51 protein-coding genes, 1 tRNA gene and 1 pseudogene (2 of these 53 cut by a window edge) are annotated in these 57,671 nt (G+C 49.7%); 9 read left to right on the top strand and 44 right to left on the bottom strand.

The window, feature by feature from the left end; translation table 11 throughout:
• From fliP to EOE65_RS11455, 16 genes are all read right to left on the bottom strand, one after another.
• Positions 1-171: the 5' portion of a flagellar type III secretion system pore protein FliP gene (gene fliP, locus EOE65_RS11530; protein WP_127694469.1), read on the bottom strand. 564 nt of this gene lie to the left of the window's left edge; the window shows 171 of its 735 coding nt (coding positions 1-171); the start codon lies at positions 169-171; its stop codon lies off the left edge, out of view.
• On the bottom strand, positions 168-590 hold the full coding sequence (fliO, locus tag EOE65_RS11525) for a flagellar biosynthetic protein FliO (protein WP_127694468.1): 423 nt from the start codon (positions 588-590) through the stop codon (positions 168-170). The genes fliP and fliO overlap by 4 nt, the downstream gene beginning before the upstream one ends.
• Complete coding sequence (fliN, locus tag EOE65_RS11520; protein WP_127694467.1) at positions 587-973, bottom strand: flagellar motor switch protein FliN; 387 nt, start codon at positions 971-973, stop codon at positions 587-589. The genes fliO and fliN overlap by 4 nt, the downstream gene beginning before the upstream one ends.
• A gap of 20 nt (positions 974-993) precedes the next feature.
• Complete coding sequence (gene fliM, locus EOE65_RS11515; RefSeq protein ID WP_127694466.1) at positions 994-1,974, bottom strand: flagellar motor switch protein FliM; 981 nt, start codon at positions 1,972-1,974, stop codon at positions 994-996.
• A 21-nt stretch (positions 1,975-1,995) separates the two neighbouring features.
• Complete coding sequence (locus EOE65_RS11510) at positions 1,996-2,514, bottom strand: flagellar basal body-associated FliL family protein (protein WP_127694465.1); 519 nt, start codon at positions 2,512-2,514, stop codon at positions 1,996-1,998.
• An 84-nt stretch (positions 2,515-2,598) separates the two neighbouring features.
• Positions 2,599-4,440, bottom strand: a complete 1,842-nt coding sequence (locus EOE65_RS11505) for a flagellar hook-length control protein FliK (protein ID WP_127694464.1) — start codon at positions 4,438-4,440, stop codon at positions 2,599-2,601.
• Positions 4,441-4,493: 53 nt separating this feature from the next.
• Positions 4,494-4,934, bottom strand: coding sequence for a flagellar export protein FliJ (fliJ, locus tag EOE65_RS11500; RefSeq protein ID WP_127694463.1), 441 nt, complete (start codon positions 4,932-4,934; stop codon positions 4,494-4,496).
• On the bottom strand, positions 4,931-6,292 hold the full coding sequence (gene fliI, locus EOE65_RS11495) for a flagellar protein export ATPase FliI (RefSeq protein WP_127694462.1): 1,362 nt from the start codon (positions 6,290-6,292) through the stop codon (positions 4,931-4,933). The genes fliJ and fliI overlap by 4 nt, the downstream gene beginning before the upstream one ends.
• The gene (locus EOE65_RS11490) at positions 6,267-7,061 is read right to left on the bottom strand and encodes a FliH/SctL family protein (protein WP_127694461.1); all 795 of its coding nucleotides are present in this window, start codon (positions 7,059-7,061) and stop codon (positions 6,267-6,269) included. The genes fliI and EOE65_RS11490 overlap by 26 nt, the downstream gene beginning before the upstream one ends.
• Before the next feature lie 10 nt (positions 7,062-7,071).
• Positions 7,072-8,070 (bottom strand): flagellar motor switch protein FliG, encoded by a 999-nt coding sequence (fliG, locus tag EOE65_RS11485; RefSeq protein ID WP_127694460.1) that lies wholly within the window; start codon positions 8,068-8,070, stop codon positions 7,072-7,074.
• Entirely contained in the window at positions 8,060-9,739 is a 1,680-nt protein-coding gene (gene fliF, locus EOE65_RS11480; protein WP_127694459.1) for a flagellar basal-body MS-ring/collar protein FliF, read from the bottom strand. Before fliF ends, fliG begins: the two co-directional genes overlap by 11 nt.
• A gap of 27 nt (positions 9,740-9,766) precedes the next feature.
• Positions 9,767-10,117, bottom strand: coding sequence for a flagellar hook-basal body complex protein FliE (gene fliE / locus EOE65_RS11475; RefSeq protein WP_127694458.1), 351 nt, complete (start codon positions 10,115-10,117; stop codon positions 9,767-9,769).
• Between the two features lie 168 nt (positions 10,118-10,285).
• A complete protein-coding gene (locus EOE65_RS11470) occupies positions 10,286-10,915 on the bottom strand; it encodes a 3'-5' exonuclease (RefSeq protein WP_127694457.1) in 630 nt (209 codons plus the stop codon).
• Positions 10,915-12,747, bottom strand: a complete 1,833-nt coding sequence (locus tag EOE65_RS11465) for a DUF294 nucleotidyltransferase-like domain-containing protein (RefSeq protein ID WP_127694456.1) — start codon at positions 12,745-12,747, stop codon at positions 10,915-10,917. Before EOE65_RS11465 ends, EOE65_RS11470 begins: the two co-directional genes overlap by 1 nt.
• A gap of 75 nt (positions 12,748-12,822) precedes the next feature.
• A complete protein-coding gene (locus EOE65_RS11460; RefSeq protein ID WP_127694455.1) occupies positions 12,823-14,637 on the bottom strand; it encodes a sodium:solute symporter family protein in 1,815 nt (604 codons plus the stop codon).
• 29 nt (positions 14,638-14,666) lie between these two features.
• Positions 14,667-14,927, bottom strand: coding sequence for a DUF4212 domain-containing protein (locus EOE65_RS11455; RefSeq protein ID WP_206052673.1), 261 nt, complete (start codon positions 14,925-14,927; stop codon positions 14,667-14,669).
• 282 nt (positions 14,928-15,209) lie between these two features.
• On the opposite strand from EOE65_RS11455, the gene EOE65_RS11450 reads away from it, so the two are divergent.
• Positions 15,210-19,142: a hybrid sensor histidine kinase/response regulator gene (locus tag EOE65_RS11450; RefSeq protein WP_127694454.1), complete on the top strand. Its 3,933-nt coding sequence runs from the start codon at positions 15,210-15,212 to the stop codon at positions 19,140-19,142.
• A gap of 49 nt (positions 19,143-19,191) precedes the next feature.
• Here EOE65_RS11450 and EOE65_RS11445 read toward each other — a convergent pair whose 3' ends face one another.
• The 9 genes from EOE65_RS11445 to EOE65_RS11405 form a co-directional block, all read right to left on the bottom strand.
• The gene (locus tag EOE65_RS11445; protein WP_127694453.1) at positions 19,192-19,860 is read right to left on the bottom strand and encodes a response regulator transcription factor; all 669 of its coding nucleotides are present in this window, start codon (positions 19,858-19,860) and stop codon (positions 19,192-19,194) included.
• Positions 19,861-20,012: 152 nt separating this feature from the next.
• On the bottom strand, positions 20,013-21,962 hold the full coding sequence (acs, locus tag EOE65_RS11440; RefSeq protein ID WP_127694452.1) for an acetate--CoA ligase: 1,950 nt from the start codon (positions 21,960-21,962) through the stop codon (positions 20,013-20,015).
• A gap of 215 nt (positions 21,963-22,177) precedes the next feature.
• Positions 22,178-23,542: a sigma-54-dependent transcriptional regulator gene (locus tag EOE65_RS11435; RefSeq protein WP_127694689.1), complete on the bottom strand. Its 1,365-nt coding sequence runs from the start codon at positions 23,540-23,542 to the stop codon at positions 22,178-22,180.
• Positions 23,542-24,657 (bottom strand): sensor histidine kinase, encoded by a 1,116-nt coding sequence (locus EOE65_RS11430; protein ID WP_240656977.1) that lies wholly within the window; start codon positions 24,655-24,657, stop codon positions 23,542-23,544. The genes EOE65_RS11435 and EOE65_RS11430 overlap by 1 nt, the downstream gene beginning before the upstream one ends.
• Positions 24,629-26,050 (bottom strand): sigma-54 dependent transcriptional regulator, encoded by a 1,422-nt coding sequence (locus EOE65_RS11425; RefSeq protein WP_127694451.1) that lies wholly within the window; start codon positions 26,048-26,050, stop codon positions 24,629-24,631. The genes EOE65_RS11430 and EOE65_RS11425 overlap by 29 nt, the downstream gene beginning before the upstream one ends.
• Before the next feature lie 167 nt (positions 26,051-26,217).
• The gene (gene fliS, locus EOE65_RS11420) at positions 26,218-26,610 is read right to left on the bottom strand and encodes a flagellar export chaperone FliS (RefSeq protein WP_127694450.1); all 393 of its coding nucleotides are present in this window, start codon (positions 26,608-26,610) and stop codon (positions 26,218-26,220) included.
• Between the two features lie 30 nt (positions 26,611-26,640).
• A complete protein-coding gene (gene fliD / locus EOE65_RS11415) occupies positions 26,641-28,659 on the bottom strand; it encodes a flagellar filament capping protein FliD (RefSeq protein ID WP_127694449.1) in 2,019 nt (672 codons plus the stop codon).
• A 27-nt stretch (positions 28,660-28,686) separates the two neighbouring features.
• On the bottom strand, positions 28,687-29,055 hold the full coding sequence (locus EOE65_RS11410) for a flagellar protein FlaG (RefSeq protein ID WP_127694448.1): 369 nt from the start codon (positions 29,053-29,055) through the stop codon (positions 28,687-28,689).
• 77 nt (positions 29,056-29,132) lie between these two features.
• Positions 29,133-31,172 (bottom strand): flagellin N-terminal helical domain-containing protein, encoded by a 2,040-nt coding sequence (locus tag EOE65_RS11405; protein ID WP_127694447.1) that lies wholly within the window; start codon positions 31,170-31,172, stop codon positions 29,133-29,135.
• 218 nt (positions 31,173-31,390) lie between these two features.
• On the opposite strand from EOE65_RS11405, the gene EOE65_RS11400 reads away from it, so the two are divergent.
• Positions 31,391-31,696: a flagellar protein FliT gene (locus EOE65_RS11400; protein WP_127694446.1), complete on the top strand. Its 306-nt coding sequence runs from the start codon at positions 31,391-31,393 to the stop codon at positions 31,694-31,696.
• A gap of 24 nt (positions 31,697-31,720) precedes the next feature.
• Here EOE65_RS11400 and flgL read toward each other — a convergent pair whose 3' ends face one another.
• From flgL to EOE65_RS11335, 13 genes are all read right to left on the bottom strand, one after another.
• Positions 31,721-33,016: a flagellar hook-associated protein FlgL gene (gene flgL, locus EOE65_RS11395; protein WP_164847093.1), complete on the bottom strand. Its 1,296-nt coding sequence runs from the start codon at positions 33,014-33,016 to the stop codon at positions 31,721-31,723.
• 12 nt (positions 33,017-33,028) lie between these two features.
• Positions 33,029-35,788, bottom strand: coding sequence for a flagellar hook-associated protein FlgK (gene flgK / locus EOE65_RS11390; RefSeq protein ID WP_127694444.1), 2,760 nt, complete (start codon positions 35,786-35,788; stop codon positions 33,029-33,031).
• 72 nt (positions 35,789-35,860) lie between these two features.
• Entirely contained in the window at positions 35,861-36,904 is a 1,044-nt protein-coding gene (gene flgJ / locus EOE65_RS11385; RefSeq protein ID WP_127694443.1) for a flagellar assembly peptidoglycan hydrolase FlgJ, read from the bottom strand.
• Between the two features lie 2 nt (positions 36,905-36,906).
• Positions 36,907-37,992: a flagellar basal body P-ring protein FlgI gene (locus EOE65_RS11380; protein ID WP_127694442.1), complete on the bottom strand. Its 1,086-nt coding sequence runs from the start codon at positions 37,990-37,992 to the stop codon at positions 36,907-36,909.
• Positions 37,993-38,002: 10 nt separating this feature from the next.
• Complete coding sequence (gene flgH / locus EOE65_RS11375) at positions 38,003-38,677, bottom strand: flagellar basal body L-ring protein FlgH (protein ID WP_127694441.1); 675 nt, start codon at positions 38,675-38,677, stop codon at positions 38,003-38,005.
• A 16-nt stretch (positions 38,678-38,693) separates the two neighbouring features.
• A complete protein-coding gene (gene flgG / locus EOE65_RS11370; protein ID WP_127694440.1) occupies positions 38,694-39,479 on the bottom strand; it encodes a flagellar basal-body rod protein FlgG in 786 nt (261 codons plus the stop codon).
• A 19-nt stretch (positions 39,480-39,498) separates the two neighbouring features.
• A complete protein-coding gene (flgF, locus tag EOE65_RS11365) occupies positions 39,499-40,242 on the bottom strand; it encodes a flagellar basal-body rod protein FlgF (protein ID WP_127694439.1) in 744 nt (247 codons plus the stop codon).
• Positions 40,243-40,356: 114 nt separating this feature from the next.
• On the bottom strand, positions 40,357-42,441 hold the full coding sequence (locus EOE65_RS11360; protein WP_127694438.1) for a flagellar hook-basal body complex protein: 2,085 nt from the start codon (positions 42,439-42,441) through the stop codon (positions 40,357-40,359).
• A gap of 15 nt (positions 42,442-42,456) precedes the next feature.
• Positions 42,457-43,140 carry a flagellar hook assembly protein FlgD gene (locus EOE65_RS11355; RefSeq protein WP_127694437.1) on the bottom strand — a complete coding sequence of 228 codons (684 nt, stop codon included), beginning with the start codon at positions 43,138-43,140 and terminating at the stop codon, positions 42,457-42,459.
• A gap of 21 nt (positions 43,141-43,161) precedes the next feature.
• The gene (flgC, locus tag EOE65_RS11350; protein WP_127694436.1) at positions 43,162-43,596 is read right to left on the bottom strand and encodes a flagellar basal body rod protein FlgC; all 435 of its coding nucleotides are present in this window, start codon (positions 43,594-43,596) and stop codon (positions 43,162-43,164) included.
• Between the two features lie 2 nt (positions 43,597-43,598).
• Positions 43,599-44,003, bottom strand: a complete 405-nt coding sequence (flgB, locus tag EOE65_RS11345; protein WP_127694435.1) for a flagellar basal body rod protein FlgB — start codon at positions 44,001-44,003, stop codon at positions 43,599-43,601.
• A gap of 175 nt (positions 44,004-44,178) precedes the next feature.
• The gene (locus EOE65_RS11340; protein WP_127694434.1) at positions 44,179-45,027 is read right to left on the bottom strand and encodes a CheR family methyltransferase; all 849 of its coding nucleotides are present in this window, start codon (positions 45,025-45,027) and stop codon (positions 44,179-44,181) included.
• A gap of 13 nt (positions 45,028-45,040) precedes the next feature.
• Positions 45,041-45,979 (bottom strand): chemotaxis protein CheV, encoded by a 939-nt coding sequence (locus EOE65_RS11335; RefSeq protein WP_127694433.1) that lies wholly within the window; start codon positions 45,977-45,979, stop codon positions 45,041-45,043.
• Positions 45,980-46,054: 75 nt separating this feature from the next.
• Here EOE65_RS11335 and flgA point away from each other — a divergent pair, with 75 nt between their 5' ends.
• The 5 genes and pseudogenes from flgA to EOE65_RS11310 all read left to right on the top strand — a co-directional run bounded on the left by flgA (position 46,055) and on the right by EOE65_RS11310 (position 49,517).
• Positions 46,055-46,759 (top strand): flagellar basal body P-ring formation chaperone FlgA, encoded by a 705-nt coding sequence (gene flgA / locus EOE65_RS11330; protein ID WP_127694432.1) that lies wholly within the window; start codon positions 46,055-46,057, stop codon positions 46,757-46,759.
• A gap of 127 nt (positions 46,760-46,886) precedes the next feature.
• Positions 46,887-47,204: a flagellar biosynthesis anti-sigma factor FlgM gene (gene flgM / locus EOE65_RS11325; protein WP_127694431.1), complete on the top strand. Its 318-nt coding sequence runs from the start codon at positions 46,887-46,889 to the stop codon at positions 47,202-47,204.
• Between the two features lie 2 nt (positions 47,205-47,206).
• The gene (locus EOE65_RS11320; RefSeq protein ID WP_127694430.1) at positions 47,207-47,701 is read left to right on the top strand and encodes a flagella synthesis protein FlgN; all 495 of its coding nucleotides are present in this window, start codon (positions 47,207-47,209) and stop codon (positions 47,699-47,701) included.
• 63 nt (positions 47,702-47,764) lie between these two features.
• A tRNA-Arg gene (locus EOE65_RS11315) sits at positions 47,765-47,841 on the top strand.
• A gap of 704 nt (positions 47,842-48,545) precedes the next feature.
• A pseudogene (locus EOE65_RS11310) lies at positions 48,546-49,517 on the top strand (IS5 family transposase).
• A gap of 407 nt (positions 49,518-49,924) precedes the next feature.
• On the opposite strand, the gene EOE65_RS11305 reads toward EOE65_RS11310, so the two are convergent.
• From EOE65_RS11305 to EOE65_RS11295, 3 genes are read right to left on the bottom strand one after another with little or no spacing between them, the layout of a single operon-like run.
• Positions 49,925-50,626, bottom strand: coding sequence for a hypothetical protein (locus tag EOE65_RS11305; RefSeq protein ID WP_127694429.1), 702 nt, complete (start codon positions 50,624-50,626; stop codon positions 49,925-49,927).
• Complete coding sequence (locus tag EOE65_RS11300) at positions 50,604-51,140, bottom strand: hypothetical protein (protein ID WP_127694428.1); 537 nt, start codon at positions 51,138-51,140, stop codon at positions 50,604-50,606. The genes EOE65_RS11305 and EOE65_RS11300 overlap by 23 nt, the downstream gene beginning before the upstream one ends.
• Positions 51,141-51,896 carry a TIGR04255 family protein gene (locus tag EOE65_RS11295; protein WP_127694427.1) on the bottom strand — a complete coding sequence of 252 codons (756 nt, stop codon included), beginning with the start codon at positions 51,894-51,896 and terminating at the stop codon, positions 51,141-51,143.
• A gap of 469 nt (positions 51,897-52,365) precedes the next feature.
• Between EOE65_RS11295 and EOE65_RS11290 the strand changes: the two genes are divergently transcribed.
• Entirely contained in the window at positions 52,366-52,689 is a 324-nt protein-coding gene (locus EOE65_RS11290) for a c-type cytochrome (RefSeq protein WP_127694426.1), read from the top strand.
• Here EOE65_RS11290 and EOE65_RS11285 read toward each other — a convergent pair.
• Positions 52,686-54,290, bottom strand: coding sequence for a response regulator (locus EOE65_RS11285; protein WP_240656976.1), 1,605 nt, complete (start codon positions 54,288-54,290; stop codon positions 52,686-52,688). The genes EOE65_RS11290 and EOE65_RS11285 overlap by 4 nt on opposite strands.
• 276 nt (positions 54,291-54,566) lie before the next feature.
• On the opposite strand from EOE65_RS11285, the gene EOE65_RS11280 reads away from it, so the two are divergent.
• A complete protein-coding gene (locus EOE65_RS11280) occupies positions 54,567-55,490 on the top strand; it encodes a histone deacetylase family protein (protein WP_127694425.1) in 924 nt (307 codons plus the stop codon).
• 94 nt (positions 55,491-55,584) lie between these two features.
• Here the strand turns inward: EOE65_RS11280 and EOE65_RS11275 are convergent, their stop codons facing one another.
• On the bottom strand, positions 55,585-56,889 hold the full coding sequence (locus EOE65_RS11275) for a sodium ion-translocating decarboxylase subunit beta (RefSeq protein WP_127694424.1): 1,305 nt from the start codon (positions 56,887-56,889) through the stop codon (positions 55,585-55,587).
• A 12-nt stretch (positions 56,890-56,901) separates the two neighbouring features.
• Positions 56,902-57,671: the 3' end of a sodium-extruding oxaloacetate decarboxylase subunit alpha gene (gene oadA / locus EOE65_RS11270; protein ID WP_127694423.1), read on the bottom strand. 1,015 nt of this gene lie beyond the right edge of the window; 770 of the gene's 1,785 nt are visible here — the last part of the coding sequence; its start codon lies off the right edge, out of view; its stop codon occupies positions 56,902-56,904.

Below are 57,671 nucleotides of genomic sequence, written 5' to 3'. Positions count from 1 at the left end.
GACGATGGCTGGCAGGAACGTCAGCATCGTCATCAAGAACAGGATCTGCAGCGTTACACTGTAGTTTGCTCCATCCTCGGTGTTCGTAACACTCACAGCCGGAATGCCAACATCAGCAGCAAAAGCTAACGGGGATAACAGGAACAGAGGCAGCCATAACAGTCTGATCACGGCTTATCCTCCCGCTGCATCGCCTGTCTAAGGCTCACAGCAAACGCCTCTTTGGGAGTGTCTTGAGGAATGACCGGCTCATCATATGAGGCAAGATGGGAAATACTGCCTGCGGTTACGCCGAGCAACACTTGCTTCTCGCCAACCTGAACAAGCATGACACGCTCACGAGTACCTACAGCTAACGTGGCCACTACCTTCATTTGCTGATGCGCGGCATGCACGCCGTTAATCCGTTTAGCTAACCAAGCAAGCAAAAAGATGGCCGCCAACACAACACCTAGCGCCAGTACGACCTGAGCTATCGACGAGCCTGTCAAAACTTCCTGCCCTTTTGCAAGCGTTGGCTGCTCAGCAGCAAGAACTGCTGTTGATCCCAAAGCCCCAAGTGAAGCAATGAAGCGCTTGAAAGCTCTCATCGCAAGCGTTTGATGCGTTCTTGCGGGCTGATAACATCGGTTAGGCGAATACCGTAGCGATCATTCACAACCACCACCTCGCCATGTGCGATCAGCGTGCCGTTCACCATCACATCTAATGGCTCACCAGCGACGCGATCCAGCTCAACAACTGACCCCTGCGTTAGCTGCAACAGATTGCGGATCGAGATATCTGTATTACCCACTTCCATCGACAACGTCACAGGAATATCCAGAATGACATCTAGTTTGGGATCAGCAACTTGCTGGGATTCATCTGTCAGTTCATCAAGATCAACAGACTCCGCTGCTGTCGTCTGCTCCGCCATCGCTGCTGCCCACTCATCAGCCATCGCTTCCTGATCGACATTTTCATCACTCATATGAACTCACTCAGACTCGTTTAGTCGTTATTAGATATTTGCTTGGTTACTTTTGCTGCTAGATTACCGCGAGATGTGCCCATTTTACACTGGAAAAGCGGTACTGAATTGGCTTTGAGTGTTAGGTGCTCAGGGATCTCGATTGGGATGATATCGCCCGCCTCAAACTCCATGATATCGCGCAATGTCATCTCGCGCTCAGCAACAGCCAAGTTGATCGCCAGTGGGGCAAGCATAATATCGCGCTGCAATGCATGCTCCCAACGGGAATCTTTCTCGTCTTCGGCTGGCTGGAAGCCGGAAATCAATACCTCGCGGATCGGCTCCAGCATGGAGTAAGGCATAGTGATATGAAATTCACCCGAACCACCCTCAAGATCGACTTGAAAGGTACTCACCACCACAACCTCGCTGGGGCTGACGGCATTTGCCATCGCAGGGTTCATCTCATGGCCGATATACTCAAACTCAAGCCCCATCACCGGACGCCACGCCTCCTCTAAGTCGGCAAAAAAGAGGTTGAGCGCTTTGTGAACTAGGCGTGTTTCCGTCGGCGTAAAATCGCGTCCCTCAATCTTGGCATGACGCCCATCTCCACCAAAGAAATTATCCACCAACTTGAAAACAAGTTTGGCATCCATGATCACCAATGCAGTGCCCCGCAACGGCTGAACCTTCACAAGGTTCATACTCGTAGGCACATAAAGTGTATGGATATAGTCTCCGTACTTCATCACCTGCACACCGTCAACGGTGACATCAGCGGGACGACGTAGCAAATTAAAAAGGCTATTGCGAGTATGGCGTGCGAAGCGCTCATTGATCATTTCGAGCGTTGGCATGCGGCCACGAACGATTCGTTCATGGCTCGCTAGATCATAGGGACGAACCTCCCCCTCTTCGAGCTCTTCAGGTTCTTCAGAGGTCTCGACATCACCATCGTCTACACCGTGAAGAAGCGCATCGATCTCGTCTTGAGAGAGAAGGTCTTTAACCGACATTACAACGTTATCCCAGCTGGGTTACTGCATCACGAAATTGGTAAACAGGATCATCTCGATACCTGGCTTACCAATCTTTTCTTGCAAAATACTTTGCACAAGCTCAGTGGATGCGTCACGCAGTTGCTGCTTACCCTCAACACTTTGCAGGGCTTCAAACTGCTGACTTGCAAAAAGCGCATTTAACCGCGACACGATAAGCGGCATATGCAAGGTCAGCGCATCGGCTACTGCCTGATCACGGCTTTTAGCCTCAACAAATGCTTGCATATAATGGCGTTTGCCATCGTTAGACTGGAGCGTTGCTACAAAAGAGGGCTTGCCTTCCAAGGTACGGACTTTGGTGTAAATCGCTGCTTGACGTACCGGCTCGGCTGGAACCTCAGCTGCCGCTTCCTCATTATTACCGCTCAAAAAGAAAAAGGCGCCGCCAGCACCAAGTGCCGCCACAAGAATTGCACCTAGAGCGATAAAGATGATCATCTTCTTTTTCGACTTACCGCCTTCAGTTGCTTCTTCTGCTGCCTGCTCTTCTGCCATGTTAAATCTCCTAACCTATTATCTCATTCATCCACGAACATACTAGGATAGTATAAATATAACATAGAGATAGCGCGAACTGAGTTACGCGTAATAGTCGACTAAATTCAGGTTTTGAGCGCGACTCATCGGTGCATTTTGGCCAGTGTCAGGTACACCACTTCCTCCCTCAACATACTGGCCGCCCGATTCACCATTCTGCGCACCTCGATCCTGCGATGATGACTGATCTCCTACAGAAGATTCAGCAAGATCAAGCCCCTGCTCTGCCATCATTTCGCGCAAACGCGGAATGCTTTGCTCCACCGCATCACGCACATTCGCATGAGGAGAGGTAAAGCTAACGTTCACACCCTCTTGGGTGACTTGTAACTTAACCTGCAAACTCCCTAATTCAGGCGGATCTAACTGAATCGTCGCCGTTTGCACTTGCTGTCCGGCAGCCCAAACTACGCGCTCAGATACCGCCTGCTGCCACTGAGGATGCGTTGGCAACATCCCTTGCGGCATACGTGCTTGAATCTCAGCACTCGGCCTAACTAAGGTCGGCTGGTGCGAGCTACCGAGTGTAAAGCTCTCTAACACTTTGCTAAGCCCTGCATCCTTGCTTGCAGGCTCGGCTGTTTTCGCGGCAGAGGTCGACTCGCGTTCAGCGACCAACAGCTCTGGCGATACCGTATTTTGAGGGCCCTGGGGCTGGTTATTGATAATGCCAGACTGAGCAGGGCGATGAATGGATTGTTCTGGCCGATTATCAGTGGTCGGCTTTGCTGCCACGTCTTGCTGCGCAGTCGCTGAGCTCGCTACATTAACGCGATCCGTTTGCGAGCGCTCAGTGCGGCCCGTATCTTTACCTGACTCCTTTCCTGCTTCACGTGGTGGCAAAGGTGTCACAACAGCTGATTGTGGGGCAGAAGTACCCGCCATTGCAGCCGTTTCGTTTGCAGGTGATTTAGCCGCTTGCACCTCAGCAGCAGTGCGCTGCTCATATACAGCAGACTCATCACCACGAGCATCTGACTCCGTGTTTTGGGCTATATCTTGCTTAGCAGGCGGTGTACTTGGTTGTTCGGTAGTTGGTGCGCTAGGTGCACTCTTTGGCGCAGTATCAACAACGTCGCGCTCCTGAGCTACAGGACTCTCAACAGGCACCTCTGTTCTGATGCTTGGCTCTGCCTGATCAGGCGCTACCTTAGCGGTCGCTGGAGTTGGCGCGACAGTAGCTGCTGCGATGAGTGCTGGTTTCTCGTCCGGCTGAAGCTGATCAGCGGACGCTTGTATCGGCTGCCCCTTCGGCTCGACAGCGCGCGTCGCTGGCAAAACAGGTACGTCCTTTGAACGATCAGACTCTTTCGGTGTAACGGATTGATCCTCTGACACGCGATCCGCCGTTTCAATCGTTCTGCGCACGTCTTGCGTTTGAGGGCCTGTTACTGCGCTATCTTTTGCAGACTCAGATGACTGAGGGGACGGCACCTGGGTGGTGGGCGACACTCTCTGCGAGGAGCTATCCGCTACCGCCGTTTGCACCGCCCCATCTGCGACCGGACTGGAGGGCCGACTGGGCTGCTCGCCCGAACGCTCTAACTGCGCAGCAAAGGCCGCAATGGCCGCCAACAGCTCCTCACTAAGTGGGAGTGTCGCCCCCTCTTCTGGCGCCACCTCGGCACTCAACGGGGTAGCCTGCGGCAAAAGCTCGCCACCTTCAGGCAATAGATTTCCGCCGACAAGCTGACTTTTAAGCTCCGCCAACGCTTCAGGTGTGACAGCATTCGGAGCAAAACCGAGTTGTGACATGATCTGGCCAAACTGCGGCGTAGCGCCCTGCGCACCACCTGCGCCGAGTAGCAGCTGATTAAAGGTCTGGCCGCCTTGTCCACTAGACAACTGCAAAAGCGAGCTAATTTGATTGAGCTGAGGAGTCATATAGCCACCCGTTGAGTTTTATTCTACTCAGGGACAGCAAAAACAAGGCCAATTTAGAGAAAGGCTGGTTTAGCGCGTTGATTAAGCTCATCAAGCTGTTTTTGAAATGCCTTGTCCGCAGCCTGCTCTTCTTCAGTTTTGGCCTTCTCGATCAGGGCATCAATCCCCTTATGTCGAGCATACTGCTGGGCCCAATACTGTTTAACCTGTGCGAGCTGCTCCTCGTGCACCACCATGGTCTTTTTGTGCTGCCCGATAGTGGCCGCAAGTTTTCCGAGAAAGGCTTGATAGTTTTGAATCTGATCCGGCGCCAGCCCGCGCGCCAAGGCAAGCTGGTATTCCTGTTGATACTGCGCCAGATAGGACTCTAGCTGCTCAAGTTGAATCTTGTCGTTTTCCACACGCTGCAGCTGCTCACTTAAAAAGCGCTCCGCCTCAGCTTTTTTACGCTCGGCAAGGTCGAGCACCACGCCTAAACGTTTTGATCGTTTCATCCATTACCTCGTGCAGGCGGTTCAGCAGGCTGCAACGCCATCGCCATCAATTGCAGACTTTGCTCTATGTTCATCGCCTCATGCAACCCTTGCTGCAAAAACTGCCGCAGTGTCGGCATACGCTCAATCGCAAAGTCGGTATCAGGGTCACTGCCTCGGACATAAGCCCCCACGGCGATAAGGTCAGCATTTTGCTGATATTTAGAGAACAGCTGCTTAAAACGCATCGCCGCCGCCAAGTGCTCCGATGGTACCACTTGCGGCATCGCACGGCTGATCGAGGCTTCTATGTCGATAGCGGGATAGTGCCCTTGCTCCGCTAGACGACGTGATAACACAATATGGCCATCCAAGATGGCACGCGCTGAATCGGCCACCGGGTCTTGTTGATCATCACCTTCCGTCAGCACCGTATAGAATGCGGTTATCGAACCTTGCCCTGTTGCATCATTTCCGGCTCGCTCAACCAGCTTAGGTAACTTAGCAAATACCGACGGTGGATAACCTTTGGTGGCAGGGGGTTCGCCAATGGCAAGCGCAATCTCACGCTGTGCTTGTGCATAACGTGTTAGGGAGTCCATGAGTAGTAGAACACTTTTACCCTGAGCACGAAAATACTCGGCTATCCGCGTTGTCAGCTGCGATGCTCGTAAACGCATAAGCGGCGAGTCATCAGCAGGTGAGGCAACCACCACAGAGCGCGCCAACCCTTCTGGGCCTAAGTTGTGTTCAATAAACTCCTTTACCTCTCGGCCACGCTCACCGATCAGACCCACGATCGTGATATCCGCTTCTGTTGCTCGGGTCATCATGCCAAGCAATACCGACTTACCCACACCACTACCGGCAAAAAGACCTAAACGCTGGCCTTTGCCGACAGTCAGTAACGAGTTGATCGCGCGAATACCCACATCTAATGTGGTATCGATAGGGTGACGTTCCAACGGATTAATCACTTCGCCCGCCAGCGATGCGGAGTCGCTGCAGTTGAGAGGCCCGCGCCCATCTAGTGGTTCGCCTACACCATTCAGAATGCGCCCGAGTAAGTTATCCCCAAGAGGCACATTGCGTTCGGCCCCAAGCGGCGTCACTTTAGCGCCTGCCGACAGCCCCTCAACAGGCTGCAATGGCATCAAATAGATACGATCTCCAGAGAAGCCGACGACCTCAGCCTCAATATTTTGAGTGTTTGAAACATGGATAAGGCAGTTATCACCCACAGCAACCTGCAGGCCCACCGCCTCGATTGTCAAACCAATAAGGCGTGTGATTTTGCCTTCTATAGTAGGGGTAGGAGTTTTAAGCGGAGCTTGGCGAACCTGCTGGATAATCTCATTCAGGTTGCGATGATGTTTCATCTTGCGTACCTTGCGCTGGGTTGTGCAGAGCGCCTTGTAAGCGCTGACGGACCTGCCCAACTACGTTAGCAAAACGCTGCTCAATACAGTAGTCCACAACGCTGGTATCGGTCGCGACTTTACAACCGCCAGCTGCAATCGAGGCATCAGCCGCAACAGTCACGCGGGTAGGTTGCTGCTCAGCGAAGCGCTGTGCAATCTCATAGTCTTCAGATGCAACATACACCATCAACTGCCCAGATGCCTCAGGAAGGGCTGCAACCGCCTCACTAATAGCGAGCTGTATCGTTTGCGGTTCGCTCGATATTTGGTGGCCCACAACCGCCTGAGCAACCTCAATCGCCATCTCAGTAACTAACGTTGCTAGCAACGCTTCTTGCGCTTGCAGTGGGGTATCTAGAGTGGCGAGCAATGCCTGTACCCGTTGAATTTGCGCATCTATGCGCTGCTGACCATCGCTAAGCCCCTGCGCCTGCCCCGCCTCTTGGCCTTGTTGAAACCCTGCATCGTAGCCCGCTTTCTTACCCTCTTCAAAGCCCTCTTCACGAGCTTGTTCACGGATACTCTCAAGCTCAGCTAAGGTCACCTTTTCTGCAACGATCTCTTCTTCAACAACCGATACGGGGTCGGGGGTATCGACAGTCTTTGCGTGCAGACCAACGCCGCTATGGCGGCCAACCTCTGGCAATTGCCATATCTCTGTTGTGACCTGCACATCAGACGCTTTAATTCGTACAGGGAGCTTTTCCCCGAAGACATTCCTAGCCATCTATACAGCCCTAGAGCATATCATCGCCGCCACCCAGCATGATTTCACCATCATCCGCCAAGCGTCGCGCCGTCGCCAGAATCTCTTTTTGCGCCTCTTCCACTTCACTAACACGTACCGGACCTTTCGCTTCAAGGTCGTCTTTAAGCAGCTCCGCAGCACGTTTAGACATATTGCGATAGATCTTATCCTGCAGCGCACTATCAGCACCTTTCAAGGCAAGCAGAAGCACATCTGTGGAGATCTCCCGTAGTATCACCTGAATACCCCGATCATCCACATCGATAAGATTATCAAATACGAACATCAGATCTTGAATCTGATTCGCAAGCCCTTCATCCACTTCACGAATATTCTCCATCAACTCAGCTTCAATCGAGCTTTCGATGAAGTTCATAATCTCAGACGCTTGCTTCACACCACCCAACACACGGGACTGCCCAGAACGAGAGCTGGTGAACTGCACTTCGAGCATATCGTTCAACTCTTGCAGCGCCTGAGGCTGGATTCGATCCAGTGCCGCAACCCGCATCATAATATCGAGCCGCACTTTGTCATCGAAAAACGCCAATACACTGGCAGCCTGATCAGGCTCGAGATAAGAAACCACCACAGCTTGGATCTGGGGATGCTCAAAGCGAATCGTTTCAGCAATCTGACGCGGCTCCATCCAACGCATCGTATCAAGGCCGGAGGTGTTGGTGGTTGCAAGGATTCGATCAAGCAGCGTCTTCGCCTTCTCTTCACCAAGCGCTTGGTTCAACATAGCGCGAATATAGCGATCATTATTGATACCAATACCAGTTTGATCGCTGACAAGGTGCATAAAATCCGACACCACACCTTCGACACGTGATTGGGGGACATTATCAAGCTGAGTCATGGCTTCGCCGATAAGTTGGACCTCCTTAGGCCCAAGGTGTTTAAGGACTTCAGCTGCATCCTCTTCACCTAAGCTGATCATCAAGATCGCAGCTTTTTCAATGTCCGTTAGCTCTTCATCGCTCATCGTCACCAATCCACTGTTTTACCGCTTGCGCGACACGCGCGGGGTCTTCGGCAATCATGCTGCGCACAGCGTTGAGCTGATATTCAAAGCTTTCATTCGGGGTGGGCATCATGCCATCACCGCCAGTACCAAACGTCACCTTATCAGAGGCAAGCTCGCCGCTATCCAAACCCTCTAATTCAGCAGCAACCCCTCCAGAACCATCAGCATCGCCATCGACCGGTGTTCCACCCGCCGCAGCTAAGCTTTTCATAATCGGGCGCAATACTGCGAAAATCAGGATAATCACCAGTAAGAAAGCACCCACTTTCTTTGCAATATCCCAAACGAAAGGCTCCATCCAGATCGGTACATCTTCATCTGTGATCGGCTGCTCGGGAACAAATGGAGAGTTAATGACGTTAACGCTGTCGCCACGCGCAGCCATATAACCGACGGCATCCTGTACGAGAATTCGTAGGCGCTGTAGCTCATTTTCAGTCCAAGGAGTTTTAACAGAATCCCCAGATGCTGCATCCACAGACACTAAATCATCAACCACCACGGCAACGGTGATTCGTTCAACTTTACCGCTTTGGTGTTTCGTGTAAGAGATAGAGCGATCTAGCTCAAAGTTGCGTGTCGCTTGCTTTTTCGAACTGCCGGGCACCGGGGCGTTAGGCGCCGCTGCACCTTCACCAGCCACTTCAGGCACGGCGGTAGGGCCTGGCGGCTGGTTCGATAGCGCGCCAGGAATTCCCTGAGCTGCCGCTACCCCAACACGGTTCTCATCTACAGTTTGCTCACTGCGTAACGCCGGCAGATCGGGGTTGTACAACTCATCGGTTTGCTCAACGGAGGTGAAGTCCACATCCGCTGAGACCTCAGCGCGGAAACGCCCTTGCCCAACAACCGGTAGCAAAATACTGTTTACACGGTTTAACAGCGTCTCTTCGACTTTACGAGCATACTCAAATTGCTTGGCAGCCAGCACCACATCTTCATCTTCATCGCGCGTATTCAGCAGATGGCCACGCTGGTTGACAACAGTCACGTCTTTAACATCCAGCGCTGGAATCGAAGATGCGACGAGGCTAGCAATAGCAGCCACCTGTGTGCGCTCAAGCTTACGCCCCGAGAAAAGCTCTAAAAAAACTGAAGCGCTCGCCGGCTTCTGATCTCTGACAAAAACAGTTTCCTTCGGTATTGCAAGGTGTACCCGAGCACTACGTACTGCAACCATACTAGAGATAGTACGCGCTAACTCACCCTCTAACCCACGCCGATAGCGGGCATTCTCCATAAACTGACTCACACCCAAGCTTTGCTCTTTGTCGAGCAGTTCAAAGCCCACGGTTTTATCAGCAGTGAAGCCTTCGGATGCCAGTTTTAAACGGGCCTGATGAACATACGCTTCGGGCACCAAGACCGCACGCGCATCACCTTCAAATTTATAAGGAATGTTATAGAGCTTGAGCTGTTCGATGACTTCATTCGCATCAACGAACTCAAGATTGGAGAAAAGCACACGATAATCAGGAGCTTTAGACCAGAGCACAACAGCAAAACCGATCGCGATGCTGGCGGCCAATCCTACCATCAAGCCAAACTGGCGCAGAATAGTGAGCTTGCTAAAGCCCTCCATTAAACTTCCGGGCCCTGTTTGAACAGTGACAGTATTGTTATCCATAGCTGCTGTTTTTAATTCTTATCAGCCTTAAACAGGCATTTTCATGATGTCTTCGTACGCTGTAACCAAACGATTGCGAACCTGGGTCATAGCCTCGAAAGAGACCGATGCTTTCTGCAATTGAACCATAACCTGTGTAAGCTCAACGCTAGGATCACCTTGCTCATATGCGGTCGCCATACGCGATGCCGTCTGTTGCGTTTCGTGGACCTTATCCACCGCGGTCTTTAAAAGCGTGCCAAACCCTTCCGTCTTTTCTACAGGCTGAGGCGCCATATTAGGAGTCAATTTATTGACATCCATAACACCTTGCTGTGCATCTGCTTTCATTGCACGCATCTGCATAAGAACACTATTGATATCAGCACGTTCGATCATAGCTAACCCAAGAATCGTCGGTTTATTGGCATTATAAGTAACTTTACTTTGTAAACAAGCGTCAGAAAAACCTTTATCGTCATTATTATGGCGGTAAGAGCGGCGTTTTATCTTTCGCACCTATATAGAAAGCAAAAAGCGAGCCAAAAGCTCGCCTTTCTAAACCGACTAACAAGATACCTCAGGTGGATCTCCATACTTCAAGCGCACATACATCAGCGCGACCGTAATCGCATCTCCTAATGCAGTATGACGCTCTAACATGGGGATATCTAAGTGTTTCGAGATTGTGTCGAAACGTAGATCAATATTACCGCCAACCGAGCGCCACTTGATAATGTCATGGTAAACATGCGATAGCTCGATTGCCTTGGAAGGTAAACCGAATCCGTAGCGCGGGCGGATAAATTTATCCAGCATGCGGATATCATAATTAACGTAATAGCCCAGAATCGGCCGATTCCCTACAAAGTCCAACACCTGGTTCAGCGCTTCCTCTAGCTCTATACCGTCGGCTAGGTCTTGAGCTCGTATCTTATGGACTTTAATTGACTCACCCGTAAGGGTTTTAGGTGGTTTCAACTTGATATCCAAGCGCTCACTCGTAAGCACTTTATTACCTTTAACCCGTACCGCGCCGATCGAAATAATATCGGCGTTTTTTACATCCAAGCCAGTCGTTTCACAATCAAGAGAAACCACTTCATCCCCTTGATACGGCTCGAAAAGATGAGCATAAGGTCCAGTCTTATGCTCTAACTTCTCTTTCATTCTTCTTATTGTGCGAGGAATTATCATTACCTGCCCCCTAAGTGGTATTTCAACTCAAGATGCTTCTTAAAGCCTTTAACGATATGGAACGCATCCCGTAAAAGGTCACGCTCCATCTTATTCAATGATTGCAGGTCGAGGGTATTAGGCGTTAGATCAACACCCGCTTCCTGCTCATCAGCGCGTTTAATTTGCTGGCGCAAACGCAGTTGGATGAACAGGCCTAAGGCTTCGGTTAAGTCCTTCGCATGGCGCTCTTCGATAACGCCTGCTTCCGCTAACGCTTCAAGACGCTTAAAGGTGTTTGTAGCCAATATACGATGCTCCAGCGCGATCGTTCTTACACCATGAACAATCGGAAAAATACCACCTTTCTTCACATCTAATTGACCTTTGTCTTTTAGGTTGCCGAAGAAAGTCAGCGGCGTATCGAAGTCCAATGCAACTTTCGCGAAGTGAGAGAAAAACAGGTCGTTATTTTTTAAAGACTTAAAGAACCAGTTACGCCCCGCTTTAAAGAGTGCTGGGTTACCTGCAACAGGCTTAGCATCAACAGCAATCGCAAGGTTCATTTGATCCTGCTCTTCCCAGCTTGATGACCAATCCGAAAGTTTTTGCGTCCAATCCCCCAATGAATTTACCCATTCAGGATTTGATACCATGATATCCCCCGGACACTTCGGATAACCAAACTCTATAAGCTGCTTACTGAAGCGCTGCATCACTTCATGCATTTCTGGCCAAGCTAAGCCATCACGATAGATCAGCGCATTATCCTGATCTGTCTTCATGATCTGCTCACCGCGCCCCTCAGACCCCATCACGATCAAGCACACATGAGGCTGAATATCGGGGGGCACCATCAAATCAAATAGCTTGGCCATAATACGACCATTCATCGCCGCGAGTAGATCCATCGCAAAACGCGTTTTTACGCCATGTGACACCAGCGACTTGATCAGCTTGTTTAAACCTTGTGCTGCTTGATGCAATCCCTCAACAGACTTAGCTCGCTCAATACGTAGGCCAATGACATGTGAATGGCTGGAGAAGAAGCTCAACACATCTGTCAACTCGACAATACCGACCAACTCTTGACTCTTGATAACCACGATTCGCTCGATTTTCTGCTGCGTCATCATGATAAGAGCGTTAAACAGGTAATCATCCGGATCGATTGATATCAAACGGTACGAGGCAATCTCAGCCACATCAGCATCTAGGGGCAGTGAGTTGATAACCACAGCATCCAACAGGTCTGTACCTGTCACCATGCCGTAGCGCGAACCACGCTTTACCAAGACACAGTCAACATGTTTCTCGCGCATCATCTTGGTAGTCTCTGCCACAGATGTCCCTTCAACGACAATAAGGGGCTCTCGAATAACACCTTCACAGACCCTAGCGAGCATAAACTCAGCCATATCTTGGTCTTCGCTGTGTTGTTCCATGATTTCCGCTTTCGCCGCTAAATTTTGCGTAAAGTAGTCAGCAAAAAGGGAATTTGTTGCTACAAGATCCAGAACAGTTTTGGTCGGAATAATGTGGCAAATGGTCTCCTCTACAGCGGTAAAGTCATGGATCGCTTTACCTTTAATAGCGGACCATCCACCGAAGTAATCCTCTTCTTGGTACTGCACGAAGACATGCTCTTGGCCATCATCTTCACCATCTACCGCCTCACTTTCAGAAACGAGGCCCTTGTAAATTACATACACCCCTTCTGGCACAGAGCCGGCCGCCATCAGCACCTCTCCCTTTTGGAAGTAGCCAATATCAAGGTTTTGCCGCAGCATGTTCTGCTCTTCCTCAGTAAGAAGGCTAAACGGCAAATTGTTCATATTAAATGAAGAAGGCATACGTGAATCTCCTTATACAAACAAAAAGGGCACACCATGTTTGGTATGCCCTTTTACTATCAAGATAGATATATCTTAGTGAGCGTGAGCTTCACCCGCACCACGAGGGATACGTAGGTCTTCTACGATATCCTGAATCTCTTGTGGTGGTGGAGGCGTCATGCCCGCTACAACGATCGCTACGATGAAGTGCAAGATCATACCAACAGTACCGAAACCACCTGGAGAGATACCCAAGAAGTATTCGTCTGCTGTACCACCACCCCATACGAAGTACCACATGTAAGCGACAGTTGAGATCAAACCAACCAGCATACCTGCGATTGCACCTTGCGTGTTCATGCGCTTGTAGAAGATACCTAGCATGATTGTCGGGAATACCGATGCACATGCGATACCGAATGCTAGCGCGACTACTTGAGCCACGAAGCCCGGCGGATTAATACCGAAGTAACCCGCGATACAGATTGCAACAATCGCAGCAAGACGAGCGTACATGAGCTCTTGCTTATCGGTGATGTTCGGATTGATTGTCTTCTTCATCAAGTCATGCGAGATGGCTGTTGAAATTACCAACAGAAGACCCGCAGCAGTCGAAAGAGCGGCAGCTACAGCACCGGCTGCAACCAGCGCCACCACCCAAGCAGGCAACTGAGCGATATCTGGGTTAGCCAGAACCATGATGTCACGGTCTACGTATACTTCGTTAGCAAACGGCTGTTTCGCAGCGTCAAAATCAGCACCCGCTTTTGCGTTGCTTGCAACACGCTGACCAAACTCACCACGCTCTTCAGTCAGCGCAGGCTTACCACCTTTACCGTCGAATGCAGCACCAGCAGCGTACTGGATTTTGCCATCGCCGTTACGGTCATTCCATGCCAGAAGACCCGCATTTTCCCAGTTCTTGAACCAGTGGTCTTCGCCTAGATCAGCGTATGCTGTACCAGCGTTGTCAGCACCATTAAGTGTTTGGATCAGGTTTACACGACCGAAACCAGCAACACCAGGCACAGCAGTGTAAAGCAGAGCGATAAAGATAAGCGCGTAACCTGCAGATGTACGTGCATCTTTAACACGCGGTACCGTGAAGAAACGTACGATTACGTGAGGAAGGCCTGCTGTACCGCACATCAGCGCGACGGTCAGGAAGAAGATATCAATCGTCGACTTCTTACCTGCTGTGTACTGCGCAAAACCTAAGTCAGTTGACAACTGGTCCAACGTCGCAAGTACAGATTGGCCGCTTTCCAGTGTTGCACCCAAGCCGATTTGCGGCAGGAAGTGACCTGTTACCTGAGCAGACAAGAAGAATGCAGGAACAGTGAAAGCAAGGATAAGAACACAGTACTGAGCTACCTGTGTATAAGTGATACCTTTCATACCACCCAACACCGCGTAGAAGAATACGATGGCCATACCCACAACAACACCCGTGTTGATATCAACATGGAGGTAGCGAGAGAATACGATACCTACACCACGCATCTGTCCCGCAACATAAGTGAAGGAGATAACAATCGTACAGATAACTGCAATTGTACGAGCAGTGTTGGAGTAGTAACGGTCACCTACGAAGTCAGGCACAGTGAACTTACCGAACTTACGTAGATAAGGCGCTAGTAGCAACGCCAACAGAACGTAACCACCTGTCCAACCCATCAAGTAAGCTGAACCATCACGACCAATGAAAGAGATCAAACCTGCTAGAGAGATAAACGAAGCGGCAGACATCCAGTCAGCGGCTGTCGCCATACCGTTTGCGATTGGTGGTACACCACCGCCTGCTACATAGAACTCTTTTGTCGAGCCCGCACGAGCCCAAACAGCGATACCTATATAAAGGAGGAAAGAGCCCCCGATAAATAGGTAAGATAACATATCAACACTCATATTAGCGCCGTCCTTAAAAGTTATTATATTTATTCGTGAACGTCATATTTTTCGTCAAGTTTGTTCATGCTGAACACATATGCCCAGATCAAACCAACGAAGACAAAGATTGAACCCTGCTGCCCAAACCAGAAGCCCAATGGAAAACCAAAGAACTGGATCTGATCAAGCTGGTCGACAAATAGAATCCCACAGCCGTAAGACACTACAAACCAGATAGCGAGGTAAGTTACGATAATGCGCAAATTTTCGCCCCAATAGGCTTTTGCGTTTTCACTACTAATTGACATGGCACTTTCCCTTAATTTTTTTTATCGGAATTGTGATTAAGTAGACAAGCTGAATCTATCAAAGACTTTCTGCAAACAAAGCCCCGACTTTAGTCGGTACAACCATCGCATTTTTAACCCCTAATCCCACGCAGCACGCAATAGTAAAGGGCTAAAGCAGCAAGCGCTAAAGTCCTTATCGAACAACAGTTTATACAAAGGTATAAGAAACGATTCGGCTCGCTTATTGGTTGAGGTAAACTAATATTTAAGTCACTCAAATTAAAATAAAGGTTTACCCTTATGTTGTCGGGCTGGTCAGTCATCCTCATATCGCTTCTTTACGTTGGCTTATTGTTTGCCATTGCTTATTACGGCGATAAAACTAGCCGCGGCAGAAGCTACGCTAACAACCCTTTTATCTACTCTCTTTCTCTGGCTGTATATTGTTCTTCTTGGACCTTTTATGGTGCGGTAGGGCGCGCCACTAATTCCGGCTGGGAGTTTTTAGCAACCTATATCGGCCCGGTCGTTGTTTATATTTTTGCATGGCAAGTGATTGAGAAAATAATACTCATCAGCAAGCAGCAAAATATTACGAGTATTTCAGACTTTGTTTCATCTCGTTACGGGAAAAGCCAATCTCTCGCAGTACTGATTACTGTTATTGCGGTTATGGGAACGATTCCCTATATCGCGATGCAACTCAAAGCGGTTGCCATTAGTTATAATGCACTCGCTCCCGGGGCCACAGAAGCACTCAGTAAGGGAAGTGATACTGCGCTTTTTGTAGCTATTTTAATGGCGATCTTCGCTATCCTTTTTGGTACCCGACATATTGACGCCACAGAGCACCACGAAGGCTTGGTGCTGGCTGTTGCGTTCGAATCGATCATAAAACTCAGCGCATTTCTCGCCGTTGGCCTATTCGTGTCAACTGAGGTTTTCGATGGCGTCAACGATGCCGTGCAGCACACCATCCAACAGCTTTACACCGAGAATAAATACCATAACTTCCTCGGGGGGAGCTTTCTCATCGAGGTCATGCTCGCCTGCATGGCTGTTATCTGTTTACCAAGACAGTTCCACGTCACTGTTGTGGAAAACACCAAACTGTCCAATTTACGCACAGCACGCTGGGTGTTTCCTTTTTATATGATCCTGATGGGCGCACTGGTATTGCCTATCGCGTCAGCCGGTACGCTTTACTTTGCCGGTGTGGATATTGATGCCGACACGTTCGTTTTAATGCTGCCATTAGCCGCAGGTTCTGAAAAGCTGGCTACATTTGCGTTTATTGGCGGTTTATCTGCGGCGACCAGCATGGTTATCGTGGCCAGCCTAACGCTTTCAACGATGGTATGTAATGACATCGTGATGCCGCTACTCTTCCGCATTCGTAGCTTGCGTCTAGCCGAGACGAATGACCTTGGCGCCTTACTACTAAAAGTTCGTCGCTTTACCATTATTACGCTACTGCTACTGGCCTACTTCTACTATCGAATTCTGGGCAATCAAGGTCCGCTAGCCTCGTTTGGCTTGCTAGCTTTTGTCGCGGCAGCTCAGTTTGTACCCGCGATTATCGGCGGCATCTTTTGGAAAAAAGGTAATCGCCAAGGTGTACTCGTGGGCATGTGGGTCGGCTTTCTCTTGTGGATCTACACGCTAGTACTTCCCACAATGATCGATGGCGGAATCATCGACCCCTCCTTCCTTAAGGTGGGTATATTCGCAAGTGGTATCTTAAACCCGACAGCCTTGCTCGGCCTATCGGGGCTAGACCCGCTGACCCATGGCGTTGTGTGGAGCTTGTCGGCCAATGTGGTGCTGTATGTACTTATCTCCCGATACACCAACCAGAGACTCGTTGATCGGCTGCAAGCCAGCGCATTCGTTGATGTTTATAACCAGAATTTGAACGAACCCTCTCGCCATCAAGGCACTGTGACTGTGGGTGACCTCCAAATGCTCACAGAACGCTTTCTCGGACTAAGCAGAACCCAACATGCTTTCACCGGCTACGCCATTCAACGCGATGAAGAACCACCACTTTCTGGTGAAAAAGCAACTCCCGAACTTATCTCCTTTACCGAACGCCTACTAGCAGGCGTCATTGGCGCCTCATCGGCGCGTATCGTCCTTGCATCCACCATAAGAGGTAAAGAGATGCAGATAGGCGATATTGTCTCCATCGTAGATGAAGCATCGCAAGCGTTACGCTTCAATCGCTCTTTATTGCAGTCCACGATTGAGAACATTGGCCTTGGCATCAGCGTCGTCGACCAACAGATGCGACTCGTCGCTTGGAATCGCAATTATGTTGAGATGTTCAACTATCCAGACGGTTTGATATGCGTCGGCCGCTCGATTGAAGAGATCTTTCGTTACAACGCACTAAAAGGCGAATACGGCCCCGGAAATCCAGACGATCAGGTAGAAAAACGCCTGCAAAGCATTCGCTCAGCCAAGCAGCACAGTTACGAGCGCTATCGCCCAGATGGCAGTGTTCTGGAAGTGCGCGGCAACCCCATGCCCAATGGCGGCTACATCAATACCTACATGGATATCACGCAACACAAACAAGTCGAAGAAGCGTTGCGAGAGAGCGAGCAAAATATCCGCATCTACACAGACAACGTACCGGTGTTGATCGCTTACCTAGACACGGAACAACACTACTTATTCGTCAACAAAGCCTATGCAGATGCATTTAACATGAGCCGCTATCAGGTGGTCGGAATGCACGCCAAAAAAGTGCTAAGCGAGGCAGAGTTTACTAAGCGCAGCCCTTATATACAGGCGGTACTCCAAGGCAAGCGCCAAAAATTTGAGACCGACTTGCCCTCAACAGACCCCGATATTCAACGCTTTGCCGAGGTAACCTACATTCCGCATATTGGTGAGTTCGGTGAAATACTCGGCTATTTCACGCTTTATCAAGACATTACTGAGCGACGGGAAGCTGAAGTGGCACTGCAAGTCACCAATGAGACTCTGGAGCACAGAGTCAAAGAGCGCACACATGCACTATCTGTTGTGAATAAAGAGCTGCGTAAAGAAAACACTATTCGTGCCCTCATGGAGGATGAACTGCGCCAAGCGAAAAGCGATGCAGATGCCGCCAATATCGGTAAAACACGCTTTTTGGCAGCCGCGAGCCACGATTTACTCCAACCACTCAATGCTGCACGGCTGTTTACTTCTGCACTGGCTCAACAAAGCCATGACTCACCAGATACAAAACAGCTCGTTGAAAATCTCGACGGCTCTCTAAAGGCCGCAGAGGAGCTCATCACCACCATATTGGATATCTCCAAGCTCGATGCTGGGGCGCTTGAGCCAGTTATCAGCCACTTTGCACTGAGCAACCTATTCTCCAACCTCAGCGCCGAGTTCACCGCGCTCGCTCAAGAGAAAGGGCTGGGATTCCGTTACGTAGAATCTGAACAATACGTTGTCTCTGACCAAAAACTACTCCGCCGAATATTACAAAACTTCCTATCAAATGCTGTGCGCTATACCCAAGGTGGACGTATTCTGCTCGGCTGCAGACGCCTAGACTCCGCCCTTCGTATCGAAGTGTGGGATACCGGCGTCGGTATTCCAGAAGATCGCCTTGCTGAAGTATTCGAGGAGTTCCGGCGCATAGATAACCCAAAACACTCACAAGTACAAGGGCTGGGCCTCGGACTGGCGATTACTGAACGGATTGCCAAGATGCTGGGGCATCGCGTCAATGTGCGCTCGTGGGTTGGTACGGGTACCGTGTTCAGCGTAGAGGTGCCGCTAGGCGATAAGACAAAAGCGGTTAGCGCTAAGCCTGAGCAGCGTGGCTGGATTCGCAGTAAAGCGCTTAATGGAACCCGGGCACTGGTGATTGATAACGAGCCCAAGATCCTCGAAGGTATGTGCGCACTGCTACAAGGTTGGGGCTGTGAAACCGCTACCGCACTATCAATCAGCGATGCTCTTGAAAATTACCAAGACGGAACGCCACCGCCAGATATTGTGCTGGCCGACTACCATCTCGGTGAAACTGATACCGGCATCATGGCATTAAAAGCGCTATACGAGTGTTGGGAGCAAGAAGTTCCTGCGCTTGTGATTACTGCAGATAGAACAGAAGCAGTAAAAGAGGAGGTTGATACCTTTGGTGCTCAACTGCTCACCAAACCTATTAAGCCAGCGGCACTGAGAGCCATGATCAACAAGCTGATCGCTACCCGTAAGTCGTGATCAGCTGTCATAAAAAAGGGCCTTAACGGCCCTTTTTTGTTTTATCGTTTTAGTCGAGCTCAGTGCGCGCTGGGTCAACACTGAGTTTTTGCGCAGCAATAACGGCCTGAGTTCTGCTATGAACCCCTAACTTTCTCAAGATCGCTGTCACGTGTGCTTTGATCGTCGCTTCAGAAACGTTGAGTTCATATGCGATCTGCTTGTTGAGCAAACCTTCTGTTAGCATCGTCAAGACGCGGAACTGCTGAGGCGTTAACGATGCAAGCGCGGCAGCGAACTTACGCTCCTCCTCTGTGACATCATCTTCGGTGCTCTCAGTGATTTCACGTGGAAGCCACTCTTCGCCCTCAAGTACTGCAACAATCGCTTCAGAGATCACTTCAAGTGGTGCCGATTTCGGTATAAAGCCAGATGCACCGTAATCCATTGCGCGTTGCATCACGCTGACCTCTTCGCTACCCGAAACAACGATAACCGGCATACCGGGGTTTTGTCCCCGCAGGAATACCAGTCCAGTAAAGCCATTCGTGCCCGGCATATGCAGATCTAACAACACAAGATCAGCATCACTGTGTTCAACAACCGCCTCTTGTACTGCCGCCAGCGAGTCGGCTTCCACTATTTCAACGCCTTCAATGGCTTGACCAACAGCTTGGCGTAACGCTGCTCGGAACAAAGGATGGTCGTCAGCGATTATGATCTTATTTGCTAGTTGCATGCTGTATCCCCCAGGTGAACCCACACCCAAAACTCTATGGTTCTTTTTTGAATGCCTCGATAATACCATCTCTTTAAACGCAAAACTCCCCCTAAGCTTGCGCTATAGGGGGAGTTTTCGACGAATTGACTTTAGCTAAACAATTATATTAGCTATTTTCGATTCATGCGATTCTCGATCAGATCGTCAACCACCGTTGGATCAGCCAGTGTAGATGTATCACCCAACGCACCAAAATCATCTTCGGCAATCTTACGCAGGATACGGCGCATAATCTTACCGGAGCGTGTTTTCGGCATGCCTGGAGCAAACTGGATAAGGTCTGGTGACGCGATAGGACCGATCTCACCACGCACATGGTTGCGTAGCTCCTTCATCAGCTCATCCGACTGCTCGAAGCCAGCTTGTAGCGTTACGTATACATAGATACCTTGGCCCTTCACATCATGCGGGTAGCCCACTACTGCCGCTTCGGCAACTGCCGGGTGAGCAACCAATGCTGACTCAACCTCGGCTGTACCCATACGGTGGCCAGAAACGTTGATAACATCATCAACACGCCCTGTGATCCAATAGTAGCCATCCTCATCGCGACGTGCGCCATCACCCGTGGTGTAAACACCTTTAAATGTTGAGAAGTACGTTTGAATGAAACGCTCGTGGTCACCCCAAATAGAGCGCGCTTGCGATGGCCAAGAGTCTGTAATAACTAAGTTACCATCAGTAGCACCCTCAAGCGCTTTGCCTTCATTGTCGAACAGCGCTGGCTGTACGCCAAAGAATGGACGCGTAGCAGAACCCGGTTTCGCAGCCGTTGCACCTGGTAACGGAACGATCATCACCCCACCCGTTTCGGTTTGCCACCATGTATCAACGATTGGGCATTTCTCGTCACCGATAATACGGTGATACCACTCCCACGCCTCTGGGTTAATTGGCTCGCCTACAGAACCCAAAATACGCAACGAAGACAGATCTGCATCACCCAGAACATCTTCACCTTGCTGCATCAGCGCACGAATAGCCGTTGGCGCTGTATAGAATTGATTGACCTTATGTTTTTCGATAACACGGCCAAAGCGGCTGTTGTCAGGATAGCTTGGAACACCTTCAAACATCAGAGTTGTTGCGCCGTTAGCCAACGGGCCGTAAACGATGTAGCTGTGACCTGTGACCCAACCCACATCCGCTGTACACCAGTAGACATCACCCTCTTTGTAGTCAAAAACATACTCATGCGTCATGGATGCGTACACCATGTAACCGCCAGTCGTGTGTTTTAGACCTTTTGGTGCGCCAGTAGAACCTGACGTGTACAGAATAAATAGCGGCGCTTCTGCGTCTAACTCAGTCGCAGGGCAGTCAGCAGATGCATCCGCAACGAGATCTTCGTACCACTTATCACGTGCACCATCCCATGCTACATCTTGATCAACGCGCTTAACGACGATAACGCTTTGACAGCAAGCCGCAGCACCTGCATGTTCCAGCGCTTTGTCTACGTTTTCTTTAAGTGGCACAACTTTGCCGCCACGTAGCGAGTAGTTGGACGTCACAACAACTTTAGAGTTAGCGCCTTCCACGCGTGCTGCTAGCGCCTCTGGAGAGAAACCACCGAATACCACTGAGTGCACCGCGCCGATACGCGCACACGCGAGCATTGCGATAGCTGCTTCTGGAATCATCGGCATGTAAAGCGTGACAACATCACCTTGTTCAACACCTTGACCTTTCAAGGCGTTTGCGAACTTACAAACACGCTCATGCAACTGACGATATGTGATGTTCTCTGACTCGCTTGGGTCGTCGCCTTCCCAGATAATCGCTACTTGATCGCCGCGGGTCTCAAGGTGGCGATCCAAGCAGTTGTATGCAGCGTTTAGCGTCCCATCTTCGAACCAACGGATATCAACGTTGTGTGGATCGAAGGTTGTGTTCTTTACTTTCGTGTAGGGTTTGAACCAATCGATTCGCTTTCCATGCTCTCCCCAAAATGCATCAGTATCATTGACCGACTGCTCATACATAGCTTCATACTTCGCGCTGTCGATGTGTGCGCCTGCTGCGATCTCTGGATAGACTGGATATACCTTTTCACTCATGGTGATGCCCTTAGCTTGCTTGTTTTAATTATTTGCCCGTTTTACCCACTAGCGCATTGTTATTATTTTTTCGCTGCAGATTAGTAAGGAATGATCAGCCTTTGTTATACCCAACGGGCCGCTTTGCTCTGAATTAGACATTGGTCTATCGGGCTTTAGACCCACTACTAAAAGACCATTAAATCTATGTTTTACAAACCCTTTTCCGTCACATTCTACCTTTTGAGTAGGGCATCCAGATCCAAGCCAGCTTCACGAATTTTTGCGAGTTTATAACGCAAGGTTCGCGGACTAATAGCGAGCTTTTCAGCCGCCTCTTTTCGGCTACCACCCGTCTCTTTTAGCGCATCAATAATCAACTGAAACTCATGCTCACGCAGATCGTTTTCAAGCGCACCAGCTGCTTTTTCATCAACATCAGCGGACGTTACTGCAGGCTCCATACGCAGCGTCATATTGCCCTCTTCGATAAAGAGGTCCTCAGCATAGATCTCAGGGCCCGTCTGTAGGATAAGGGCGCGCTGCAACACATTGTCCAGCTCCCGCACGTTACCCGGCCATGTATGGTCGGTTAATTTAGTTTTTGCTGTATCGGAAAGCACCACAACGGGGCGCTGCATTTTTGCACAGAGACGCTGCAATATCGCCTCGCTTAGCGGCACAATATCCGCAGGCCGCTCACGCAGTGGCGACCAGTGCAATGGAAAGACATTCAAGCGGTAATAGAGATCCTCGCGAAATGCGCCTTCACTCACATACTGGCGCAGCTCACGGTTCGTTGTGGCAAGCACACGCACATCCAGCTTAATCGGCGCTTTGCCACCAACACGCTCCACCTCCTGCTCTTGCAGTACGCGCAGAAGCTTCGCTTGCAGCCCTAAATCCATCTCCGTGACTTCGTCCAGCAGTAAGGTGCCGCCGTTCGCCTGCTCGAACTTGCCAGGCTGGCTTGCAATAGCACCGGTGAATGCACCCTTCTCATGCCCAAACAGCATCGCTTCAAGCATATTTTCTGGGATAGCAGCGCAGTTGATCGCAATGAAAGGCTGTTCAGCTCGGCTGGAGTGATTATGTATATAGCGTGCTAATACCTCTTTACCGGTCCCTGATTCACCAGCAATCAGCACCGTCGAATCTGTCGCGGCGACGCGCCTTGCTAGCTCAAGTAATTGGACACTCCGCTCATCGCTGGCAACCGGAGCTTGCTGTTCTGCTACCTCGCCCCGCGCAAAGCGCTCGACCGCTGCAATCAAGACATCCGGCTCAAAAGGCTTCATCAGATAATCGGCCGCGCCACTGCGAATGGCATCAACCGCCTTACTCACTTGCCCAAACGCCGTCATCAACAAAACAGGCAGCAACGGGTACTTTTGCCGAATAACCCCTAGCAAGGCATGACCATCCATACCAGGCATGTTGACGTCGGTAATGACGATATCAAAGCTGGCGTGCGCTAGTGCCTCACATGCGGCTTCACCGTGCTCAGCCTCACTGACCGACATACCGGACAGCTCTAAGGTATCCACCAGCGCTTCACGTAGTTCGCTATCGTCTTCAACCACGAGGACACGGATAGACATCATTCATTTTCCTTTTCTAAATCGCTAATGAGTGGCAAACATACCGTTGCAGTTGTACCTTCCCCCGCCACCGAAGAGAGCTCGAAACGGCCGTTATGGGCTTGAGCAACGACATTGGCAACGGCTAAGCCAAGCCCCGTGCCGTGGGACTTGGTCGTGACAAAAGGTTCTGTGGCTTTCTGGCACTGCTCAGGCGTCATGCCTGGGCCATGATCGACCACACGCAAGCACACCATCTCTTGACAGACTTCAGCCACAATCAACAGCTCTGCACCTTTGCCGCACGCCTGTAGCGCGTTGTTGATCAAGTTAAGTAGTGCGCCGAGCAACATCTCCAGATTGCACTGCAACCAAGCACTTTCAGTTCGATCATCGAACTCACAGTCGGCATCAAACTCGGCAAGAGGCACATCCAACATTTCATCAATCGAGCGCAATAGCTGAGCAACACTAATACGATCCTCTAGCTGCATCTCGCCGCGTGCAAAGACCAGCATGTCTCGCACTTGCTGCTCAAGGTGCGCAAGGCGTGAAGATACTTTCGCGGCAAACTTCTTACGCTGTGCCTCTGTAATCGCGTCGCGCTCTAGGTGGCTAGCATAGAGCGTTGCAGCCGCCAGTGGCGTGCGAATTTGATGGGCCAGCGATGCCATCATACGCCCCATCTCCGATAATCGCTGATACTGCGACAGACGGTCTTGCAACAAACGTGTCTCGGTTTGATCGGTCAGCAGTACTAGCTGCCCGGCTTCATCCTGCATGGCCGATGTCAGCAAGCTCACTCGTCGGCCGTCACGCAGCGAGATCTCGTGCCCATCATCATTCTTGGGCGCGAATGAGCGATTGATGACCTGCATCCATAGCTCGCCAATCAAGGGCTTACCCAGTAGCGCTTCAGCAGCAGGGTTCGCGAGTGCCACTCGCCCTTGATTACCAATCACGATGACACCGGCAGGCATCACCTTCAGCACTTGAGCCATTCGCCTCGCAAACATACTCTCGAGTGCGCTCTGCTCAGCAAGCTGATCTCGCAGCTCTGTCAGCTCAGCATCTTTATCAGCTAGGGCTTGTTTGAGCGCCTCAACTTCACTCATCATCGCCTCGCTGGATACCATATTTTTTCATCTTCTCAACTAATGTTGTGCGCCGTACGCCAAGTAGCTTGGCCGCGCGAGCAACAACCTGATTAGTTCGCTGTAAAGCGGCCCGAATATAGTCTTGCTCGATACTCTCAAGCTGCGCTTTCAGGTCAATCCCATCTTCCGGCAACATCAAATCGTTTCGACTTAGATAGGGCTGCTCAGCCGTTGGTGACTCCGCAACGACGCTGGAGCTCATCGGAAAGTCACCAAGGTCTAAACCAGCACGATACTTATCCGGAAGGTCTAAAAGGTTTACCTCCTCATCAGGGTGCATAATCGCCAAACGCTCAACAAGGTTGGCAAGCTCACGCACATTTCCCGGCCAATCATATTGATCCAGTGCCATACGCGCTGGCCCCGAGAGTATCAGCTGCCCTAGACCCACTTGCTGAGCCTGATTCGCGAGGTAGTCTGTCAGCCGTGCGACGTCACCTTCCCGCTCGCGCAGCGGTGGCGTCTCTATGGGATAAACATTGAGACGATAGAAAAGGTCCTCGCGGAACTTACCCTCCGCGATCATCTGCTCTAAATTCTTATGGGTTGCCGCGATCACACGGACATCCACATGCACGGTCTTCGAACCACCCACACGCTCAAAGCAGCGCTCCTGAAGCACACGTAACAGCTTAACCTGCATCGCCATCGGCATATCACCGATCTCGTCTAAAAATAGCGTGCCGTTGTTAGCCATCTCAAAACGCCCAGCACGGGCCGAGACTGCGCCAGTGAAAGCGCCCTTTTCATGGCCAAATAACTCGCTCTCGAGAAGTTCAGGCGGAATGGCGCCGCAATTAACGGGTACAAAGGGTTCACCGTTACGTGGCGATAGTTCGTGTAAGCTACGCGCAACCAGCTCTTTTCCCGTACCCGACTCGCCGGTAATCAGTACACTCGCATCCCGCTCAACAACACGCCCCATAACGAGCTTAAGGTGCTTCATGGCAGCGCTCTCACCTACTAGAAGCGGGAAGCTAGGTTCCTCCAAGGCACGGTGGCTAGCACCAAAGCGCTCCGCTTGCGAAAGTAGCTCGGCTAATACCCGTTCTGAAAGCGGCTCTTCGAGCACGCTGAGAATTTGCGCGTTTGCCGCAGCCGAGAGCAACTCAGCCTCATCCCAGCCATCTAATAGGCATAAAGGCACTGCTGGCATCTGATCGCGAAACCGTGACACTAGTTTATCGAGGGATACCGGTAGGGCACTTTTACCAATAAAGGCTAAAGTGCAGGGGTTCGACTGAGAAGTTTGAAACCAGTCAACGAAACTGGAGACTTCGTGAGAGACGCCCAAAAAGCTAAATACAGCGGCCAAGTTTTGCCGCCTTTGCTCCTCGTCATCTACGAGTAAAACATGTGAATTAGCTGCCATTTCCGTACTCTATCGCACGTCATTTTTTTGACATACTAGCAAAGAAACATGATTTAACAAGCAGACTCGGAACTTTTATGCCAAAAAAATGGCACATCATTAATACTTATCAACAGCCAATAAAAAACCCGAGGCGCTGCTCGGGTTCTTGATAGTAGATTTAAGACTTAAGACTCAGGGACTTCCATCTGTACCCAGCCGGATTTCACCTGCAAAATAAGATCCATCGCTTCTTGAACCTTCTCAGCATCATTATCACGGTTAGCCTGCAACAACGCACGAACAACGTAGTCGTAAAGCAGATCTAAGTTGGCTGCAATATCCTCACCTTTTTCATGATCCAGGAAGTCTTTCAAGCCAAGAACAATATCATTTGCTTTATTTAAATGCGTGGTGCGCTCATTAATATCGTCACGCTCTATCGCTCCCTTGGCCTTCGCCATCGCCGTTAATGCACCGTCAAATAACATGGTAATCAGCTCATGAGGGGAAGCTGTTTCGACTGACGCCCGCACATCAACGTTCTGATATTGTTTTAGGGCACTTAAATTAACAGACATGTTTTACTCCAAGTAGCGTTGCTCTCAAGGTTATGAGGACTTCGCCGTAAAAGGTAATCGATCAGTTAGGCCGTTTAACGAGTCTGATGTTGTGTTTAGACTCGCAACAACCCGTTCCATCGCTAGGTATTGTTGAGTTAGACGAGTTTGGTAGATCGTCATACGTCGATCAAGGTTCTCTTGATCGGTTGCTAGTCCTTTAATTTGTCGGTTGATGTTCTCCTCGCGGCTATTGATGGCTCCGTTATCACCCAAGAAGCCGTCGATCAGCCGATTGAGCTCACTGGATAGTCCGCGCGAGAATGTAAATGAGAAATCCCCCGTCATCCCCTCTTTCACAGCAAAGTTAAGCCCATAAGGGTCGCTATCGATCTTTGCCAATAAGATTTCACCGGCACCGAATGCCGGCTCACCATTAATTGTGCCTTGCACGTCGTTACCAATGACCGAACTTGAACTCTCGCTGAGGCCGGTATTAGTGGCGAACTCAGCACCCGCGGTTTCAAAGACAACTTTTGATGAACTGCCATAAGTACGAGAGACTAGCTGTATCTGGCCGCCATCAACGACGACATCAACAAAGTTACCCGCATCTTTGAGCGCCTTATCATTGTTAATCAACGACTGTAGCTCAACCCGTAACTCTTCTGCCGTATTGAACGTACCAGACAACTCAAGCACGCCGCTCGTCGTGCCATCTACCGCGATAGAGAACGTATTATCCCCAGCGCCTGTCGTAAACGCAGCAAAGGGAATATCACTCCTGACGGTGCCTTTCGTCGGCGGCGCGGTCACTGTGCCAGTATAGCTGCCGGGTACAGTGTTCCCAGCATAATTACCGATGGTGACATCCACCTGATTGGTAGACGAGGAGGTCTGCGGTGCAAAAATATTCTGTAGGACAGCAAAGTTATCGCTCACTGCATTCGAGAAATCATCAGTCAGCTCCAGTGTTCCATCCAACTGGGTACGAATACCGATACTCGATAAAGAGTTCGAACCATCTACCCCAGCCACAGCACCCGTCATCATCGAACGCAACTGTGCAATGACGGCCTTTGCCGCACCATCTGTGGATAAATTCCCTGCTGTTGTCTCGTTGGTCTCTTCGTCTGTTGTCAGCCCCGTTAGGTTTTTCGCGGTCTCGTAAAGCGAGTTATACGCCGTCACGAAATCACGAATCGCTTGTTCAGCGGTCCCCTTGTCTTGGCTGATCGAGAATGTGAACGTCTCATCAGGTTCAGCTTTGTTCAATGTAAAACTTAACCCAGGAATGACATCATCAATCTCATTACTCTCCCGAAAAACGGTTAAGCCATTGATCGTAATCTCAGCATCCCGAGCTTGCTGTGTTTGGGTTACATTCGCGTGATTCGAAGCATTGTAAGAGAAGATATCGAGCTGGCTATTGTCGTTCGTGACTTCTAGCGCATTCGCCTTACCAGACGGGCCCGATAGAAGCAGCTGATGCTCGCCATCAACTAACAATACAGACGCTTGCACATTAGAATCGGCAGCGTTAATTTTATCCGCCAAATCTTGCAGCGAGTCCTCTGCGACAACTTCTATTGTTAGAGATTTCTGCGCTTCATTTTCGGTGAAGGACTGCGGGTTATTGCTGCCATCATAGGTCCATTCACCCAGCTTTATCGTTAGGTTGCCCGCCACATTCATTGCAGCATTGGCATCTGCAAACGAAGTATTCACAGCCAAAGACTGCGATTGTGCTGTTGATTCAACACCGAGTTGGTAGGTACCAACCTGAGCGTTAGCGTCTAACGAGTTAGGCGTCACCGTGCCGGTTTCAGGGAAGGCCACGGAGCGCGCATTGAACGTATCGTTATTACTGAGTGGCGCTAGTGCGTTTTGAAACTCGGACAAGCTACTTTTCAGTAAGCCATATGCCGAAATTTGTGATTGCAGCTTCTCTTTTTGGGAGTCGATACGATTTTGTTGCGGCGCCTTCTCAACTTCAACTAGCTGACTGACCAGTTTTTTAGTATCGATACCCGAGCCACCGCCCAGTGCCGAAATAATATTAGTATCCATAAACCCTCCCTAAGAAGCTAAAACGTACTAGGCTTTATCGTTAAAGATTAGCCCAAGCATCCCTTCAATGTGCTTCGCAAGCTTCAGCGTTTCCTCAGAAGGGAACTGGCGGATGACCTCTTCCGTTTGGGTATCCATCACCTTAACAATAAGGTTATCAGTATCCTTATCCACAGAGAAATTCAAGTTACGCTGCTGCCCTTGCATGAAATCATTCAGCTTATCGACCACATCTTGAACCTCTTCAGCTGTTAGCTTTTGAGCTTCCTGGGCCTCTGCCGCTTGCGATTGCTTTTCTGCTATCGCGGCTTGCTGGTTCTGATTAACCTGCTGGGTATTGGCCGGTTGGGTAGTAGTCGACACCATACTTGTGGCGTTCATTGATTCGACTGACATTGTTTACCTCCTTAACCAAAAATCCCCCACCGAAGGTGGTGAGGGATTTACAACTGGCTGTTTAATCCAGAGAAATATTACTGAAGTAGTGACAGTACCTGCTGAGGCGCCGCATTTGCTTGCGCCAACATCGAAGTACCTGCCTGTTGTAGAACCTGCGCACGACTTAGGTTAGCAGATTCTGCTGCGAAGTCTGCATCTTCGATACGTGAACGTGCAGCTGATACGTTTTCAGCAACGTTAGACAGGTTACTGATTGTGAAGTCCAGACGGTTGTTAACCGCACCCAGATCACCACGTGTTTCGTTAATAGTTTCTAGTGCGTTATCGATGATGCCGATCGCTTTTTGCGCACCCGCAGCTGTCGAGATATCGATGCTATTTACTGCTGCGCCGAACTTACCACCCGATGTTGTGTTTGCATCCAGAAGACCTGTTGCATTCGCACCATCAGTTGTGACATCAACACTAATTGGGGCACCGCTGTCTGATGTCAGCTTCACACCACCGTCTGTATCTTGGACATCAGTACCCGCTGCAAGACCTGCACCGAGAACACCGGCCAGTTCAGCACCGTTATCGCCAGCACCTGATGCGTCACCGAATGTGATAGAAGCAACATCACCTTCCAAGCGCAAGAGGTCACCCTCAAGAACAGCTGTAACACCTGTCTCATCGGACTTCGCGTTAATTTGTGCCACTGTAGTCGAGATCTTAGCATCAGCACCCGCAGCGATAGTCACACCGTTAAGAGTGAATGCCGCAGCAGTACCCGCACCAGTTGAGTTTGTCGCAGTGTCAATCTCTACCGATGTGAAAGCGTTTGCAGTAACACCTGTTTGGTCACTGACCTTGTTGATTGCAGCGATGTTGTCAGAAAGTTTCGCACTTTCAGCGGCGCCAACGTCAACACCGTTGATGCTCAGATCACCCACTGCCAAAGCTGTTGAACCATCCCAAGCACCACCTTCGATCACACCACCCACGTTGTTCTCGCGGAAACCGAGCGACTTAAGGTCAGCCGTTGTACCAGTACTACCACGCTCGATAATAATGTCGCTGCCATCTTCTGATGCAAGTGAGATAGATGCAGTGTTAACCACACCATCAGCGCCTGCGCCCAAGCCTAATACGTCATCACCAGTATTTGCAGCAGCACCCGCACCTGTCAGCTCTAGGCTAGTTACGTTTTCTGCGCTAACAACGAGCTTACCGCCATCATCTAGCGATGCAGAGATCAAGCCACCACCCTCAGTGTTCAGCTTATCTACGACCTCTTCCATGCTCTCTGTACCAGTGATGCTGAAAGATAGCGTTTCGCCATCTAGCTTAACCACGTCAACAGTCAGCTTATCTGTGCCTTCAACTAGGACACCTGTACCTGCTTTATCTGCTTCAACTTCGCTGTATGTAGAGGCAGTAACACCACGTACGTTCGTGTTGATCTTCTCAACCAGCTCACCCAGAGAATCTGTACCGCCAGTCCAAGTCTCACCAATCGCCAGTACAGACTGACCATTGATCGTTACAGAGTTGTTTGTCAGCGCAGTTGTATCAGCCGCTAGTGTGTTCTCCGCACCTAATACGTCACCACTAGTAGAACCTAGACCCAGTGTTTTAGAGTCCATCGCCTGAATTTCCAAACCGATAGTTTGGTTCGCCTCAGAACCTACTTGCAGATCAACCTTACCCAACGAACCATCAAGGATATTCTGGCCGTTAAACGCTGTTGTTTCAGAGATACGGTCCAGCTCAGCAACCAGCTGTTTAACCTCTGCGTTCAACGTAGAACGGTTACCGCTATCGTAAGTACCGTTGGCAGACTGAATAGACAGTTCACGCATACGTTGCAGAATGTTAGTCGACTCGTCCAGCGCACCTTCAGCTGTTTGAATCAAAGAGATACCGTCGTTCGCGTTACGCATCGCTTGGTTAAGACCATTAACCTGAGATGTCATACGGTTGGCGATCGAAAGGCCCGCAGCATCGTCTGCAGCAGAGTTGATTCGCTTACCACTGGAAAGACGTTCCATCGCAGTGTTCAGCTCGTTAGAAGACGCCTGCAAGTTACGCTGTGCGTTAAGCGACATGATGTTTGAATTGATTACCATTGCCATGAGATTCTCTCCTCATATCAACCAGGTGCGACTGGCTGTTTTATGTTCACTTCCGGTTTTGTCTCTAATTGCTACCGGTTATGATTTGTTTATCGACCAAATTTTCAGATGCTTTAATTTTATTTTTCTCTGGCAGATTACTGCCTCGGTACTTAAAGTTATCGACTATTGCAATAGTTCCTTTAGCAAATATCTGACTTTTACGAGAGGTGGTCCAAGTGCATGATTTAGTTAAAGAAGCGCTGGCTCTAAGCCAAAAGATTCGCGCAGCTGTAGAAGAAAAAACATGGGATGAGGTAGAAGAGATGCTTGCTCAACGAGAGGCTATCTTAGCTCAAGCAGCCACAGCAACACCTCCCTCTTCAGAACAGGAAAGTTTGGCCGTTGATAAAGCGTTGAATGACATTCGCCAACTAGACAGCGAGAACGTAGAGTTCATCCGTGCGCGCCAAGAGGAGTTACGTAAAGAGCAACAAGCAGCGAATAAGGGAAAGCAGATGGCCAAAGCTTACCAGCAACTTTAACGCTGGTAAGCCAAAGCGCTGTTGTTAATTGATGTAGTTAAACAAAGAGAGCGACGCAACCCGGCCAAATGTCGCTTGCGACGCTTGCAGCGTTGCTTCCGCAAAACGAAACTCAGTGATCGCCTCGGCCATATCAGTATCCACAAGACGCGAAATAGCGGTTTTGGTGAAAAGCTCAAAATCGATATTGGACTCGGCAATCTTCTCCAGCGTACTTAAACGAGAACCCAGGGTCGTACGGGCTTCGTTGTTACGATCTTGCGCTTGTTGCACACCATTCAATGCCGTTGCTACCGCTTCAGACAGCTCTGCTTTGCTTTCAGGGCCATCAACAGGCTGCTCCAGCACTTTGGCCAGATCAACAGCAACATCGAGAATATTTTGGCGCTCGCGCTCGATATTTAGAGTGATCTCATTCCCGTTCACGCCATTGCTCGGCTCATGCAGTTCGAACGTTAAGCCAAACATGTTCACCGCCAGCGGCGTGGTACTAAGGTCACCTGCTGGAATATTTTGCAGTGGAGTACCATCGGTATCCGCTACCGGATTACCTGCGGCATCCAAAACACTGTATTCAAAGACGTTGGGCTGCGGCTCATCCACACGAATCGTGATATCCCCAACGCCCTCTGCGGCTTGTAGGAACTGCTCTTCAAGCGCCGCACTGCTGAAGCTCGCTTCGCGGATAAACGGCTGGGTGTTGGTGGCATTCGCTTCAGCAATCGCAACCCCAGTCATATTTATTTCAAGCGGGCCCTCGACTGCTTCAAACAGGTATTGCCCCGAATCATTCGATGCGATGTAAAGGTCACCTCCTACTTGAATCGAGCGCTGCCCGTCATCACCGCGATAGGCAAAACGGTTGTTCGCTAACTCCTCATAAGGTTTTGTACTGCCTTTACTACCGGCAAAGATATATTCACCTTCCGAGTCTTGCGTGTTCATAAGCCCCGCAACATAGTCGGTCAGCTCGTATAGCTCGTTGGCAATCCCTTTACGGTCTTGATCCGTTAGTGTCGCTTCGTTACCGGCTTTTAGTGCCAACTCATTGATGCGGTCCATCGCGATATTAATATCGTCAAGAAGTGAATCTTCGAGCTGTAGACGGCGTTTAGTGACATTGATGTTGTCGTCAAACTTTTCATACTGAGCTAATTCGCGCTCGAGCTTCACCACTTGCGCTGCCGCAACAGGATCATCAGAGGGTGTTATCAAGCGCTTACCCGTGTTGATCTCATTTTGCTTGTCAGCCAGCGTTGCTTGGGTTCGCTGCATCTGATCAATGGTTTGCAGATATTGCTGCTGTGTTGAAATTCGCATCATCTACTCCCGTTATATGCTGCTTAGCAAAGTATCGAATACCGTTTGCGACGTGCTGATCAACTGTGCCGAAGCTTGATATGCCATCTGATACTGCACCAGTTTAGCCGCTTCTTCGTCTAAGTTAACGCCGGAAACACCCGCTTTCGCGCTGGTAGTTGAATCAAGGACCGACTTATTCGCCTCTACGGTTATGTTATTGGTCGCTGTGCGCGTCCCCACCCGCTCAACTAAGCTGCCGTACAGATCTTGATAAGAACCATCGTTGAAGACATCGGCGTTTTGCAAGTCAGATAGCTCAATCGCATTGCGGTTGTCGGAAACACCGTCTTTGTTAAACGTGAACGAGAAACGATCACCCGCCTCTGGTTCATTCGAGATCGTCACCGAGTAACCATCCAACGCGATTTCACCACCGGGCACATAAGCGCGGTTAGACTGCACAACACCGTCGATGCTCAGCAAAGTTGGATTGTCTGGGTTACTCATATCATAAAGATTGTAGGTCGTCGGCTGACCACCATTGAAAACAATACCCACCGGCGGCGTCAGCGTTGCAGGCTGTGCGAAAGCAAGCGCATCAGGGTTAGTGACCTTCGCCGTTGCTACCCCCGTGCCTTGGTTAGTATTGTCCGCTGTAATGCGAATAGGTGAGGCCAACGCCAGCTGTTTACCATCTTGGATCTCTAGTCCTAAATCCTCGGCACCCGTGCGCACCGGTTGAATCAGGTAACGATCTCCACGCACCAACTGCTGGGTGGTATCGATGACAACTTTAAACCCATCCACCGCAAACGCGAGCGTGCCGCGATCTGGGTCGAGGTAGTACTCACCTTGATCAAGCGCGGCAATATTAGAGGTCGTATCACTCGCAAGCGAGGCAACATTATTGCTGCCATCCACCAACACAGCAGGGCTGGTGCCACCAATAAGCGCACCGCCAGGTGAGCTAATAGAGAAGCTATCAACGCTGCTGTCGGCTTCCGCTTGCGCATTCGTTAAATAACCAACAACCGTACCGGTATCACTACCAGCTAGATCCGCCTGCACATTCACTGGGCCACCAGCAACCAAACTACCATTCGCTGCATAGTTCTGAATGCCGATGATATCGGCGTTCGCGCCGCCACTGGCATCAACGGTAATGTTTCCGCCGGTCCGGTCCAGCAGTTTAACGCCGCCGTCTGCTTCACTTAATTGTAAGTTGCTAAAGTCGGTGCCGTTGGCGCTTGTCTCAGCAGCCAGCGCAGCATTAATTGCCGTCGCTACATTGTCATTGCTGGTGGCGCCGGTGGGTAAGTTCACTGTAATTGTTTGCGTGGTGCCGGTTGCATCATTGATCTTAAGATCAAAGCTCAAGCCATCACCACCAGCCTCAGTAACACCGCTGATATTGATAGCAGTCTCGGCAGTGACACCGGATAGGCCAGGCTGGCTGTTCATAAAATCAGCCATGCCTTGTGCAGAGTTAACCACCGTTGCTCCACCGGCAACACCATTTACGACCGGCGTTAAGGGTGCCGAGGGCACAGTGGAGCCATCGCCATCCACGACCGGCGCTGTATTGCCGCCCCAGTTCAATAGATTGGCATCTATGGTGCGATCAGCCCCAACATCCTGAAGCTGATTAATTGTGAACTGTTTACCATCACTGTTACGGATCAGCGTGATCTGGCGGTCGTTTTCATAGATCAGTTCATAATCGGACGCCTCTAACTGACCTACATCTTGAATCTCAACCCGCATTTGGGAGATAACGCTTTGGTTATTCGCATCAGCATGAATACGCCCCCGCTGAACGCTATCGGCGTTGATATCAGTGAAGAAGTTCTTCCCGAAATCGTTGTTTAGGTCGATGCCGTTTTTGTGGGCCTCATTCATGCTAGCAGCAACACCGATGGCAATACGGCCCAGCTCATCCCGCGCATCGTTCAGCGCTTCTTCGCGATACTGCAATAGGCCACCGATCTGCCCACCGCTCAGCTCTTCAGTTACATCAACCGCGTTACCTGCAACCACAAGCTGAAGGTCACTCTGGCGGTAGTCTGGGTTACCCTGCACTGCCACCAATTTATTGGCTGTTTGACCGGTAATGAGGGGCTGGCCGTTGCCGACAAAGATGTTGAACTCTTCGCCCTGCTCCACCACCTTCACACCAATCAGGTTCGATAGATTGTTTACCAGCTCTTCACGCTGATCGCGCAGCTCATTCGCTGGATCATTGCTCGCGTTGGCGATACGAATCGCATCGTTTAGATCAGCGATGCCCCGTGAGATGGTATTCACTTGATGAGACAGGTCTTCAACACGCGCATTGATCGTATCGCTCTGCTGCTCAATATGGCGATCAAGATCGTTGAAGCGCTTAACCAACGCATCGGATTCCGCGATCAGCAACTCACGGTTTGGGATCGATACAGGATCATCAACCACATTCTGCATCGCTTTAAAGTAGTTATCTAAACCATCAGAGACACTGGTAACCTGCGTGGCCAGCAAGTTGTCCAAATCAGAAGAGAGGCCAGCATAGGTCAACGTATGCTGGTACGCCGATAGATCTCCCCACATCTGCTCCGTCAAAAAGCGATCGGTAATGCGGCTGACACTATCAACTTTGGCACCGGTGCGATCCGGCAACGATGTGATATCAGTTGTCTGGCGGCTGTAACCCGGCGTATTAACATTCGAGATATTCTGCCCGATGGTCGCCAGTGCCGACTGATTTGTCCGCAACGCTTGGTTACCGATATTTAGCAGATTAAAGCTGGACATATTTACTCTCCTGGCGCTGCTTAGCAGTACTTAGCAACACCTCTATTGCATCTCTTTTATAGCGGCGAAGGCCTAGCCTTCTTTAGCATCGTTGTCGGCTAACGCTTGCAAACGGCCCTCATAGATTGAGGTGATTTTCTCAGCATATGCGGGATCTGTTGCGTAGCCAGCCGCTTGCAGCTGCTGCAGATACGCTTTCGGATCGGCAACCACCTCAAGTGCTTGCTGATAACGAGGGTTACTCTGTAAAAAATCAACGTAATCACGAAAGCTTGCTTCGTAGGACACGTAAGAGCGAAAGAACGCTTGCTCTTTCTGCGCCACACCATCGCGGTACTCCAGCGTGAGTTTGCGCATATTTTCACCACCCCAGCGGCTATCCGCCTTGATGTTGAAAAGATTGAAGCTACTCTGCTCACCCTCTTGGATAATATGTTTACCCCAACCCGTTTCCAGAGCGGCCTGCGCAACCAACACTTTGGGATCGACACCCAACTCACCCGCTACTTTTTCCGCAATAGGAAGCAGTGCATCCACAAACGCTTGTGGTGAGTCAAATTGCGTAGGCTGTGGCGCATCGACAAAGGAGTCTTTAAGCCGCGCCATGGTTTGCTCTAAGGTCTCGCCATCGGTAGGTGCTTGCGCCGCATTCGCGATCACTTGATGTGCCTTGAGCTGCTCAAACACGTTATTCACTGCCGCGCTGCTGCCTTTGTTGAAAGCACGATTGAGCAGCGCTTCAGCTTCGCTCAAGGACTCGCTCGGCTTCGCATCACTTTCCACACGAATATCAAACTGTTTACCCAGTTGCTTAACTAACAAATCGGCCAGCCCAATCCCCTGCCCTTGCGCCAGATTCGTGGTCATTTGGCTGTCCAGCATGTTTTGATAGAAGCTCACCTCGCTGCTGTTAAAGGGCGAATCTTCATCGATAAACGTGGCGTTAGCTTCGCGCATACTTTTCATGAGCATATCCATGAACATCTGCTCAAACTGCTGCGCAACTTGCTTCAGTGCTTCGGGGCTGTCGGTTTTCGCCTCACGCTTAATTTTGTTAAGCGCGTTGAGGTCGGTATAAACCTGTGGATGCTGTTCAGTTATGCTCTTGATTGCCATCGCTAGATCACTATCAGTTCTGCTTTCAGTGCACCGGCTTGCTTCAGCGCCTCAAGGATCGCCATTAGATCACCCGGAGCTGCACCGACTTGGTTAACTGCTTCAACGATGTCGCGCAGGGAAGCCCCCGGCGAGAACTCAAACATGTGGCCAGAGTCTTCATCCACTTGAATGCCCGTGCGCGGCGTAATCACTGTTTCGCCCTCAGTCAAACCGTTCGGCTGGTTAACCTCTAGCTCTTCGGTAATCGCAACCGTTAGGCCACCATGCGTCACCGCAACGGGAGACACGCGCACATCTTGCCCAATAACAATTGTTCCTGTGCGTGAGTTGATAATCACTTTGGCCGTCTCTTTGGCTGGCGTAACCTCTAGGTTTTCCAGCACCGAGATAAAAGAGACACGCTGCCCCGCATCACGAGGTGCGCGCACCCGAATGGAGGTCGCATCGATCGTTTTCGCGGTGTTAGCGCCTAATAGGTTATTGATCTCTTCCGCAACGCGGCGTGATGTTGTGAAGTCGGGGTGGTTTAGGTTCAGCACTAAGCTATCGCCTTGGCTAAACGCGTTGGGCACGGTGCGTTCGACCGTCGCGCCGTTGGGGATCCGCCCAACACTCGGCACGTTGACCGATAGCCGCGAGCCATCTCGTCCCTCGGCACCAAAGCCTGATACCACCAGGTTACCTTGAGCGAGCGCATAAACGTTTCCATCAGCCCCTTTCAGCGGCGACATCAGCAAGCTCCCCCCTCGCAGGCTCTTGGCATCGCCAATGGCAGAAACCGTGATATCAATGGTTTGGCCTGGCTTCGAAAATGGCGGTAGATCAGCGTGAATCGCCACTGCCGCAATATTCTTCGACGATGGACTCACATTCGCCGGAATCGCCACCCCAAAGTTGTTGAGCATGTTACGGAATGTTTGCGATGTGAACGAGGTCTTATCCCCCGTACCATCCAAACCGACCACCAAACCGTAGCCCACCAACTGGTTCGAACGCACACCAGCAACAGAGCTGATATCTTTGATACGCTCTGCATGAGCAATGCTCGCTAGAAAACAGGTGATCAGAACAAAAAGATAGCGCATTTTAAGCCCCTCAGAGTGGCCACAGTGGGCTAACAAAGAAACGCGACAACCAACCCATCACATTGGTATCGTGTACGCCGCCGGTACCGCTATAGCCGATACGCGCGTCAGCAAGTTTCGTCGATGAGATGGTGTTATCTGCGGCGATATCCTGCGGGCGAACCAAGCCGCTGATCTGGATATACTCGTCACCTTGGTTAAGCGTCAGCCACTTCTCACCGCGCACTAGCATGACACCATTAGGCCTCACGTCATGGACAGTCACAGTGATGTTCCCCGTTAGGCTGTTGCTCATATCCGACTTGCCCTCACCCTCAAAGGTGTTAGTAGAAGCACCACTGCTGGCACTAATAGGAGCACCAAATACATCCAGACGATTACCAAACAACGTTGGCTGCGGCAGCGATAGTTCGCTCTCTTTATCCGTTGACGTTTTAGCTGACTTGGACGATTGCGTACGCTCGCTCAGCACCACGGTGATGATGTCACCGATCCGATTAGCGCGTCCATCGCTGTAAAGGTCACGGCTCGTTGCGGCGTTAAAAATAGCCCCGTTGATTGGGCGAGGCTGTTGTAGCTGTTGAGGCGCAACCGGCGCATAGTAGGGGTTACCCGGTTGCTTAGGTTTGTTCACGCAGCCAACCAGCAAGGCCGCAAACACACAAAGAGCCAGTAAACGCTTCATCTCAACACCTCAGCTATTAAAGTTGTTGGGTCACAAACGACAGCATTTCGTCTGCGGTCGAGATCACTTTGGAGTTCATTTCATAAGCGCGCTGGGTGGTGATCATATTGACCAACTCCTCAACCGCGTTGACGTTAGACGCCTCTAACATCCCCTGATTGGTAGTACCGACACCTGCATCACCAGGGTTAGACAACTGAGGCGCACCACTGGCTACAGTTTCACTAAACAGGTTTTGACCCAGCGCCTGCAGACCCGCTGGATTAACGAAATCAGCCAACTGCAACTGGCCCAGCTGTACCGGGTTGGGGTCGCCAGCCACAACCGCCGTCACAATGCCGTCAACCCCCACTGTAAAGGTTTGCACCTCGGCGGGTAAGACAATCGCAGGCTCCACCAAGTAACCCTCGCTCGTCACCAGCTCGTTATTCTGGTTGATCTGGAACTGACCGTTACGGGTGTAACCTAGATCACCGTTGGGTAACGTAACTTGAAAGAAACCGCGGCCATTGATGGCGATATCAAACGGCTGCTCTGTGACTTCAATGTTTCCCTCTTGAAACATCTTCTGCGTACCCACAACCCGCACACCTGTGCCCAATTGCAAACCAGATGGCAGTTGGGTTTCAGCAGCGCTCTCAGCGCCCGGTTGGCGCTGGATTTGATAGAGCAAATCTTCAAAAACCGCACGGTCTTTCTTGAAGCCCGTGGTGCTCGCATTAGCAAGGTTGTTGGAAATAACTTTAAGCGAGGTGTCTTGAGCAGATAGACCTGTTTTCGCAACAAAGAGTGCACCGTGCATCGTATTAATCTCCTGACACTTAGCTTAGCTGTAGAATTTTTGTAGCCGCTTCAGAATTCTCTTCAGCCGCTTTCATCATTTTCAAGTTAACTTCAAACTGGCGCGACAAGCTGATCATGCTCGTCAGCTCATGGACTGCATTGACATTACTGCCTTCCAAAAAGCCAGATTTTAAGCGCTGGTTGAGATCCGGCCCTATCTCGGCGTTACCGTCGATATGCATAAGGCCATCGGTTCCTTTGAAGATGCTCTGGTCGCCCAGATTGACTAGCTTGATCTGATCAACCACCGCAACCTCAGCGGCTGTTTCACCCAGCGGGCGAATACTAATCCAACCATCCACGCCAATATCGATCTTCTCGGCAGGCGGAATAACAATCGGCGTGCCGCCGTTGCCCATGACCGGCAAACCGCTGCCAGTTATTAGCTGGTTAGCGGCATTGATCTGCAGCTCGCCTGAACGCGTGTAAGCCTCGTTGCCGTCTGGGCCGATAACAGCAATCCAGCCATCTCCAAGGATAGCGATATCTAGATCACGGCCGGTTTCGATGAGCTGACCATCGCTAATATCGGTTGCAGGACGCTCGCTCATGGCATAAACCCGGCTCGGCATCCCCTCGCCAAACACTTGCATAGCGCGGGCTTGGGACAAATCGTGCTTAAAGCCGGTGGTGTTGGCGTTGGCTAAGTTGTTGGCATGAGCCTGCTGCCCGCGCATGTTTTCGCGCGCGCCGCTCATAGCAAGGTAAACAACTTTATCCATAGAAACTCTCTCTTCTGATTGCGCCGGTCTGGGCTACGTTAAGTAGAGATAAGCAATTGATATGCCAAAAAGAAAAGGGCTGCCGAAGCAGCCCTTAAAGAGAGGAAAAAACGTTTAAATCTGCAGAATCGACTGCGTTACAGTGTTCAACGTTTCCAGTGTCTTAGAGTTCGCCTGGAAGTTACGCTGCGCTTCGATCAGTTTTACCAGCTCTGCAGATAGATCCACGTTAGACTGCTCCAGCGATGCCGAACGTAACAGCCCGTTCAAGCCAGCACCCGGAGGGTTGAGGATCGCAGAGCCCGAATCCAATGTTGCCGTCCACTCGGTGTCACCACTAGGCTGTAAACCTGATTGGTTCTCGAAGGTCGCCACGGCCACAATACCGATATTGAGCTGCTCACCATTACTAAACGATGCAATCATCTCACCCGTGGAACCGAATGAAACACCGATCAGGTCGCCCTTAGCGTAACCATCTTGATCTGATGCTTTGATAATCGACTCGGATGCGAACTGAGTAGAACCGCCAATATTCAACGCAATGTTGTTGTTTTTGTTGGCGGGGTCTGCGCCTTTAATAATGATCTCAGGCGTTGTTGCTCCTGTACGGATCTCTTCACCGTTGATCTCGGTTAGCAAACCGTTTTCCGGGTTGAACTTAACCAGAATCGGGCCCGGTTCTGTATCGGTACCCGTACCCGCATCATTCAACTTACCGATATCGAGTGCTTCCTCGCCATTGAGGTAGGCATACATTAGATAAACGCCGTTGTAGGAGTTGTCACCATCGATCTCGTAGTTGGCATCAACCTTACCCGTCGCCACCTCAGAGCCAATAAAGACTTGGTTAGCACTACCGATCAACGCGGCATCATCGATCACCTGCGCCGAACGCGCGCCAAGGTTGGCAGGGTTTACATCCGGTTTAAACTCAATACGCAGAGACCCGTTGGCCCCCTGATCAGGATCCCAGCTGACGGATAAGATATCCGGGTTTGCCTCAAGGATATCGGACTCACGATCACGAATAGCCAAGGCAACCTGCTCGGATGTCATACCGTTGTCACCTGTCGAGATTGCGATCTCAACACCGGCTACCTCAAGATCGAGCTGCTCATTGGCCGCAAATGTGCCCGTTTGGAACTCGAAGAAGTGTTTCTCATTGCTCGAAACAAAGCCCGACGCATCGGTTGTAGTTGGCGTCAATGCGACACGGTCAGGCGCCGAGTTATCCGTCACAAGCAGATCGCCAAATTCGCGCGAATCAGATAGCTTCAAAATACGTAACGTACCGTTACCCGCATCATCCACGCGGTACTCAACAGACTTAATGCGTGGGTCAGCTTCTTGAAGATCAGCGAGTGTTTGCCCACCCAGCTCAAACACTTTCAAATCTTGGCCATTATCCACAGCTTTAGCCGTTGCCGTTTTCAGAACGAAGTCACCGTTTGCTGACTCATCATAAAGCGGCAAGAGCATCCCGTCTGTATCTGCAGCAGTACCGATGCCGGAGATATACACTCGATCACCCGGTGTCGTTTGGTAATTGCTGTACTCGTTCTCTGGGCGCTGCTCAGCAAAGTTGTACTTAATAGTGTGCTCATTACCAAGGCTGTCGAACGTACGCACTGTGGTACTGTAGGTAAAAGAGCCCGCTTTATCTTTGTCGTAGTTAGGCAGCAGCGTATTGGCATCTTCACGCGAGTCAATGTTGAAGGAGAGATCCATTGTTTCCGTGGTTTTCGGTGGAAATTCCTTCTCAGTTACCGCTAAGTTACCAATCGGCAGACGGTTACCTCTGTCGTCCAAACCGTAACCTTGCAGGAACTTACCGTTCTTGGAAACGATAAAACCATCTTTGTTCAGCTCAAACGCACCGGCGCGTGTGTACGTCGTACCGCCTTGACCATCATTCAGTTGGAAAAAGCCGGAGCCGTTGATCGCCAAGTCGAGGTTGTTATTCGTGAACTCCAACGTACCCGCACTGAAGTCCTGCGCGATATCAGATACCGTTACACCTGAACCCGGCGTGTTACTACTACCCGCACCAACCACTGATGCTGTATAGATATCGCCAAACTCAGTACGCGATGTTTTGTAACCAATAGTACTGGAGTTGGCAATGTTGTTACCCGTTACATCAAGCATGGTGGAAGATGCTTTCAACCCAGTCACTGCAGTATTAAACCCTGCCATATTATGATCCTCTTCTTATCCTATCTGCTTGATGTCATTGATACTGGCTGAGCCCGCATCGGTGTTTACGCGCATACCCACACCATTCTGGCCAAGGGTCACGCTATTCACTGTATGTGCAATAAAAGTATCGACCGGTTCATAATTTCCACCGGCCTCTTCTGCCGCTTCGATCACCACGCGGTAGCTGCCTTTAGGTAGATCTTCGCTCGCCTTCCAAACGAACTCATGATCCCCCGCTCGACGAGAGCCCATTGACCAACTATCGACCACATTGCCACTCAGGTCCGTGATACTAACGCGCATATCATCTACCGTTTTCTCGATTGAGCCGACTCCGCGAATCTCATCGCTCTCACCGATAGATGCCACTTGCGTGTTGATATATGCCTTTTGCCCCACCATCGATGAAGCCTGCAGTGCTGCTTGGCTTGTCATCAATTGAGCGCTCATACTCTCGACGCTTTGCGTTAGCTTGTTGATACTTTCAACCTGACTCATGCTCGAAATCTGTTGCATGAAATCATTGGTATCTGCCGGGCTCGTCGGATCCTGATTTTGAAGCTGAGCGATCATCAGCTTCATAAACATATCGCTATCGCTCTCCGACTGCGTTTTTTGCGTACTCGCATTTTGGTTAGCTTGGTTTATCTGCTCATAAACCGACGGCGAGCCGTTAACGTTGTTAACATCAGCCATAGGACTACCTCAACACCCTAATTACTGACCCAGCGTAAGGGCACGCTGGACCATCTGTTTAGCGGAGTTCATTACCTCAGCATTGATCTGGAACGAACGAGATGCCGTGATCATATCTGCCATCTCCTCAACCACATTGACGTTTGGGTAATGCACATAGCCACCCTCGTCAGCCAATGGGTGGTTCGGGTTGTACTCTTTACGTAACGGCGCATCACTCTCAACGATGCCAGCCACCTGCACGCCCTGCCCGGGTAGCAAGCCTGCGTCGACATCCGTCATCTGTTCCAGTGTGGGTGCTTTCAGCTCAAACACCGGCTTGCGCGCGCGATATGTCTCATCAACGCTGGAGCTGACACTTTCAGCGTTAGCTAAGTTACTTGCGGTCGTGTTCAAACGTACAGTTTGCGCACTCATCGCTGAACCGGCTATTTGAAAGACATTCGTTAAAGACATGTTTACTCACCCTTCAAGGCTTTTGATAAGCCTTTAAATTTGCGGTTCAAAAAATCAAAAGACGCTTGATAGTCCAGTGCGTTCTCGGTGTATCGTGCCATCTCTTCCTGCACTTCCACAGTATTGTCGTCTACCGATGGCTGCATAGGAGTGCGGTACATTAAGTCAGCCGCAAAATCTGGGTTGATAACGTCTGCATAGTGCGAATCGTGAGTCATGGACATTTTTAGCGGTGTTTGAGTAAGCGGCTGAGTGCCTGCAAGGATCTCTTTAAAATCCATATCACGCGCTTTGTAGTTTGGTGTATCAGCATTCGCGATATTATTAGCAAGCACTTCTGCACGCTTCTCACGCACAGCAACCGCTTGCTGATGAATCCCTAATGCTTTATCAAATGAAATTGCCATAACACACCTCTATCAATCTGCTCTACTTCAAGCAAAAGACGTGCCATAGAAAAACAAAAAGGTATGGTACCGATTTAAGGGGGGTTACAGAGCGACTAAAGGCAGGGGAGTTACACTCGGCAATAAAAAAGCGGCATACCATTGCCGCTTCTTTGCCGCTGTTGTCTCGGTATGGCTAGATAGCCTGATAGATTATGCCAGGCCGGCAATGAATCATTTTGTAGCAATCAGATAGACCGGGCAGCGACTCTGATGCCCCTAAAATCAAGTAGCCTCCCGTATTGAGCTGGCGGCGCATCTTGCGCAAGATCTCAGTTTTGACGTCAGCGGAAAAATAGATCAGTACGTTTCGGCAAAAGATGATGTCAAACTGCCCCATCGCCGAATATTGTCCAAGCAGGTTAATGCTTTGAAAGCGCACTCGGGATTTGAGGGCTGGGCTAATCGTCCAAGACCCGTCGGCGTTTTCGGAAAAATGCTTCATCAAACGGTCTTTATCCAACCCCCGCCCAAGCGCCAACATTTCGTAGCGCCCAGATCGTGCTTGCTGTAACGCACTGGAGGAGATATCTGTTGCGATAATTTCCTCGCCCAACCCAAACGCGCCAAGGTTAGCTTTCTTGAACTCGTCAATCACCATACTCAACGAGTATGGCTCTTGTCCGGTAGAACAGGCCGCAGACCAGATACGAATCTTCTTCTTTTTCTGCTCTGTGTGTAGCTCCGGCAGTAAACGATTTTTGAGAATGTCATAAGGATGAATGTCCCGAAACCAAAGCGTTTCGTTCGTTGTCATCGCATCAATGACTTTCTCTTTTAGTTGGTTAGCCCCTGGGCGCTGAAGTGCGCTAACAAGCGCCTTCAGATCGCTGAAGGTGTTTTCGCTCATGATCTTGCTTAGACGGCTTTGCACTAGGTATTGCTTGTGCTCAGCCAGAACAATTCCGCAGCTACGCTCTAAAAACTCACTAAAGACACGGAATTCTTCAGGGGTAATGCGAAACTGTTTTAAGCCATCCGTCATAGAGTCTCCCAAGTTATCGGCCTTCTATCTTTTTGATGCGCTCGATCACAACGCCGGCCAAGTCATCAGGGTTGAACTTGGCTAAGAACCCGTCCGCACCGACTTTTTTAACCATAGATACGTTAAAGCCACCACTCAACGAAGAGTGCAGCACAATATGCATACGCTCCATACGAGGGTCTTCACGAATCATCGCAGCTAAGGTGTAACCGTCCATTTCTGGCATCTCGATATCGGAGATCACCATCAAGAACAGCTCGGTAACATCGTTACCTTTTTCAGCAAGCTGCACTAACAGATCCCAAGCAATTCGACCGTTATTACACGTTGTTACCTTACAACCAAGGTCTTCCAAACTGCGCTGCATCTGGTTGCGCGCCACACTAGAGTCATCAACACAAAGTACATGATGCTCTCGTGCTTTGCTACGCACTTCAGACGTCGCTACATCATCGCTTACTTTGGTCGCCATTGGGTAAAGGTCGGCCAAGATTTGCTCTACATCGAGAATTTCAATCAACTTACCTTCGTGCTCAAAAACGGCAGTCAGGTAGTTTTCAACACCGATCTCAGCAGGCGGAGCCATAATCTGATCCCAGTGGGTATTAAGAATTCGATCAACCTTGCGCACCAAAAACGCAAGCGTTCGCTTGTTGTACTCGGCAACGATAAGAAAACAGACTTGCTGCTGCTCTTTTGGTATCGCGTTTCGGCCAATAGCTTCGGAGAGATCCAATACGGGGATTGTCTCGCCCCGAATGTGGGCCATCCCTTTAATGGCAGTTGTTTGGCGCGGCACTTCTGTCAACTCGGGACATTGCAGCACCTCACGGACTTTAAATACATTGATGCCGTAGGTTTGATCTGTTTCAAGATTAAACAACAACAGCTCTAAACGGTTTTGACCTACCATCTGTGTGCGTAGGTTTACAGTATCTAGAATACCTGACATGATCAGCACCAAGTCCAATGTCACTTATTGAGTGGCTCAACGCTATCCTCTTACCCTGCTCATACAGGTGATACCGTGAGTTCTTTTAAAGCTATGCGCTTTGTCGGCATAACTTCACTTCTGTTTAGCTTTTTTACCTGTGCGGTGCCTGCCCTCGCAGCGCCAATCGAAGAGCAAATTAAATCTCAAATCTATCAACACTTTGCCAGCAGATATCCGCATGCTGCTATTAATATAGTATTAAACTCGATAAATGATCAGCTTAAAGAAAAAAAATGCCGTGATTTATCGACAAGACCGCCAGCAAAGCTTCCACGAGGAGGCCGTTTAACGGTGAGAGTGCAATGCAGCATCCCCCAACGCTGGGTAGCGCATGTCACCGGCAAGGTAGAAGCTTTTAGCTCGGTTGCCACTGCACGCAACACACTCCCCAAAGGAAAACTCATCCAAGCAGCTGATCTAGCATTCCAACGCCATGATTTGACGCCCCTTAAGCCCGGGTACTTTTTCACGCCCGATACACTTATCGGTGCACAGGTCAGAAGAACAATTACCTCGCAAAGTGTGATCAACAGTAGCCATATCAAACTGCCCAACTTGGTCAACAAAGGCGATAGTGTCATCATCATTGCACAGAAAAATGGCATGAGCATCCGCACTCAAGGCACAGCGCTGGATGCAGGTTTAGCTGGGGATCAAATCCGTGTGGTTAACAACCGCTCGCAAAAGGTTATCAAGGCCTACATTAAAAAACGCGGCCAAGTTACTGTTTTTTATTAGCATAAATTAAGACGCCTGCTATACTTCGCAAATATTTTGCCTCAATTTATTTTTTTTAACTTTTTTCTAAAGTTTACGGTAAGCTAGCCGTTAATTCATATATGGAAAACATTTTGAGGTTAACGTCATGGTTATTGATCTGAACAGCTCTGCATCGCAAACAGCGATAAGTGCTCGTGATAAGGTCAGCACCCAAAAAGGTAACGGGGGAGCTGCCGCACGTACTGACGCTGCACCGGCAAAGTCTGCACCTCGCGACACAGTACAACTAAGTGACACAGCAAAAGCGTTAAAGTCCATTGATGCTAAGTTGTCTAACACGCCTGAAGTTAACAGCGAGAAAGTGGCGCGCATCAAGGCAGCAATAGAAGACGGTAGTTACAACGTTGACGCCCAGCGTGTTGCAGAAAAAATCCTGAGTTTCGAGTCTCAGCTATCTGAGTAATTATGCTTAGCGATAACCAAGCCTTATCAGATTTTAATGCCCTCACCCTAGAGGGCATTTCCGTTTTAGACACTCTCATAACGCTGCTCGACCGCGAGCTAGAAGCTCTGCAAAATCGAGATTTAGATGCTATCAACGCCATCAATCAAGACAAGCAGCACGCTCTACTAGCCTTTGATAAGAACAACCACGATCGCAACCAATTACTAGAATCACGCGATCTTCCGATAGATAAGCAGGGCATACAAGCGCTTCAGAAGAGCGCGACGGATAGCTTATTAGCAAAAGAATTTAGTAATAACTGGCAGCAAATCGAGCAAACGTTAGAGCGCGCAATGAGTGCAAATAAGCGCAATGAAATTGTCTTAGCTCGTAGCAAGCAAAACGTTGAAAAGCTGATCAGCTTACTACGCGGCCAGAATCCTAAAAACACCCTTTATGATGCAAAAGGCGGAAAAGGCGATTACTCCAGCCAATCCCGCATCGGAAAAGCGTGACCACTTGCCTTCCGCCACAAAAATCTTAAAATATTGATTCATAACGCTTTCACACCCAAAACGGTCCCAGTAGCTCAGGTGGATAGAGCGGTCCCCTCCTAAGGGACAGGCCAGGGGTTCGAATCCTCTCTGGGACGCCACCTCTCTCCACGCAACCTCCTGTTTATCAAGAGGTTTTTTGCTTTCCACCCAAAATCTCTACTCTGTCTAACCTCCCTTTTTTACGCATAAAACGTTATAGTTTTACGCATAATCTACGCATAATTCCCAAAGGTTGACTAATGCCTAGAAAATTCACAGACAATTGGGTAGGTTCAGTAAAGCTGACAACTGAGCAACGAAACGGCAGGGGATACAAGGAGTATTACGACTCAGACTGCAAAGGACTTTCTCTTCGAGTTGGTAAGCTGGGCAATACATACTATGTCGAAAGTAGGTCAGCTCGTGTGAAGCGCACTCGTCTAGGGACGACAGATGACCTAACGCTTGATTGTGCTCGCGCTACTGCTCGTGAAATGATGGGCCTGCATAACGCTGAGATTCAATCATACAGCAGCCTTACCGTTCGCGAGTACATCGAGAAAATCTATAAAGTTGAAAAGCCCTACTGCCAATGCCCACACAAAATGCACGGTGTTGACGACCTTATCCTCGATAAGCGAATGATCCACCTCCGAAAGGGGGACGTTGAGTCATGGGTACAGCGACGAATTAGAGATAAAAACAGTAGCGGCAACTATATAAAGCCCTCTACCGCTCGCCGTGAATACAATAGCCTTAGGGAAGGTGTGATCAAGTCCGCCACATGGGATAATCTGACTGCACATGATCGAGGACGCATAAGATGGATAAGCAACTTACATTCGCGGACAGCGAGTTCAGCAACAAGCGCCGTCAGACCCGTAAGGAGAAGTTCCTGGGCCGAATGGACAAGCTGATTCCATGGGCGCGTCTCGAAGCTGTTATCGAGCCCCACTATCCCAAGGCTGGAAATGGCCGTCGGCCTTACCCGTTGTCCACCATGTTGCGCATTCACTGCATGCAGCAGTGGTATAACCTCAGTGATCCAGCCATGGAAGATGCGCTGTACGAGATTGCCTCAATGCGGCTTTTTGCAGGCTTGTCACTGGATAAAGCCATTCCCGATCACACCACCATTCTGAAGTTTCGGCACTTGCTCGAACGCCACGATCTGGCCCGACAGGTTTTTGAAGAGGTGAACCAATGGCTGTCTGAGGCCGGTGTCCTTCTGAAAGAGGGCTCACTGGTCGATGCCACCATCATCGAAGCCCCTAGCTCCACCAAGAACAAAACGGGCGAGCGTGATCCCGAGATGCACCAGACCAAAAAAGGCAATCAGTGGCACTTCGGGATGAAGGCTCACATCGGGGTTGATGCCCGCACCGGCATCACGCACAGTTTCACGACAACTGCGGCCAATGAGCACGATCTTAATCAGGTTGATCAACTGCTACACGGTGAAGAAGCATTCATCTTTGCTGATGCGGGTTACCGGGGTGGCTAAAAGCGAGACGAGCTGAAAGATGTCAGCGCGGACTGGTACATCGCCGAACAGCCAGGGAAGCTGAAGACACTCAAAAAACACCCTCGGATCAATAAGGTCAGAATCCGCACCGAGTATTTGAAGGCCAGCCTCCGCGCCAAGGTCGAGCATCCGTTCCGGATCATCAAATGCCAGTTTGGTTTTGTAAAAGCACGCTACCGTGGCCTTAAGAAAAATGACTGCAAGCTGGCCATGCTGTTCGCGCTGGCCAACGTTGTGAGGGTAGACCAGATGTTAAGAGCGCAGGGATAATCCGTCTGTACTGCCTGAAAAGGCGGTTGCAGTCGGTTAAAAAGGGGTAAATGTGCGCATTTTATGCCCCAGATACAGAGAAAAAGCCGTTTTGATGGCTCATCGGGGACTTGTTCATACGTTCCCTAGCCCTTACATAATTTAACTTACCTTCAATTTGCTTAACGCACGCAAACTTATCAAACACCAGTGTTTGATACTAAAATTCGGCGGCGTTACAACATTGGACAGAATGTAAGGCAGCGAGAAAAGCAGGGAATCCTTTCATGATTATCACCCAGCTGGAACGCTGGCCTAGAAAGACAATGATAATCTTAGACGTATGATTTGGCTCTAACGCTTAATGCCCGCCTCGAATCGAAAGCGGACAATTAACCATAAGCTCAATTGTAAGCTATTCAAATAGCTTAATTTTTCACGACTGGTGACGACTTTTTTTCCAGCTTGCTTATATGCGCACCAAGCTGCGTCATGATCTCAGCAGCCCCGTCATGAACGTCCTCAGGAGCATATCCCTTGTCACTCATCGGTAAAGCTGCTGCGGTAGCAACCTCCTCAGGCTTATACCTTGTAACCCCCTCTTGCTTTCTTTGGAGCTGATAGGCCATGTGATTTTTATCAACCCCTGCATTCTCCAATGCCTGCAAAATTTGGGTTTGCCAAGTTCTATCGGGAGTTATGTGGCTCCAATCATCTTCATTAATAATCGGGAAGCCATTACTCTCAAAGACACGCATAACGAAGGTGGCACATGTCAAACCTGCGTAAGCATGTTCTGCCTCATAAACACCAAGCGCAGAGAAGGACGTACCACGATTACAGATACTATAAGGGATACCATCTGGATTCATGCCCCCTATCATTTCACACATCGTAGCCATATGAGTCTGATTATCGGGATCTAGAGCTACATCCAGCCACAAGTATTTATTAGAAGGATCGCCGATTAACACATCGCGATGCCAAGGTTGATGCAGAAGCCTAAGCTGATCCCCGTCAACCTTGAAGTAAATTCCTACGTGCTGCTGTCGCAACCCATAAGACATTATCGCAATAGAAATCCCTTCATTCTCAGGCAGATCCGAATCAAATTGGGAGTGGATTTCCATTCTTATTAATGAGTCCTTTCAATAACACTTGTGGATCTTTTCCTCTATGCTGAATTTCTTTAGCGCAATTGCAAAACAGCACATCCCATTGGGACAGCTCTTCTGCCCAAGAATAGGTGAGCCTTAGCAATCCCACTAACAATACGTCGCTCAGATTTCCGACATCAACGTAGCGTAGGAATGTGTTGCAGGACTCGTACTTTTTATTCACCAGCATTTGATTGATGTGCTGATAATAAGGCAGTAGTGCTTTAACGTTATTTAGCTTGTCAGAGCTTGCGTAGAAGTCCACGATCCAAGGACTTTCCTTATACAACCGACTGTAAGCGCGTGTGTATTTCTTGCTAGGCAGGCTCGCCGAACAGCTTACGCTATGTAACGGAAAACGAGTTACTTTGTGTCCACTAGACATAGTCAAAGAATTACGACTCGCGAAGTGCTTTACTTCTGCTACCTTTTCAGTCGAATACTTGGTGCTAGTAGATGAATCATAATCAATAAGCAGTGCAACCATTTATCTGTATGCCTCCTCATCAATTATTGTTTCGAATGAATGACGTTGTAGTAAGTGCGCTTTACCAACCCAATTCATGATGGAGTCCACAGAGAGATCCTCCAGTTCGCTTGCGGCTTGCGATACAACGAGCGTTTCCGCTATAAATCCAGGCTTATTATCAATAATAGCATTTGAAACTTTTACAACGATCTCGCCTTTTGGTTCAGTTGTCGCACAGTTGAACTGGCAACGCATCGATGAAACTTCATTATCAACCGCATCATGAGCCAAAAACTTCGACGGCAACGCTGCAGAAATGTGCAAACGATCAGACACGAAGTCCTGCACAGACATACCATCAGCAGGAAAGAGAGCATCTTGATAGCGCAGAATAACTACTAGTGAATCTCTGTTTTTCAGAAGTTTATCAGGGCCTGATTTATCAAAAATCTCGAGCCCCTTGCGGATAGCTTGCTTAAAGTCATCCGAACTATAACCATCGTTTATCTGATTAACGGTAAAGATGCCCAACCCTGCTTGGTAGCAAGGCCATGTACCTTCACTGACTCTGTATCTATGTGTGACAGAATGGGGAAACGGTGGGCTACCTAGCTGCTCAGTAAAAACAATCCCTTCATCGTGTGCTAAAGCACTTAACTTACCCACGAAGAGCGACTGATCATCAGGTGAGTAGTCATAATCACCGTTAGGAGCTTGTCCCCACCTCAGTTCAAAAATCGCCTCAAGAAGAGGTGCATTCTCTACTGTACCCATTTAGCACAAATCCTTTAGTTTTACTGAGTCCACCTCCTTTTCCTTGGGAGGCAAACGCATATAAGCAAGCTTCTCTTTATGCCTGTACGCACTTAGAGCTACGTAAAGTCTAGTCTATCACACTCTCAAAGCTTGAGACGCTACACAACTAAAATTCCTTGTGAAATGAAATTGCCGCCAACACAGAATCTTAACAGCAACTCGATTACGCATAAAAATACGCATAATAAACAAAAAACTACACTCTAACCCTTATATATCAATAGGTTAAAACACCATCAAAATAACGATGAGTCCCCTCATAAGGGACAGGCCAGGGGTTCGAATCCTCTCTGGGACGCCATCGATAACCTTTTAGACCTATACGCCAGCACACTCTCCGAAAGGCCACTATACTCAGTATATACCTGATATCCCAGATGGAACTGAGTATCTCTTATCTAGATCGGATGCCTATGGAGACCTCAGCATGAAAACTCCACGTCACTATTCTGTTGCTATGGTTATTGTCGCCATAACGGGGCTTAGCGCATGTACAGAGCCCGAAACAGGCGGCCGCAACGGCGAGCAACTCTTCCTCAAATACTGCGCCAGCTGCCACAAATCGAGTGGCGGAGGTAACTTTCTAAAAGGCGTTCCGTCAGCTAAACACACCCGGCTCACTGAAAAGCAGATTTTACAGCTTATCTACTACGGACGTACTCATAGCCGAATGCCAACCTTTCCTAGAATGAAGCTTGATGAGGCAAAAATGATCGCAGGATATGTCTCTAACCAACTCAGGCGCAACTAACGCAGCAGCGCCCCCAAGCTACCCGAGGGTAGCTCCTCCAACGGTAAAGCTAAACTCTGCTTGAGAAAGAGCAATTTACTTCGCTCAGCGGGTTCGAGTGGCATCCGCTCGGTCAGCTTTAGGTATCGACTCACCATTTTCAAACGCTCATCTCGACGCGCAGATTCTTGCTTTGCTGATTCCAAAAAAAGCTGTGCTAAATTCAACAAGGCTTTCGTGTTCTTGGGGTCATGCTCAATTGCCAGACCAAAATAACGAATCGCCTGAGCCGCTTTGTCAGCAAGGTAGTGCTTCACTCCTAGGCGATTCACTCGCATACTCATCTCTGGATCATGTTTAACCGCAGCGGCACGCGCGACATCCGCCACATCTTCCGTAGACTTCGGCAACGGCTCTCCCTTCACGATGCGCCGCTGCTCATCAATATCCACAGGCGCCTCCATCTGCTTCGCGTAAACCACCGCCTTTTGCAGGTGCCTTTTAGCCTCTTCGGGGTTATTTAAATCTCTCTCGAGCTCACTTCGCAGCAGCTCCGCCTCTAACCGAACAGCTGGATCGTCAGGGTATCGGTAGGTAACGTGATTAAGTATTTCATCGAGCTGATTATGGAGTTTGATCGCCTCATCATTTGAGGAGTTTTTCATCTGCAGGCGCTTCACATTAGCCAACCGAAGAAACGGCTCCGGCGAGCGATAGCAACTATGCTTACCTAGCGATATTGATTTCCGATAGGCATGATCAGCAACGTCTAGCGAGTTGCTGTATACCGAAACACGTCCAAGCTCCATATGCCGAGGAATACTCAATGGGCTCTTCTGCGTGGCATCTCGCAGCGCAAGACGTGCTTCTTCCATCTCCCCCATCGACTCTTTCACTTTCGCGTAAAGATCGTGAGCAGCCATTAATAAAGGGAAGTGGCTAAGCAACTCGCCTAAATGCTCACTAGCCTCCTGTAGCTTACCCTGGCCAATCAGGGCTTCAGCCAAGCACAATCCACTCTCCTTCTCACTGAGATGCACGAAGCGGTACTTGAAAAAGTGCTCGGCCTCTTCGAAGCGCCCCATCTCCAGCAATAACCGCCCTTTCACGAGCTGCACGTAATCGTAATTTTTGCCGGCTAGCTCAACGCGATCACATAGCTTAACAGCGCGATCTAGCTGGCCGCGGCTCACTGCCTCATCAACTTCAACCAGCGATAGCTTACGGTACATGACTAAATCTAACCGAGCCTTTAGCTCATCCATAGAAAACGGCTTGGTGATCAACACATCTGGCTTAGAGTCAATGGCGTGAAGAATGACCTCTTGGGAAGAGTCGCTGGTCATAAACACCCAACAGGACGAAGCCTTCATAAAACCCCGAAAACGACACTCCTCAAGAATTTGCATACCGCTAAAAGAGTCACTCGCGTTATGTCCAAGCAGCACAATATCAAAGGCTTCTTCCTGAATAAGCTCCATCAACTGATCATTAATCGTGACAGCATGGATATTAGACACGCCCAACTGACGAAGCATATAAACAATGGTGGCGCGCATGTTGCCACTACTCTCAATCAAGAGCACCTGCTTGTCTGAATAGTCGATAGTAAATAGGCTCACCGAGGAGACACCGCCTTGTGCAAAAACTCCCTCTTAGTATAAAAGGCTAGTACAGGCAGCGGAAAGGAATTACATGCAAAAAAAAACACCGGCGAGGGTGACCGCACGGTGTTTAATACAGTTCTATGCTGTAGGTGCATACTATAATTGCCCCTCATCTAGCCCCATGATGCAGATCAAAAAACACTCTACAAAGTGAAATCTTATACTTTATGCTAAGCGAGCATATCACTACCTTTCCTTTAAACTGGAATAAAAATATAAAGCGAGAAGGAAATGGCGACCACTTTTATTACGCATGATGATTGCGGGCTTCATAATATGGGGCCAGAGCACCCAGAAAGCCCTATTCGCCTACTGGCAATCCGCAAAGTGCTCGAACGGACTGGACTTATCCAGCATATGGAGTGCATGGAGTCGGTACACGTCACACGCGACCAAATTGCGCTAGCGCACGCAGACTTACATCAAAAGCGCCTAGAGATGAAACTACCCAGCGAGGGCGTCTTTTACGCTGATGAAGATACAGCCCTATGCCCTGATTCTCTTCATGCGGCAAGCCTAGCTGCAGGGTCTGCCATTTTAGCCACCAACCGCGTACTTGCAGGCAAGACCGATAACGCCTTCTGCGCTGTTCGCCCACCCGGCCATCATGCTGAGCATAATGCCGCCATGGGCTTCTGCTTCTTTAATAATGTGGCGATAGGTGCAATGCAAGCGCTCGAGCACCCCTCGGTTAACCGCGTCGCAGTTGTCGATTTTGACGTACACCACTGTAACGGCACTGTCGATATATTTAAGGATCGCCCAGAAGTTCTGGTATGTTCCACTTTTCAGCACCCTTACTACCCTGAACGCTATACCGACATCAGCAGACAAAATATTGTCAACTGTCCAATGCCTGCACACAGCGACAGCAAATTTTTCCGTAACATGGTGGAGAGTAACTGGCTTCCAGCGCTTCAAAACCATAAACCGGACATTATCTTCATTTCAGCGGGTTTTGATGCACACCATGAAGACCCAATGGCCGATATTAACCTAAATGAAGAGGACTACCGCTGGGTTACAAAGCTACTGATGGACGTGGCGCGCACCTATAGTGGCGGTAAAATAGTATCGGTATTAGAGGGTGGATATAACCCTGTTGCATTGGCATTCAGCGTGGAAGCTCACTTAGAAACACTGGTCGGCTATTGAACAACTTAGTATTTAATAACCAACAGTAAGCTGAGCTTAAATAAGAAACAAAAAAGGCTGCCAAGAGGCAGCCTTTTTATTTATAGCTAGCAAGTTAGCCAACAAACTTAATCATAACGCCCGCTGCTACCGCAGAACCGATAACACCAGCCACGTTTGGACCCATTGCGTGCATAAGCAGGAAGTTCTGAGGGTTCGCCTCTAAACCAAGCTTGTTAGAAACACGCGCAGCCATAGGTACTGCGGAAACACCAGCAGAGCCGATAAGCGGGTTAATTGCATTACCGCCTTCCAGCTTATTAAGTAGCTTCGCCATCAATACCCCCATCGCAGTACCAATGCCAAATGCAACGATACCGAGGATAAGAATACCTAACGTCTGCACATCCAAGAACTTGTCAGCTGAAAGCTTAGAGCCGACTGACAGACCTAGGAAGATGGTAACAATATTGATCAGAGCATTCTGAGCAGTATCGCTAAGGCGATCTACCACACCACACTCACGCATCAAGTTACCGAAACAGAACATACCCAGCAGCGGAGCTGCATCCGGCAGTAACAGAGCTACCAGTACCAACAGTAGAATCGGGAAAAGAATCTTCTCTGTTTTTGATACATGACGCAGCTGAACCATTGAGATCTTACGCTCTGATTCAGTTGTTAGCGCACGCATAATAGGCGGCTGAATCAAAGGAACCAGTGCCATATAAGAGTACGCTGCTACCGCGATCGCACCAAGCAACTGTGGCGCCAACAAGCTCGCGACATAGATCGCAGTTGGGCCATCAGCACCACCGATAATGCCAATCGCTGCCGCATCTTGGATGGAGAAATCCATCAAACCCATCGCAGACAGGCCAACGGCACCCAGCACAGTGGCAAAGATACCAAACTGAGCAGCCGCACCTAGGAATAGCGTTTTGGGGTTGGCTAACAGCGGACCAAAGTCGGTCATTGCGCCAACACCCATGAAAATGACTAGTGGTGCAGCACCAGAAGCGATAGCAACTGTGTAGAAGTTGTAAAGCATGCCGCTACTGTAGCCGTAGTCATTTGCCGCTAGCGTTGCAGCTGCATGAGTACTCGCATTGGAAGTGTGGTAAGCCTCAAGTAATGCATGAGCATCAACCGTACCAGATACGCCAAGCGTATTGGCTAATGTTGCCATCACCTCAGGCTTCGCAAAGTGGATAGCGTTCTCTACCGCAGAGAAAGCTAAGCCCGCTTCAGGAATATTCGCCAAGATGCCACCAAAACCGATGGGTACGAGTAGCAATGGCTCAAAGTTTTTCCGAATTGCCAGGTACAACAGCAGCAAACCAACGATGATCATCACCAGTTGGCCACCGCCCAGGTTATAAATACCTGATGCGTACCAAAGCTCTAGAACCTTATCCATCCAAAAAACCTCTTAAGCTAGCGTCAGGAGCGTATCGCCGACCTGAACCGCATCGCCCTCTTTGACGTCAACGGATGTAACAGTACCTGCTTTTGCAGCACGCACTTCAGTTTCCATTTTCATCGCCTCAAGAATGACCAATACGTCACCTTCTTGAACAGCTTGGCCCTGAGAAACCTGAACCTTCCAAATATTACCTGCCAACGGCGCAGCTACAGGCTCGCCTGAACCAGCAGGAGCAGCTGCTGGCGCTGCTGCTGGAGCAGGTGCTGCAGAGATTGAAGAAACATCACCACCTTCAGCCACTTGAACAACATAGTTCTGACCATTAACAGTGATTGTGTAGACTTCTGGACCAGTATTTTTCGGCGCAGCCATAGCTTTAGCATCCTCTAGAGTAGGGGCAGGTTCGAACGCATCAGGATTATTGCGGTTCTCAAGGAACTTGAGTCCGACTTGCGGGAATAGAGCATAAGTGAGTACATCGTCGATTTCGTTCTCACCTTGAGTCAGAGTAATACCCTTCTCACTCGCCACCGCTTTTAGTTCATCAACTAGCTTGTCCATTTCCGAATCAAGCAAATCAGCAGGACGGCAAGTGATCGGCTCAGCACCATCTAAAACACGGGCCTGCAGCTCTGCGTTGTAAGCCGCTGGCGCAGCGCCGTATTCACCTTTCAGAATACCCTGCACTTCTTTGGAGATCGTTTTGTAACGCTCCCCCATCAAGACATTGATAACTGCCTGAGTACCAACGATTTGAGATGTTGGCGTTACCAGAG

The sequence above is a fragment of the Neptunomonas marina genome (genome assembly GCF_004005935.1).
In the GTDB taxonomy this organism is placed as follows: Bacteria; Pseudomonadota; Gammaproteobacteria; order Pseudomonadales; family Balneatricaceae; genus Neptunomonas; species Neptunomonas marina.
The sequence above is the reverse complement of the archived record's forward strand: the minus strand, read 5'-3'. Positions and strand labels throughout refer to the sequence as shown.

What these genes read in the sequence shown, in the direction of transcription:
- fliO (WP_127694468.1), bottom strand. Translation starts at nt 590, where the DNA reads ATGAGAGCTTTCAAGCGCTTCATTGCTTCACTTGGGGCTTTGGGATCA.
- fliN (WP_127694467.1), bottom strand. Translation starts at nt 973, where the DNA reads ATGAGTGATGAAAATGTCGATCAGGAAGCGATGGCTGATGAGTGGGCA.
- fliM (WP_127694466.1), bottom strand. Translation starts at nt 1,974, where the DNA reads ATGTCGGTTAAAGACCTTCTCTCTCAAGACGAGATCGATGCGCTTCTT.
- EOE65_RS11510 (WP_127694465.1), bottom strand. Translation starts at nt 2,514, where the DNA reads ATGGCAGAAGAGCAGGCAGCAGAAGAAGCAACTGAAGGCGGTAAGTCG.
- EOE65_RS11505 (WP_127694464.1), bottom strand. Translation starts at nt 4,440, where the DNA reads ATGACTCCTCAGCTCAATCAAATTAGCTCGCTTTTGCAGTTGTCTAGT.
- fliJ (WP_127694463.1), bottom strand. Translation starts at nt 4,934, where the DNA reads ATGAAACGATCAAAACGTTTAGGCGTGGTGCTCGACCTTGCCGAGCGT.
- fliI (WP_127694462.1), bottom strand. Translation starts at nt 6,292, where the DNA reads ATGAAACATCATCGCAACCTGAATGAGATTATCCAGCAGGTTCGCCAA.
- EOE65_RS11490 (WP_127694461.1), bottom strand. Translation starts at nt 7,061, where the DNA reads ATGGCTAGGAATGTCTTCGGGGAAAAGCTCCCTGTACGAATTAAAGCG.
- fliG (WP_127694460.1), bottom strand. Translation starts at nt 8,070, where the DNA reads ATGAGCGATGAAGAGCTAACGGACATTGAAAAAGCTGCGATCTTGATG.
- fliF (WP_127694459.1), bottom strand. Translation starts at nt 9,739, where the DNA reads ATGGATAACAATACTGTCACTGTTCAAACAGGGCCCGGAAGTTTAATG.
- fliE (WP_127694458.1), bottom strand. Translation starts at nt 10,117, where the DNA reads ATGATCGAACGTGCTGATATCAATAGTGTTCTTATGCAGATGCGTGCA.
- EOE65_RS11470 (WP_127694457.1), bottom strand. Translation starts at nt 10,915, where the DNA reads ATGATAATTCCTCGCACAATAAGAAGAATGAAAGAGAAGTTAGAGCAT.
- EOE65_RS11465 (WP_127694456.1), bottom strand. Translation starts at nt 12,747, where the DNA reads ATGCCTTCTTCATTTAATATGAACAATTTGCCGTTTAGCCTTCTTACT.
- EOE65_RS11460 (WP_127694455.1), bottom strand. Translation starts at nt 14,637, where the DNA reads ATGAGTGTTGATATGTTATCTTACCTATTTATCGGGGGCTCTTTCCTC.
- EOE65_RS11455 (WP_206052673.1), bottom strand. Translation starts at nt 14,927, where the DNA reads ATGTCAATTAGTAGTGAAAACGCAAAAGCCTATTGGGGCGAAAATTTG.
- EOE65_RS11450 (WP_127694454.1), top strand. Translation starts at nt 15,210, where the DNA reads ATGTTGTCGGGCTGGTCAGTCATCCTCATATCGCTTCTTTACGTTGGC.
- EOE65_RS11445 (WP_127694453.1), bottom strand. Translation starts at nt 19,860, where the DNA reads ATGCAACTAGCAAATAAGATCATAATCGCTGACGACCATCCTTTGTTC.
- acs (WP_127694452.1), bottom strand. Translation starts at nt 21,962, where the DNA reads ATGAGTGAAAAGGTATATCCAGTCTATCCAGAGATCGCAGCAGGCGCA.
- EOE65_RS11435 (WP_127694689.1), bottom strand. Translation starts at nt 23,542, where the DNA reads ATGTCTATCCGTGTCCTCGTGGTTGAAGACGATAGCGAACTACGTGAA.
- EOE65_RS11430 (WP_240656977.1), bottom strand. Translation starts at nt 24,657, where the DNA reads ATGGTATCCAGCGAGGCGATGATGAGTGAAGTTGAGGCGCTCAAACAA.
- EOE65_RS11425 (WP_127694451.1), bottom strand. Translation starts at nt 26,050, where the DNA reads ATGGCAGCTAATTCACATGTTTTACTCGTAGATGACGAGGAGCAAAGG.
- fliS (WP_127694450.1), bottom strand. Translation starts at nt 26,610, where the DNA reads ATGTCTGTTAATTTAAGTGCCCTAAAACAATATCAGAACGTTGATGTG.
- fliD (WP_127694449.1), bottom strand. Translation starts at nt 28,659, where the DNA reads ATGGATACTAATATTATTTCGGCACTGGGCGGTGGCTCGGGTATCGAT.
- EOE65_RS11410 (WP_127694448.1), bottom strand. Translation starts at nt 29,055, where the DNA reads ATGTCAGTCGAATCAATGAACGCCACAAGTATGGTGTCGACTACTACC.
- EOE65_RS11405 (WP_127694447.1), bottom strand. Translation starts at nt 31,172, where the DNA reads ATGGCAATGGTAATCAATTCAAACATCATGTCGCTTAACGCACAGCGT.
- flgL (WP_164847093.1), bottom strand. Translation starts at nt 33,016, where the DNA reads ATGCGAATTTCAACACAGCAGCAATATCTGCAAACCATTGATCAGATG.
- flgK (WP_127694444.1), bottom strand. Translation starts at nt 35,788, where the DNA reads ATGTCCAGCTTTAATCTGCTAAATATCGGTAACCAAGCGTTGCGGACA.
- flgJ (WP_127694443.1), bottom strand. Translation starts at nt 36,904, where the DNA reads ATGGCAATCAAGAGCATAACTGAACAGCATCCACAGGTTTATACCGAC.
- EOE65_RS11380 (WP_127694442.1), bottom strand. Translation starts at nt 37,992, where the DNA reads ATGCGCTATCTTTTTGTTCTGATCACCTGTTTTCTAGCGAGCATTGCT.
- flgH (WP_127694441.1), bottom strand. Translation starts at nt 38,677, where the DNA reads ATGAAGCGTTTACTGGCTCTTTGTGTGTTTGCGGCCTTGCTGGTTGGC.
- flgG (WP_127694440.1), bottom strand. Translation starts at nt 39,479, where the DNA reads ATGCACGGTGCACTCTTTGTTGCGAAAACAGGTCTATCTGCTCAAGAC.
- flgF (WP_127694439.1), bottom strand. Translation starts at nt 40,242, where the DNA reads ATGGATAAAGTTGTTTACCTTGCTATGAGCGGCGCGCGCGAAAACATG.
- EOE65_RS11360 (WP_127694438.1), bottom strand. Translation starts at nt 42,441, where the DNA reads ATGGCAGGGTTTAATACTGCAGTGACTGGGTTGAAAGCATCTTCCACC.
- EOE65_RS11355 (WP_127694437.1), bottom strand. Translation starts at nt 43,140, where the DNA reads ATGGCTGATGTTAACAACGTTAACGGCTCGCCGTCGGTTTATGAGCAG.
- flgC (WP_127694436.1), bottom strand. Translation starts at nt 43,596, where the DNA reads ATGTCTTTAACGAATGTCTTTCAAATAGCCGGTTCAGCGATGAGTGCG.
- flgB (WP_127694435.1), bottom strand. Translation starts at nt 44,003, where the DNA reads ATGGCAATTTCATTTGATAAAGCATTAGGGATTCATCAGCAAGCGGTT.
- EOE65_RS11340 (WP_127694434.1), bottom strand. Translation starts at nt 45,027, where the DNA reads ATGACGGATGGCTTAAAACAGTTTCGCATTACCCCTGAAGAATTCCGT.
- EOE65_RS11335 (WP_127694433.1), bottom strand. Translation starts at nt 45,979, where the DNA reads ATGTCAGGTATTCTAGATACTGTAAACCTACGCACACAGATGGTAGGT.
- flgM (WP_127694431.1), top strand. Translation starts at nt 46,887, where the DNA reads ATGGTTATTGATCTGAACAGCTCTGCATCGCAAACAGCGATAAGTGCT.
- EOE65_RS11320 (WP_127694430.1), top strand. Translation starts at nt 47,207, where the DNA reads ATGCTTAGCGATAACCAAGCCTTATCAGATTTTAATGCCCTCACCCTA.
- EOE65_RS11305 (WP_127694429.1), bottom strand. Translation starts at nt 50,626, where the DNA reads ATGGAAATCCACTCCCAATTTGATTCGGATCTGCCTGAGAATGAAGGG.
- EOE65_RS11300 (WP_127694428.1), bottom strand. Translation starts at nt 51,140, where the DNA reads ATGGTTGCACTGCTTATTGATTATGATTCATCTACTAGCACCAAGTAT.
- EOE65_RS11295 (WP_127694427.1), bottom strand. Translation starts at nt 51,896, where the DNA reads ATGGGTACAGTAGAGAATGCACCTCTTCTTGAGGCGATTTTTGAACTG.
- EOE65_RS11290 (WP_127694426.1), top strand. Translation starts at nt 52,366, where the DNA reads ATGAAAACTCCACGTCACTATTCTGTTGCTATGGTTATTGTCGCCATA.
- EOE65_RS11280 (WP_127694425.1), top strand. Translation starts at nt 54,567, where the DNA reads ATGGCGACCACTTTTATTACGCATGATGATTGCGGGCTTCATAATATG.
- EOE65_RS11275 (WP_127694424.1), bottom strand. Translation starts at nt 56,889, where the DNA reads ATGGATAAGGTTCTAGAGCTTTGGTACGCATCAGGTATTTATAACCTG.